At 37.2% G+C, this 57671-nt stretch carries 50 protein-coding genes, 1 tRNA gene, 1 pseudogene and 1 other annotated feature (2 of these 53 running past the window's edge); of the genes and pseudogenes, 12 read left to right on the forward strand and 40 right to left on the reverse strand.

The features are described 5' to 3' along the window. Together serC and J3U50_RS03880 are read left to right on the forward strand one after the other, a co-directional pair. Nucleotides 1-76, forward strand: the end of a protein-coding gene (gene serC, locus J3U50_RS03875; protein ID WP_301945600.1) for a 3-phosphoserine/phosphohydroxythreonine transaminase. The gene continues 995 nt to the left of window position 1, outside the view; the window shows 76 of its 1071 coding nt (coding positions 996-1071); the start codon falls outside the window, past its left edge; it ends in the stop codon at nt 74-76. Nucleotides 77-81: 5 nt separating this feature from the next. Further along, a complete protein-coding gene (locus tag J3U50_RS03880) occupies nt 82-1239 on the forward strand; it encodes a phosphoglycerate dehydrogenase (protein WP_301945601.1) in 1158 nt (385 codons plus the stop codon). A 32-nt stretch (nt 1240-1271) separates the two neighbouring features. Here the strand turns inward: J3U50_RS03880 and J3U50_RS03885 are convergent, their stop codons facing one another. From J3U50_RS03885 to J3U50_RS03900, 4 genes are all read right to left on the reverse strand, one after another. Continuing rightward, on the reverse strand, nt 1272-2141 hold the full coding sequence (locus tag J3U50_RS03885; RefSeq protein WP_301945602.1) for a hypothetical protein: 870 nt from the start codon (nt 2139-2141) through the stop codon (nt 1272-1274). A 243-nt stretch (nt 2142-2384) separates the two neighbouring features. Further along, entirely contained in the window at nt 2385-3233 is an 849-nt protein-coding gene (locus tag J3U50_RS03890; RefSeq protein ID WP_301945603.1) for a hypothetical protein, read from the reverse strand. A gap of 34 nt (nt 3234-3267) precedes the next feature. Next, nucleotides 3268-3804 (reverse strand): DUF4811 domain-containing protein, encoded by a 537-nt coding sequence (locus J3U50_RS03895; RefSeq protein ID WP_301945604.1) that lies wholly within the window; start codon nt 3802-3804, stop codon nt 3268-3270. Next, complete coding sequence (locus J3U50_RS03900) at nt 3801-5279, reverse strand: MDR family MFS transporter (protein ID WP_301945605.1); 1479 nt, start codon at nt 5277-5279, stop codon at nt 3801-3803. The genes J3U50_RS03895 and J3U50_RS03900 overlap by 4 nt, the downstream gene beginning before the upstream one ends. Before the next feature lie 124 nt (nt 5280-5403). On the opposite strand from J3U50_RS03900, the gene J3U50_RS03905 reads away from it, so the two are divergent. Further along, nucleotides 5404-5943 (forward strand): TetR/AcrR family transcriptional regulator, encoded by a 540-nt coding sequence (locus tag J3U50_RS03905; protein WP_301945606.1) that lies wholly within the window; start codon nt 5404-5406, stop codon nt 5941-5943. 37 nt (nt 5944-5980) lie between these two features. Here the strand turns inward: J3U50_RS03905 and J3U50_RS03910 are convergent, their stop codons facing one another. From J3U50_RS03910 to J3U50_RS03925, 4 genes are all read right to left on the reverse strand, one after another. Continuing rightward, nucleotides 5981-7195, reverse strand: coding sequence for a GH25 family lysozyme (locus J3U50_RS03910; protein WP_301945607.1), 1215 nt, complete (start codon nt 7193-7195; stop codon nt 5981-5983). Nucleotides 7196-7366: 171 nt separating this feature from the next. Then, complete coding sequence (locus tag J3U50_RS03915; RefSeq protein WP_301945608.1) at nt 7367-8023, reverse strand: hypothetical protein; 657 nt, start codon at nt 8021-8023, stop codon at nt 7367-7369. An 89-nt stretch (nt 8024-8112) separates the two neighbouring features. After that, nucleotides 8113-9075 carry an NAD(P)H-quinone oxidoreductase gene (locus J3U50_RS03920; protein WP_301945609.1) on the reverse strand — a complete coding sequence of 321 codons (963 nt, stop codon included), beginning with the start codon at nt 9073-9075 and terminating at the stop codon, nt 8113-8115. A gap of 302 nt (nt 9076-9377) precedes the next feature. Then, on the reverse strand, nt 9378-9770 hold the full coding sequence (locus J3U50_RS03925) for a tautomerase family protein (protein WP_054604646.1): 393 nt from the start codon (nt 9768-9770) through the stop codon (nt 9378-9380). 159 nt (nt 9771-9929) lie between these two features. Continuing rightward, nucleotides 9930-10138, forward strand: a binding site (T-box leader). Nucleotides 10139-10197: 59 nt separating this feature from the next. On the opposite strand from J3U50_RS03925, the gene asnS reads away from it, so the two are divergent. Then, nucleotides 10198-11586, forward strand: coding sequence for an asparagine--tRNA ligase (gene asnS / locus J3U50_RS03930; protein WP_053791592.1), 1389 nt, complete (start codon nt 10198-10200; stop codon nt 11584-11586). A 56-nt stretch (nt 11587-11642) separates the two neighbouring features. Then, the gene (locus J3U50_RS03935) at nt 11643-12188 is read left to right on the forward strand and encodes an NADPH-dependent FMN reductase (RefSeq protein WP_301945610.1); all 546 of its coding nucleotides are present in this window, start codon (nt 11643-11645) and stop codon (nt 12186-12188) included. A gap of 18 nt (nt 12189-12206) precedes the next feature. Here the strand turns inward: J3U50_RS03935 and J3U50_RS03940 are convergent, their stop codons facing one another. Further along, complete coding sequence (locus J3U50_RS03940; protein WP_301945611.1) at nt 12207-12533, reverse strand: hypothetical protein; 327 nt, start codon at nt 12531-12533, stop codon at nt 12207-12209. Between the two features lie 176 nt (nt 12534-12709). On the opposite strand from J3U50_RS03940, the gene J3U50_RS03945 reads away from it, so the two are divergent. Further along, a complete protein-coding gene (locus tag J3U50_RS03945) occupies nt 12710-13216 on the forward strand; it encodes an HdeD family acid-resistance protein (protein WP_054607997.1) in 507 nt (168 codons plus the stop codon). Nucleotides 13217-13268: 52 nt separating this feature from the next. On the opposite strand, the gene J3U50_RS03950 is transcribed toward J3U50_RS03945, so the two are convergent. After that, nucleotides 13269-14138 carry a GRP family sugar transporter gene (locus J3U50_RS03950; RefSeq protein WP_054607996.1) on the reverse strand — a complete coding sequence of 290 codons (870 nt, stop codon included), beginning with the start codon at nt 14136-14138 and terminating at the stop codon, nt 13269-13271. A gap of 238 nt (nt 14139-14376) precedes the next feature. Then, nucleotides 14377-15267: a magnesium transporter CorA family protein gene (locus J3U50_RS03955; protein WP_053796395.1), complete on the reverse strand. Its 891-nt coding sequence runs from the start codon at nt 15265-15267 to the stop codon at nt 14377-14379. 174 nt (nt 15268-15441) lie between these two features. Here J3U50_RS03955 and J3U50_RS03960 point away from each other — a divergent pair, with 174 nt between their 5' ends. After that, complete coding sequence (locus J3U50_RS03960) at nt 15442-16773, forward strand: MFS transporter (protein ID WP_237756976.1); 1332 nt, start codon at nt 15442-15444, stop codon at nt 16771-16773. 48 nt (nt 16774-16821) lie between these two features. Here the strand turns inward: J3U50_RS03960 and J3U50_RS03965 are convergent, their stop codons facing one another. Together J3U50_RS03965 and J3U50_RS03970 are read right to left on the reverse strand one after the other, a co-directional pair. After that, complete coding sequence (locus J3U50_RS03965) at nt 16822-17607, reverse strand: glucose-1-dehydrogenase (protein ID WP_054605434.1); 786 nt, start codon at nt 17605-17607, stop codon at nt 16822-16824. Between the two features lie 74 nt (nt 17608-17681). After that, nucleotides 17682-18782: an SLC13 family permease gene (locus J3U50_RS03970; RefSeq protein ID WP_301945612.1), complete on the reverse strand. Its 1101-nt coding sequence runs from the start codon at nt 18780-18782 to the stop codon at nt 17682-17684. 162 nt (nt 18783-18944) lie between these two features. Here J3U50_RS03970 and J3U50_RS03975 point away from each other — a divergent pair, with 162 nt between their 5' ends. Further along, nucleotides 18945-20981 carry a KUP/HAK/KT family potassium transporter gene (locus J3U50_RS03975; protein WP_301945613.1) on the forward strand — a complete coding sequence of 679 codons (2037 nt, stop codon included), beginning with the start codon at nt 18945-18947 and terminating at the stop codon, nt 20979-20981. Nucleotides 20982-21024: 43 nt separating this feature from the next. On the opposite strand, the gene J3U50_RS03980 is transcribed toward J3U50_RS03975, so the two are convergent. The 8 genes and pseudogenes from J3U50_RS03980 to cdaA form a co-directional block, all read right to left on the reverse strand. Further along, nucleotides 21025-22212: a PLP-dependent aminotransferase family protein gene (locus tag J3U50_RS03980; protein ID WP_054607991.1), complete on the reverse strand. Its 1188-nt coding sequence runs from the start codon at nt 22210-22212 to the stop codon at nt 21025-21027. 658 nt (nt 22213-22870) lie between these two features. After that, nucleotides 22871-23179, reverse strand: coding sequence for a hypothetical protein (locus J3U50_RS03985; protein ID WP_034532024.1), 309 nt, complete (start codon nt 23177-23179; stop codon nt 22871-22873). A gap of 189 nt (nt 23180-23368) precedes the next feature. After that, a pseudogene (locus tag J3U50_RS03990) lies at nt 23369-24406 on the reverse strand (ABC transporter ATP-binding protein); the annotation flags it as partial. Between the two features lie 65 nt (nt 24407-24471). Continuing rightward, nucleotides 24472-26133 (reverse strand): glucosaminidase domain-containing protein, encoded by a 1662-nt coding sequence (locus J3U50_RS03995; protein WP_301945614.1) that lies wholly within the window; start codon nt 26131-26133, stop codon nt 24472-24474. Between the two features lie 292 nt (nt 26134-26425). After that, nucleotides 26426-28249 carry a glutamine--fructose-6-phosphate transaminase (isomerizing) gene (glmS, locus tag J3U50_RS04000; protein ID WP_301945615.1) on the reverse strand — a complete coding sequence of 608 codons (1824 nt, stop codon included), beginning with the start codon at nt 28247-28249 and terminating at the stop codon, nt 26426-26428. A 304-nt stretch (nt 28250-28553) separates the two neighbouring features. Further along, complete coding sequence (gene glmM, locus J3U50_RS04005) at nt 28554-29906, reverse strand: phosphoglucosamine mutase (RefSeq protein ID WP_054607987.1); 1353 nt, start codon at nt 29904-29906, stop codon at nt 28554-28556. A 36-nt stretch (nt 29907-29942) separates the two neighbouring features. Next, entirely contained in the window at nt 29943-30902 is a 960-nt protein-coding gene (locus tag J3U50_RS04010) for a YbbR-like domain-containing protein (RefSeq protein WP_054607986.1), read from the reverse strand. Further along, nucleotides 30902-31747 carry a diadenylate cyclase CdaA gene (gene cdaA / locus J3U50_RS04015; RefSeq protein WP_053791576.1) on the reverse strand — a complete coding sequence of 282 codons (846 nt, stop codon included), beginning with the start codon at nt 31745-31747 and terminating at the stop codon, nt 30902-30904. Before cdaA ends, J3U50_RS04010 begins: the two co-directional genes overlap by 1 nt. Before the next feature lie 160 nt (nt 31748-31907). Here cdaA and J3U50_RS04020 point away from each other — a divergent pair, with 160 nt between their 5' ends. After that, nucleotides 31908-32567 (forward strand): DUF1361 domain-containing protein, encoded by a 660-nt coding sequence (locus J3U50_RS04020; RefSeq protein WP_054607985.1) that lies wholly within the window; start codon nt 31908-31910, stop codon nt 32565-32567. A gap of 32 nt (nt 32568-32599) precedes the next feature. Here J3U50_RS04020 and J3U50_RS04025 read toward each other — a convergent pair whose 3' ends face one another. Together J3U50_RS04025 and murB are read right to left on the reverse strand one after the other, a co-directional pair. Beyond that, complete coding sequence (locus tag J3U50_RS04025) at nt 32600-34561, reverse strand: sodium:proton antiporter (protein ID WP_301945616.1); 1962 nt, start codon at nt 34559-34561, stop codon at nt 32600-32602. Nucleotides 34562-34572: 11 nt separating this feature from the next. Next, the gene (murB, locus tag J3U50_RS04030) at nt 34573-35448 is read right to left on the reverse strand and encodes a UDP-N-acetylmuramate dehydrogenase (RefSeq protein WP_301945617.1); all 876 of its coding nucleotides are present in this window, start codon (nt 35446-35448) and stop codon (nt 34573-34575) included. Between the two features lie 171 nt (nt 35449-35619). Between murB and J3U50_RS04035 the strand changes: the two genes are divergently transcribed. Then, nucleotides 35620-36156 (forward strand): 3'-5' exonuclease, encoded by a 537-nt coding sequence (locus J3U50_RS04035; protein ID WP_054607982.1) that lies wholly within the window; start codon nt 35620-35622, stop codon nt 36154-36156. 16 nt (nt 36157-36172) lie between these two features. Here the strand turns inward: J3U50_RS04035 and J3U50_RS04040 are convergent, their stop codons facing one another. The 12 genes from J3U50_RS04040 to gap form a co-directional block, all read right to left on the reverse strand. Beyond that, a complete protein-coding gene (locus tag J3U50_RS04040; protein ID WP_301945618.1) occupies nt 36173-36673 on the reverse strand; it encodes a GNAT family N-acetyltransferase in 501 nt (166 codons plus the stop codon). A gap of 2 nt (nt 36674-36675) precedes the next feature. Further along, a complete protein-coding gene (gene tsaE / locus J3U50_RS04045) occupies nt 36676-37152 on the reverse strand; it encodes a tRNA (adenosine(37)-N6)-threonylcarbamoyltransferase complex ATPase subunit type 1 TsaE (protein WP_053791570.1) in 477 nt (158 codons plus the stop codon). A gap of 19 nt (nt 37153-37171) precedes the next feature. Then, nucleotides 37172-38137, reverse strand: coding sequence for a phosphate acetyltransferase (gene pta / locus J3U50_RS04050; protein WP_301945619.1), 966 nt, complete (start codon nt 38135-38137; stop codon nt 37172-37174). Nucleotides 38138-38148: 11 nt separating this feature from the next. Beyond that, on the reverse strand, nt 38149-38838 hold the full coding sequence (locus J3U50_RS04055) for a uracil-DNA glycosylase (protein ID WP_041152548.1): 690 nt from the start codon (nt 38836-38838) through the stop codon (nt 38149-38151). A gap of 81 nt (nt 38839-38919) precedes the next feature. After that, nucleotides 38920-39393, reverse strand: coding sequence for an SsrA-binding protein SmpB (smpB, locus tag J3U50_RS04060; protein WP_041152547.1), 474 nt, complete (start codon nt 39391-39393; stop codon nt 38920-38922). A 21-nt stretch (nt 39394-39414) separates the two neighbouring features. Continuing rightward, nucleotides 39415-41766, reverse strand: a complete 2352-nt coding sequence (rnr, locus tag J3U50_RS04065) for a ribonuclease R (protein ID WP_301945620.1) — start codon at nt 41764-41766, stop codon at nt 39415-39417. 150 nt (nt 41767-41916) lie between these two features. Beyond that, entirely contained in the window at nt 41917-42156 is a 240-nt protein-coding gene (gene secG / locus J3U50_RS04070; RefSeq protein ID WP_034531960.1) for a preprotein translocase subunit SecG, read from the reverse strand. A gap of 100 nt (nt 42157-42256) precedes the next feature. After that, complete coding sequence (locus J3U50_RS04075) at nt 42257-43783, reverse strand: ClC family H(+)/Cl(-) exchange transporter (RefSeq protein ID WP_301945621.1); 1527 nt, start codon at nt 43781-43783, stop codon at nt 42257-42259. A 103-nt stretch (nt 43784-43886) separates the two neighbouring features. After that, a complete protein-coding gene (gene eno / locus J3U50_RS04080) occupies nt 43887-45206 on the reverse strand; it encodes a phosphopyruvate hydratase (RefSeq protein ID WP_034531957.1) in 1320 nt (439 codons plus the stop codon). A gap of 98 nt (nt 45207-45304) precedes the next feature. Further along, nucleotides 45305-46066 carry a triose-phosphate isomerase gene (gene tpiA / locus J3U50_RS04085; RefSeq protein WP_301945622.1) on the reverse strand — a complete coding sequence of 254 codons (762 nt, stop codon included), beginning with the start codon at nt 46064-46066 and terminating at the stop codon, nt 45305-45307. A 172-nt stretch (nt 46067-46238) separates the two neighbouring features. Next, the gene (gene pgk / locus J3U50_RS04090; RefSeq protein ID WP_041152543.1) at nt 46239-47453 is read right to left on the reverse strand and encodes a phosphoglycerate kinase; all 1215 of its coding nucleotides are present in this window, start codon (nt 47451-47453) and stop codon (nt 46239-46241) included. A gap of 163 nt (nt 47454-47616) precedes the next feature. After that, nucleotides 47617-48630: a type I glyceraldehyde-3-phosphate dehydrogenase gene (gene gap / locus J3U50_RS04095; protein WP_054604631.1), complete on the reverse strand. Its 1014-nt coding sequence runs from the start codon at nt 48628-48630 to the stop codon at nt 47617-47619. A 254-nt stretch (nt 48631-48884) separates the two neighbouring features. On the opposite strand from gap, the gene J3U50_RS04100 reads away from it, so the two are divergent. Both J3U50_RS04100 and clpP read left to right on the forward strand, forming a co-directional pair. Then, nucleotides 48885-48956 (forward strand) — tRNA-Arg (locus J3U50_RS04100). A gap of 98 nt (nt 48957-49054) precedes the next feature. Continuing rightward, nucleotides 49055-49648, forward strand: coding sequence for an ATP-dependent Clp endopeptidase proteolytic subunit ClpP (gene clpP / locus J3U50_RS04105; protein WP_034531950.1), 594 nt, complete (start codon nt 49055-49057; stop codon nt 49646-49648). Between the two features lie 52 nt (nt 49649-49700). On the opposite strand, the gene whiA is transcribed toward clpP, so the two are convergent. The 5 genes from whiA to trxB all read right to left on the reverse strand — a co-directional run. Then, entirely contained in the window at nt 49701-50639 is a 939-nt protein-coding gene (gene whiA, locus J3U50_RS04110) for a DNA-binding protein WhiA (protein ID WP_034534634.1), read from the reverse strand. An 11-nt stretch (nt 50640-50650) separates the two neighbouring features. Further along, entirely contained in the window at nt 50651-51637 is a 987-nt protein-coding gene (yvcK, locus tag J3U50_RS04115) for a gluconeogenesis factor YvcK family protein (protein ID WP_301945649.1), read from the reverse strand. A 103-nt stretch (nt 51638-51740) separates the two neighbouring features. Continuing rightward, the gene (gene uvrA, locus J3U50_RS04120) at nt 51741-54596 is read right to left on the reverse strand and encodes an excinuclease ABC subunit UvrA (RefSeq protein ID WP_301945623.1); all 2856 of its coding nucleotides are present in this window, start codon (nt 54594-54596) and stop codon (nt 51741-51743) included. A gap of 12 nt (nt 54597-54608) precedes the next feature. Continuing rightward, nucleotides 54609-56615, reverse strand: coding sequence for an excinuclease ABC subunit UvrB (gene uvrB / locus J3U50_RS04125; protein ID WP_368042535.1), 2007 nt, complete (start codon nt 56613-56615; stop codon nt 54609-54611). Nucleotides 56616-56774: 159 nt separating this feature from the next. Then, a protein-coding gene (trxB, locus tag J3U50_RS04130) for a thioredoxin-disulfide reductase (RefSeq protein WP_034531944.1) crosses the window boundary here: on the reverse strand, nt 56775-57671 show its 3' portion. It continues 27 nt past the right edge of the window; the window shows 897 of its 924 coding nt (coding positions 28-924); the start codon falls outside the window, past its right edge — the gene reads right to left on this strand; it ends in the stop codon at nt 56775-56777.

Raw genomic sequence — 57671 nt, forward strand, 5'->3', positions numbered from 1 at the left:
ATACAACGCAATGCCTGTTGAAGGTGTTGAAAAACTAATTGATGTCCTAACTAAATTCGAACAAACTCGGGGGTAATAATTATGTATAACGTTAAAACTTTTAATGCCATTTCACAGGATGGTTTAGACAAATTCAGTGATAAATACCAGATTAACCAAAGCGATAATCCAGACGCATACCTAATCCGCTCAGCCAACATGTTAGATGCTGACTTCCCTGAAAACCTAAAGGTAATTGTCAGAGCCGGTGCTGGTTTTAATAACCTTCCAATCGATCGACTATCAGAACTAGGCATCGCCGCCTTCAACACTCCAGGAAGTAACGCCAATGCCGTAAAGGAAGTCGTCCTATCAATGATTATTGCTTCTGTTCGTCATCTATTCCCCGTAGCTAACTTCTCAGCTAACAACTTACATGCTGATATCTCAAAGATGAAGAAAATCGATCCACGTTTTAAAGGTACCGAGATTAGAGATAAGACCTTAGCCGTGATTGGTTTAGGTCACGTCGGTTCACTAGTAGCCAACGCCGCTAACGACCTAGGAATGGATGTTGTCGGATACGATCCCTACCTATCATCAGACGCTGCATGGCGCATTGAAAGTGATATCACTCGTGCCAACACCCTAGAAGATGCAATTAAGGATGCCGACATCGTCACCGTCCACGTTCCTAAGAATGACGAGACTACCGACCTCATCGATGGTGATGCAATCAATCAAATGAAGACTGGCGTAAGCATCCTAAACTATGCGCGTCTGGGCATCGTGAATAACCAGGCCGTCGTTGATGCTTTAGATGAAGGCAAAGTTGCCTCATACATTACCGACTTTGGTGATGACGTCTTAATGAATCGCGAGGATGTCGTCATCACTCCACACATCGGTGGATCAACCGTCGAAGCTGAAGGAAACGGTGCTGTCAGAGGTGCTAAGATTATTCAACGTTACCTAGAAACCGGTAACCTATCACAATCATTGAACCTACCAAACATGAACGTTTCAATGCACTCACCTTACCGCATTACCTTGATTCATAAGAACATTCCAAACATGGTTGGTCAAATCGCCACCAAAGCAGCCGACAACAACTTTAACATCAATCAAATGAGTAACGGTGCTAAGGGTGAAATGGCGTATACAATGGTCGATTTTTGTGACGAACCAACTGAGCAATTATTAAACGATTTAAAATCAATCAACGAAGTTATTCGAGTTCGCGTTATCAAACGCAAATAAAAAAGGAAGCCCAAGCGGGCTTCCTTTTTTGTTTATTTGTATTTAGTATCAGCTGATAGGATAACAATGTTTACTTGAACGGTAATGTCGGTTCTAATCACTCTTAAACCAATTCCGTAGTATCTTAATCCATCTGATTCATTGCCTAGTAGTTGGGCCTTGTGGCTATCACCTGAAGCGCCATCATCAGTAATCATTTCGTTAAAGTACCTAACGTAATCTGAGACGTTGTAGTAGTTCTTATCTAGAGTGGCATAACCATTTGATTCATAGATATCGTTTTGGTTCTTAACAATCTTCATTCTTTGACCATCTAAGATAGCAGCCTCTTGACGATGACGTTTGCCATCTCTGGTAGTGTAATGTGAAGCTTCCCCCATGGTTGGATCAACGTAGTTGGCACGTTCTTGCGCAACCTTGTCTAATCCACGACTTGAAACCCATGAACCGTTATCAGTCTTTTTTCTTTGATTTTGGACAAAGTTAACAAACTTAGCTCTGATTCTAGATTTGATTTGACTATCAGATAATTGATTTAGTTGACGACTATCTAAGTCGGAAGAATCATTGATACGTGGTGATAGTTCATATGTAGACTTGGTAGTCACCTTTCTTTTCACAACGTATAAATCAGATGATTTCATCCAACCTGATTTCTTACTACTCTTGCTTTGGACTAACTTATATGTAGTCTTCTTAACCTTAGCACTTTTCTTTTCGTATAGTGATTCTTGTCCGAAGTATTTTTTAGCGGATTTAGTTTTAATCTTTTTAATTTTTTGTGAGTCGTATAAGCTGGTATCTTTTTTCAAGCTAACCTGTGAATCTGATGCGTTAGCCTCAGCTTTAGCGTGTTGCGTATTTGCCATCATTAAACCTGATGAAACGATTCCTGCAATCATCACTGTCTTCAAAATTTGCTTAAGTGATAAAATGATTATGCCCCTCTCTTAAATTCTTAATTTTTTCTTAAGATTACACTAAAGATTATATAATGTTTAATTAGTTTAAGAAAGGTGTAAATTGATAAATTTTTTCTAAAGAAAATCACTTATTTTTATACATATATTCCAACAAAGTAAATCATAAACGGATACTTATAACAAGTATCCGTTTTTGATTATACAAGAGTCTTATCGTTTCTATTATTTTTTATTTGATTTTAATTTCTTTAAAACAATCTTAAACAAGATTTTTTGAAGAAAATTAGGCTTTTTCTTAGCAGCGATTTCTAGTCCATTTTTAAATTCGACCATTAAATGCCATTTGTGACCATCAATAATTTCTTTAGGAGCAGATGCTGGTAGGAAAACGCCAAGTTTAACTTCCATTCCGTTTCCTCTGTCCTTTAATTGATGCATCCCTAAAATTGTAGTATCAAGTCCATTATCAGCTAAATAAGTTTTTCCCATCATAACGATGTCAGTATCTTCATCTGGTTGAATTGGGTAATCCTTGCTTCCAGCTGGTTTTAAATCTAAATATGATGGATCCTTGTACATCCCAAATGTTTCAATAATTCTTTGTTCACCTTTGTTATTAGCATCAAAGAAGTAGTGTTCAGGGTGAATCGTTGAAGGCATGTACAAATCATTCTTCTTTGATAGTAATTGGTTAAACATCATGAATTGTGGAAGGGAAATGTTTTCCGTCTTAACATCAACAATTGCTTGTTGGTATGGTTGTGAGAAATCTGCAGTTTCATTGATTTCTTTCCACATTTGATCACTTGACTTAATTTCATCGCTGAATAGTTCTAGTGTCTTTTCTTTACCAATTTCTTCTCTTGTTTGAGCCAATGCTCTCTTAGCATCCTCTAGACTAAGTGATAGCAATTCAGATTGTGTCTTTTCAACACCGTCCAATTTGATTGAAATCCTTTTTTTACCAAAGATTTCAAAAACGTGATGATAACGTTTCATTTCCATTTCTTCAATTTCTGCTAAAGAAATTTTCTTGCCGTCCACTTCAAATTGCATTTTGTAATCCTTCATTTGTATTCACTCCTTTATTTATACACTAATTATATTACTTCTTAATTACTTGCCAATTATTTGGCACAATCATTTCGTTTTTAATTGAAACGGTGTTTTCTTTTGTTTCATTACCAACATCAAATAAATCCTTCATAAGTTTACTTGAGTACTTCCAAGTGGTCTTAGATGTCTTTACATATGCTTTTTCACCAGAACCCATGCGGTATGTTGATCTTTGTTTAACAGCTTCAACAATGTCTTTCTTGTTTGGCACAAAATGAGCGCTTGGTTTTGCATCAGTAGATTTGTCTTTGTATACCAATACATAGTTATCAGTACCAATCTTCTTTACGGCCACAGCCTTGACTGGTGAAATTGCTGGGTTAATTGAGTGAACCTCTGTAGTTGTGACAGTTGTGACTTTTTTCATCCCATAATGATTACTCATATTCATTGATAAACCAATTATGGCAGCCAATAGTACTAATGTTGAGATAATTCCACAAATCCATTTTAATACTGGCTTGCTAATTACTAACCATGATACAAAAGTCAAAATAACGAATAGACCAATTATCCATAAAATCATTTTGTAACCTCCTTCTTGTTGTTACGACTAATTAATACGAAGAATAGTCCAACAACTGCGAATGCTAAACTGATGATAAATACTACTCTGAATCCGTAGATTGATGCATCTAAAGCTTTATCAGCATATCTTAGTGGATCAGTGTGTGCCAAACTCTTTGCGGGTGCATTATTGTTAGCGATGTTTTGAATTACTGAAGTTAGAATTGCAACAACGATACTTGAACTTACTTGTCTCAATGTGTTGTTAGCGGCAGTTCCATCAGCACCCTTCTTAGTTGGTAATGAGTCCATGGCAGCTGTGGTTAATGGCATCATTACAGTTGCGATTCCCATCATTCTAATTGCGTATAGTACAGTGATGATGATGGTTGGTGTTTCAGCATTGATAAATACAAATGGTAGAGTTCCTAAGATTAATAGTAAGAAACCAACAATACTTAGTAGCTTAATTCCTACCTTGTTGTATAAAGCACCAGCAATTGGTGACATGATACCCATGAATAAGGCACCGTATAGTAATGTTAAACCAGAATCTAGTGGAGTTAATCCTCTTACGTTTTGTAGGTAAGTTGGTAGTACCATTTCAATTCCATACATTGCCATAGTAGCAAGTAGCAATGAAATAGTTGGAATAGTGAAGTCCTTGTTCATAAATACGCGAACGTCTAGGAAAGGAACCTTCATTCTTAATTGTTTTACGACAAACACTACTAGGAATAAAACTCCAATTAGAATTGGTAGGATTACTTCTTTGAAGTCACCCCAGCCTTGTGAACTTACGTTAGTGAATCCCCAGATGAATAGTCCAAATCCAGCAACTGAAAGAATAAATGATGTAATGTCTAATTTTTGCTTAGTATTTTCAACAACATCCTTTAGTAAAAATGGTGCTAATACTGTTGCCAAAGCAATAAAGATAAGTGGAATGATGAAGATGTTTTGCCATGCATTACTTAGTGTGAATCCTAAAATGTGGTGGCTCTTGTTTAGAATCCAACCTGTTAATGTTGGTCCAAATGCTGGAGCCATCCCAACAACTAATCCCATCATCCCCATTGCAAATGCTCTTTCTTTAGGACTGTACATGTTTAAAATCACAATTTGCATTAATGGTAAGATGATTCCAACTGCGACTGCAGCAACAATTCTTCCGACTACGAAGATCCACCATAGGTTACTTTGTTCCGGAGTCAACATACTGATTAAAATACCAATTAGTAATAATCCATATGCAACTACGTGTAACCATTTAGTTGAGAAACGGTTAGCCAAGAATGCGCTGACCGGAACCATTGCCCCATTAACTAATAGGAACCAAGTGGTAGCTTGTTGTGCTGTACTTAAATTAATATTGAAGGCGTGCATTAGAGTTGGTAATGCCGTCCCCAATGATGTTTGCATTAATGCCCCAGCCATTGCAGCTAGCATCAATACAAGTAATATCAATGAACGATTGTATTTCTTTTCTTGCATTTTTCATTCTCCTCTCTATGTGATACAATTTGTATCAGTTAACGAAGATTATTCTAGCAGAATTATCAGAAAGGAGAAGACCTTTTAGTGGAACAAAATCCGCTAAAATGTCGCAGCAATAACAATGAGATATGGAACACAAGAGAACATTCGCGTTAAAAAACAGATTGTTAACGGTCTTTTCAGCCTATTAAAGAAAAAGGCGTTCACCGATATTTCCGTCTCTGATTTAATCAAGGAGTCCGGTGTATCAAGATCAAGCTACTACCGAAACTTCTATAATAAAGAAGAAATTATCGACTTTTATTTTGATAACATCCGTGATTCCGAGGAGATAACTACCATTTCTTCAAACGACTTAGTATCATTTTTAGACCAACCTCATTTGATTACCGAGGCATTCACCTTGTTATATCAGGAAAAGGATAACTTGATCCTTCTTTTGGAAAATCGTTTAGGTGATTATATTTATGGATTATTTAACGAACGTGTCATGAATATCGCTGGTGACATGCCAGCCCAGTCAATTGATCGTTATAAGCTCTACTTTTATAGTGGTGCGGCGTATAGTTTCCTAGTCAACTGGCTAAAAGACGGATGCATCGAATCCCCCGAACAAATGGGAAAACAATTCATTATGTATTTAAAAAATGGTATCCAATAAAAAAAGACATCGCGCTTAGGCGATGTCTTTTAATTTATTAAATTCCACGTTGGTAAATCCAACCAATGAACTTACCTTCGTAATAACATTTGTAGTAATAAGTCTTCCAACCATCTTTAATTGCACGACCAGTAATGTGGACTGTCTTACCTGCGTATTCACTTGCTGTTCCCATTGTCTTGAAATCAGCAAAATGACTTTGTGTCACATGGTTGTAGAATCTGTAGTTACTATTTAGTTTAACTTTTTTGTGCATGTTAACTTTAGAATAACTAATGTGTGGACCTAATCCATTTTGGTTGATCCAACCTAATAACTTACCATTTTCGTATACACGGTAGTAAGTGCGACCATTTACGGTTGCCTTTAAATCTACCGTTACATTCTTACCATGGAATGTACGACCATAGTGAGTTCTGTGAAGTTCACTAAAGTAGTTGTTTCCAGGAACATGGTTGTAGAAGTTATACTTAACGGCTGTCTTCACAGTCAATGTCTTGTTTTCCTTAGTGTATGTCACATTAGATTTTGGCTTACTTGGCTTGTTATTGCTATTGTTATTGTTGCTGTTATTTGTAGCATCAATAAACCAAGAGCTATTCTTTTGTGTTAATACACTTGCATCAACGTATTGGTTCAATGCTGGAGAATAGAAGTAATCTGTGTATTGCCATAAAACATGTTCTCTTTGTGGTTCATTTGTTTGGTAAGCTGCTAACCAGTAACCATCATATGAACTAACGGCATCGGCGGCATGAGAAGCCATAAAGCTTTGGTATGAATAGAAAAGAATCTTTCTATTACCAACTAGTGGTCTCAAGGCATCAACCCATGCTTTGGTAGCGGCATTAGTTCCACCTGACTTAACAGTTTGTTGTTCATAATCGTTAACATAGAATCTAGCTTCTGGAGCACGACTGTATAATGTCTTTGCTTCGCTAGCTGCATCTGAAGGACTGGTGTATTGACTAAATGAATATACACCGTATGGAACACCATACTTCTTCATTAAAGCAACGTTGTGGGCAAATGTCTTATCATGGTAGGCACTACCAAATTGAACACGAAGAATTACGAAAGGCACTTCGTTCTTCAATGTCTTCACTTGATTATCGGTGAAGTTACCTTGCCATTCAGATAAATCGTAAACGTTGTTAGATACGGCATTACTCTTCACAGATGTGAATGAAATACATAGTACCCCAATCAACGCGACCCCAAAACTCATCAATAAATACTTTAGTTTATACATACTCTCATCCTTTAACAATTATGATTACCTCTATTGTACAATCTAAATATTGCAAGAATACTATACACAAGTTACAATTTTTCCCAATTTCTTTACAAATTATTAAATATTTGGTTACAAATTGTAAAATTTTTAATCTTGACATTTTTAAAAACAACAAAAGACGCCTATTTAGGCGTCTTTTCGTTTCATATTCTTTATTAATATAAAAATACCAAGTAATAAAATTATCAAACCAATTCCTAATCCAAATAAGCCCGTGGATTGTGATGCATTCGGTGCATGTTGGGTTGATAAGATTGCGTACTGAGTAATGACAATCGCTAGTAGCCCATCGATGACGTTTAAAGATTTCAAGTACATGATCAATGAATTATATAAGTGCCTGGATTGAATCAAACCGACGATTGAAGAAATGATTTTAACAAAACCAAAGGTCGCGATAATTAGCATTACAACCTTACTATATGTCTGCATCCCACCAAACCTATACATATACAAACAAATGGCTGAAAGAACCCCACCTAATACAATATAGAATAATCCACCAACAATTAAGTATTCTCTTTGGGCATAGGAGCTATTGTTGATACGTTGCTTTGTGTATAGGTGTAGGAAGATGCAACGGGTGATAAACATAATCAAGTAATATACACCGAATATTAGGAACCATCCAGATAGGTAAACGGCTGCAATAATGATTTTAAAAATGGCAAATAACAAATTTTCAATCGTATTTAATGATGCATAAATCGCGTGTTGATCGCTTTTTTCTGATACATGCTTATGTAAATTAAGTTTCTTAGCAATCACTTCTAATATGTTCATTTCACAGCTGCCTTTCGTCTTCTTTTAATATAGAATACCCAATTATTGATTTTCAGTAAACAAAAAAGACGCCTATATTAAGCGTCTTACTACTTAACGTTTAAAACGATTTTTCCTGTATTTTTCTTTTCACGCATGCATGTCAAAGCCTGTTCTGATTCAGATAAATCAAACTCGTTGCTGACATGTAATTTGATCTTATCATCGTCCAACAGGTCATAGACATCATTACTGAAGTCACTGATTAGTTTGGCCTTGTATTCGTTACTTCTAGGTGACAATAATGTTCCAGTAATTGAGATTCTTTTACCAATAATATCCATGATATTAACGTCTTTAATCTCACTTCCACCAAGGTTACCAATTAGAATGATTTGGCCGTCCATTGCAACTGATTTGATGTTTTGTTGATAATAACTGGCACCGATGAAGTCTAAGATTAAGTCGGCACCATGCCCGTCGGTAATTCTTTGCACCTCTTCTGCAAAGTCACTATTGCGATAATCAATTGCGTAATCGGCACCATAGTCTAAACAAATATCGGTCTTCTTAGTACTAGATGTTGTAATGACGGTAGAATTTGTAAGTAGTTTAACCAATTGAATTGCGGCGGTTCCTACCCCACTGGCTCCCGCATGAATTAAGATCGTTTGATTATCTTGTAGTTTACCAATTGTGAATAATGTTTGATAGGCGGTTAGAAAGCTTTCAGGAATGGTGGCCGCTTTTTTGTAATCAATGTTGTCTGGAATTGGCATTAATCGTTCTGACGGAACAGCGATGTATTCAGCATACCCACCGTTATCTATCAATCCCATTACCCGGGTTCCTTCATTATATTTTGTATCATTTCCGTCAACGACTTCTCCAGCCATTTCCAAACCTAATACAGTTTCTTCTGGTTTAACCTTTTGATCTGCCCATAACAAATCAACATGATTAACGCCGACTGCATGAATTTTGACCAAAACATCCCCATTATTTAGTTCTGGCATCGGTGCATCTACCAATGAATTCGATTTTTTTGCGCTGGCAATATTAACCACTTTCATATATATAAACCTCACTCTTTTATTTTCATTTAAGATAGACAACGTGTCTAATCGGTGTATTTACTAGTTTCTAAAAAAATATATTAGCTACTTTTAACCCAGTGATTAAATTCATTTTATTTCGTTTAATACTTCTACTGGTATATATTAATTTTTTTACTAAACTTTTAGTTAACGATGCCGCCACATCGTGCTATTATCGACTTGAAGCTGATAACTTGATACACCTTTTCAACTCAGCTTGTTATCTTAACTTACAAACTAACTCTACATAAAAAGTGCGGCTCAATAACCGCACTTTTTTATTTTAGTGGACCATCAATAAATTGAGCGACTCCGTTTCCAAAACTCCAATCTTCATCGGTATTGGTAGTCAAGTTAATCATTAAGTCGGTCTTCTTGATGCCTAGCTTGTCTTCTAATTGTTCAGCCAAGTCGTGGTAGAACTTCAACTTCTGTTCCTTAGTTCTTGGTCTGGTAGTAAGACTAAATACAACAACGTCGTTAGTACGATCAAAACCTAGTCCGGTATCTAGAATGTTCATTTCAAAGTCTTCATGTTGAGTTAGAATTTGGTATCTATCTCCATCTGGAGCACCGAAGCAGTCTAGCATGACATGGTAAGAAATATCCATTAGTTGTTTTAAGTAATCGCGATCGTGGCCTTTGATTACGTCAATATTCATTTTTGGCATTTTGCGTTCCCCTTACATAAAATAAGTTATTTAATGAAACCATTATCCAATATGTACATATCTAATGCAATCAATACGCTTTTTTGTCTTTGCCCTACTTTTATATTGTAATTAATGTCAAAATAGTGGTAATATTTAAATGTGAAAAATAGTTAATATGATAGAACTATAAATACGGATGAGTAGTTGATGAATCTTATCAGCGAGTTAAGGATAGTGAGAGCTTAATAATACTTTCATCAATGAATAACACCTATTTGTTTTCGTTTTGAATCTTTAGTAGAGACGAACGCACATCAAAGCGTTATTTGATTGAGTGGCCTATTTATAGGCACTTTAGGTGGTACCGCGGAACTTTCGTCCTAATTTTTTGGGCGGAAGTTTTTTATTTACCGCTATTTATAGTTTACGGAAAGGCGTGAATCACATGACACAACTTAGTGTTAAGGATCTATACACTAAAGATCTAGAAGATAACACAACAGTTTCTCTTGAAGGTTCAATTAAGACCATTCGTGGTTCAAAAAACATCAGTTTTATCGAATTAAACGATGGTTCTTGCTTCAAGAGTGCTCAAATTATCGTTAAAAAGAGTAACGAAAACTTTGAACAAATCAGCAAGCTTCCAATCGCTTCAACAATCACTGTTGAAGGTGCCTTTGTGAAGACTCCAGATGCCCCTCAACCTTTTGAAGTGCACGGAGAAAAGGTAGAACTAGTTGGTCGTTCAGACTCTGACTACCCTCTACAAAAGAAGAAGACTTCGTACGAATTCCTACGTACTATCGCTCACTTGCGTCCACGTACTAATACTTTCTACTCAGTATTTAGAATTCGTTCACTAGCTGCATTTGCAGTTCACGAATACCTACAACACAATGACTTCGTTTACGTTAACACCCCAATCATCACAAGTAGTGATACTGAAGGTGCAGGTGAAATGTTCAGAGTTACAACTATGGACATGGACAACCTTCCAAAAGATGACCAAGGTCACGTAGACAACTCAAAGGACTTCTTCAAGACTGAAACTAACCTAACTGTTAGTGGTCAACTTCCAGAAGAAGCATTCACTATGGCATTCAAGAATGTGTATACTTTCGGTCCTACTTTCAGAGCTGAAAACTCACACACTCCTCGTCATGCTTCTGAATTCTGGATGATTGAACCAGATATGGCATACACTCGCCTACCAGGTATGATGGATGTTGCTGAAGGTTTACTAAAATACGTTATCAACTACGTTTTAGATCATGCTAAGGATGAACTAGAATTCTTAGATGAAAACGTTAAACCCGGTCTAATTGAAAAACTGCAAAAGACTGCTAGCGAAGACTTTGCCCGTGTTACTTACACTGACGCTGTTAAGTTACTTCAAGATGCAGATGTAGAATTCAAGGTTCCAGTTGAATGGGGAATTGATTTACAATCAGAACACGAAAGATACTTGTGTGAAGATGTCTACAAACGCCCTACTTTCTTAACTGATTACCCAAGAGATATCAAGGCATTCTACATGCGTGATAACGACGATGGTAAGACTGTTGCCGCTGCTGACTGTTTAGTACCAGGAATTGGTGAAATCGTTGGTGGTAGTGAACGTGAAGAACGTTACGATGTCTTAAACGACAAGATCAAAGAATTTGACTTAAACCCAGAAGAATACGACTGGTACGAAGACCTACGTAAGTACGGTGAAATCAAGCATTCCGGTTTCGGTATTGGTTTCGAACGTTTAGTTATGTACGTTACTGGTATGGAAAACATCAGAGATGTTATCCCATTCCCACGTGAACCAGGTAGCGCTAAATTCTAATAAGTTTTAAAAAGAGCATTCGTTTAGAATGCTCTTTTATTAAAGGAGATTTTACAATGAAAAAAGTTGGTATCATCATTGGTAGTAGTCGTCCAAGTAGAATCAGTCCGGAAATCGCAGATTGGTTAAACCAACAACTATCTTCAGATCAGTTTGAAACAGAAATCATTGATTTAGCCAAAGTTAACCTTCCCTTCTTAGATGAAGAAGAAGTTCCAGCCAAGCAGGAATACAAACAAGAACACAGTATTGAATGGAGTAACAAGATCAAATCATTGGATGCGGTCGTATTATTATTCCCTCAATACAACTGGAGTTTTCCAGCCGTCTTAAAGAATGCGGTTGATTATTTAGCTTCCGAATGGAAAAACAAGATTGTGGCGTTAGCATCATATGGAAGCCACGGTGGTCTTCAAGCACAAATGTCATTTAACATGATTGCAGTCGGATTAAAGATGCAACCTACCAGCGTCAATCCACTATTAACCATTAACGATGAAATGTTTGATGAAGACAACCACTTCAAAGACATTAACAATGCCTTCTCTTCTCAAGCATACAAGGTTGAACTACTAAAGGAAGAACTTAACCATCTTCTATAGACAAAAAAGACAAGCAGATTATTCTGCCTGTCTTTTTATTTTGCCATCAGGATTAATTTCGAAGATGCCTAAATCACCCTCGTGACCCAATTGAATCTCTTCTTTTGAAATTGCTTGGACAATAAATAGCAACTCATCAACATCAAAACCACGTGGAACCATGATTAGTTGATTATCTTCTTTGGCTAAGTAATCTGATAATGCCTTTTCAGCGTCAATAAACGTTTCAACCTTGGCTGATTGATTAACTAAATTCGTGTCTGGAAAGAAGTAACCAAACTCACCTCTAAATTTAACCTTGATTAGGTTTTTATGGCGTTCTAAAACTGTAATTACTCTACCCATGGTTTTCCCCTCAATCGTTTTTAATAATCACAATTATACCGATAATTCATGATTGTTTGAAATATTTTAGCTTTTCGCCATAAACGTTAAAAATTCTTTAAATTACGCGTCATAATGATTTCGAATCATTAGTTTGAATTATAATTAAGATAAGCCAACTAAAAGAGGTGAAATTCATGAATAGAATCAATGAATTTGATCCATTCTCATTTATTGTCGGTATCTTAGGTGTCATTGCTGGAATTATTTCAGTATCTAGACCTGATGTAGCATTTAGTACTGTCGTACTTATCGTTGCGGTATTCTCAATCATTAGAGGTATTTTCAAACTTACCCACATGACTGATATCTTCGACTCAAAGGGTTGGATCATTTTTAACAGTATTTTGGATATCTTAATCGGTATCTTAATGCTATTCAACGGTGCATTCGGAATGTTATACATTGCAATCTTCTTTGCAATCATGTTCATCCTGGACTCACTAACTGCATTATCACTTGCTAAATACGTTAAAAACGTCAGCCACGGTTACTACATTATGGATGTTATCTTTGCTATCCTAGGTGTAATCGTTGGTATTTTATTACTAATTTCTCCAGTAGCATCTGCTCTATCAGTTGCTTTCTTGGTTGGAATTTTCTTCTTAGTGAGCGGAATCTTAATGATCGTTCATTCAATTTAAATCCAATAAAAAAAGACCTGCCAAAAACTGGCAGGTCTTTTTTTATGCTTAATTATTCTAAGTGACCGATTAAGACTGCGGAAACCACAATCATTAGTAAACCGATAACTGTAAAGATGATTTCTTTTCTGTTTTTGTTTTCCTTTAGGATAATTAGACCACCTAAAGTTGAAACAACAACGTTCATTTGAGTTAATGGGAATGCGTTAGCAACACCGTTTAACTTCAATGAAGTTAGGTATGCTAGAGTACCTAGTCCACCTAGTAAACCAATGATTCCACTCTTGAGTGTAACCTTTGATTTTAGGTAACCAAATGCTTCTTTACCGTTCAATACGAATGTAACGATAACAGCACCTAAGAACATACCGAATGTTTGTGGTAGTAATCCAACTAATCCAGAAGCATTAGTAATTCTTGGGAATACTGAACATGCAGTGTAACCAAATGATCCAATGATTAGTAGAGGCATACCAGCCTTGTAATCAAGCTTCTTTCTAACAACTCCCTTGTCCACGTAACTGGTACAAGTAGTTCCTAGAATTAATAGTGCGATACTTAAGAAACCAATTAACTTGGCTAATGGAGAACCCCATTCACCGAAGAAGATAACCCCACAAAGTGGAATTTCAATTAATTGAAGACCAGTTGAAATAGGCATTGCAGTAGAAACGTTCATCTTAGTGAATGAGCTAAATTGCATGTATTGAGCAACGGCCCATGCAACCCCACCTAAGAATGGCCATAGGAATTCTTGGAATGAAATCGCAGGTCTAGTAAATAGGTAGATAATAATACCAATTGCTAATTGACCATATCCAGTTCCTAACACTTGTTCAACAGGTTTACCACCAAACTTAGTAGCGATTAGTGGTCCTACCCCCCATAGAAGAGCGGGTAATATTCCGATTAAGATATCCATCTTAACACTTCCTTTTTATACTCTGATTATAATTATAATATCTATTTTCATTTTAATGAAGTAAGTCGAAAGTGACTACTCCACCATTTAACATTTTTCATTATACATTTATCCTAATGCATAGTAAAGCGCTTACATAAAAAATTACCATTTTTACTTTCTCTTAATATTTCAAGCCGTTTTATAACTTCGACCAAATAAAAAGCCAACTATGAAATGCATAATTAGCTCGTTACTTTTATAAATCGTGATGTTTCTTTAGGTAGTAAATCATCCAGTAGATAATGGCTACGGTGATAACTAGTGTGAAGAACCATGACCAACTACTGTTAGCGAATGGTAAGACGTTAACGTTCATCCCATAGAATCCACTAATAATTGGTGGAATTGCTAGGATTAATGACCAAACAGTCAACACCTTCATAACATCGTTTAGGTTGTTATTAATGATGTTACTGTATGTATCTTCAATTTGACTAACAATTTCGTCTAGCACGTCGAACATGTACTTACTTTCCTCGTATTCAACGGCGACATCGTCGATGTGTTGATCTTGACGTTGGTTAAATGAAATTGGAATTTCAAAGTTATCACTAGACTTTTGTAGTTGATTGATTGACATGATATTGGCAGCGGTAGCTGTCTTTAGGTATACCAAGTCATTCTTTAGAATCGCAATTTCGTTTAGATGTCGATTGTTAACACTATTCTTACTACGCTTGTTTTGTAGATTTTCAACAGATTCATTGATTTGATCTAGCTTGTTCATGTATGGTTTGTTGATTCTTTGTAGCATGTTAAACACCATATCAAACTTGTTACATCTAGTTTCTTGTTTGATACGGTATCTTGAATCACTCTTTGTGATAATTAAGTCATTTGTAAACGCAATGACAACCGGTGAAGTTTGTACGTTTTCATCTTGTCCACTGATTAGCGCGCGCATAATCATGACGGAGTACTTCTTAACCGGGTCATATTCAAAACGTGAATGTTCATGGGCATCTAGCATATACCCTTTTAAGATATTTGGTAGTTTGTAGTCATCGATGGTTTCAACAACTTCCTTGGTGTTGGCATCGACCATTTCAACCCATGTTGAATCAGTTAGTTGATGAATTTTAATCAATTAAATTGCCCCCTTTTATTTCGCACGTCAATATATTTTTATTATTCCAGTATCACTTTCATCAGTCAAACCATAACATTAATCTTAAAAAAAATTTATGATATACTTTTTTAAGTATAAATATAGGAAAGGAACTGATTTATTATCAGCAATTATATTAAAGTCGCACTATTGATGGCTTCAAGTCTATTCATGCAATTTCTAGATGCGACAATCGTAACAACCGCTTTACCGTACATCGGAAGAAGTCTTAATGTTCCTACTTCTTCTCTTTCACTAACGGTAAGTATCTACTTTATTACTATGGCTATCTTTATCCCATTAAGTGGATGGATTGCTAAACGAATTGGTAAGAAAAACGCCTGGTTATTGGCAACCTTACTATTCGTCTTAAGTTCATTAGGTGATGCCGTTGCACCTACATTCTCATTCCTATTAGCGAGTCGTTTTATCCAAGGTTTTGCCGGATCACTAATGACTCCTACCGCTCGTTTAATCATGTTGGAAAAGACACCTTCAAACCAACTACTGAGAATGGCTAACTACCTAGTATGGCCTGCACTAATTGCTCCGGCAATTGCCCCTATCATTGGTGGGTTCTTCGTTAAGTATCTTACTTGGCAATGGATTTTCTTAATTAACGTGCCAATCGGACTATTAGCAATTATTATCGGTATTAAATTAGTTGAAAAAGATACTCAAAAGAGCCGTACCAAGTTTGACTTCTTAGGATTCATCGAAATCGCTATCTCATCTGGTTTCATCCTAATCGGTGCTGAAATCGCCACTTACGGTAGAGAATACTGGCCTACAGCTGGGATTTTAGTATTAATCGGTCTATTAATGATTCTAGTAGTCGGCCATCATTTATCACATGTTGATAACCCACTATTTGATATCAAGGCATTGAAGGTCAGCTCATTTAGAATCTATCAAACCGGTGGAACCTTCCTATGGTTATCCGTTGGTGCCCTTCCTTACCTATTAACAGTATACTTACAAACTGTCTTCCACTGGTCAGCATTGGTTGCCGGATACTATGTCATCTTCGTTTTCATCGGAAATATTGGTATCAAGCCATTTACAAACGTAATTATTAGACACATTAAGTACAAAGCTTCATTATTAATAGCATTATTTACTGTTGGAATCAGTACCGCTGCACTGGCATGGATTCAACCCACTACAATTGGTTTCATCATTGCTGGTCTAGCCTTTATTTCAGGTTGTGGTCGTTCACTAGCACTTACCTGCTACAACGCCGTTACATTCTCTGAAATTCCAATGAATGAAAGAAACTCAGCCAATACATTAAGTTCAGTATTGCAAACTATGGCACAAGGTTTAGGAGTTTCTTTAATCACCGTTGTTGTATCAGCACTATCAAGTTTTGTCAGTGTTAATACCGCATATGAATATGGATTTATCTTCTTAGGAATCCTAATGCTATACCCAATCATCGAAGTATTTATTCAACCTCGTGATTTCGGTAGCAAGGCATTATAAAAATAAAAAAGATGGTATCGAATTGATACCATCTTTTTTGGTGGAATTTTATCCACGACCATCTTTAAATTCTGGGTATAGTTTCATACCACCATCAACATAAATGGTTTCACCAGTTACGTATGATGACTCTGTAGAAGCTAACCATGCAGCGGCAGCAGCCACTTCTTCTGGTTTACCAATACGATTCATTGGAACTAATTCAGCTGTTTGTGCGTATAATTCAGGATCTGCGAACTTCTTAGCATTGATTGGTGTGTTAATTGCACCAGGCGCAATTCCGTTAACACGAATGCCTTGTTCAGCGTATTCCTTCGCAACTGTTTCAGTGAATAGTTTGCTTCCACCCTTTGATGCAGCATAATCTGCAAAGTGTGGCCATGAAATCAATTGGTGAACTGAAGACATGTTGATAATGTTTCCTTCACGTTTGTGATCCAAGAAGTAATTCAATGCTGCCTTGGTACCTAAGAATGTACCTGTTAAGTTAACATCAATTACTCGTTTCCAATCTTCAAGCGCTAGCTTGTGAGTTGGAGTTTCTTTTTCCATTCCAGCGTTATTGATGAATAAGTCCATATCACCAAATTCTTCAACAGCTGTCTTAACTAACTTGTTTACGTCTTCTTCTTTTGAAACGTCAGCTTGGACGGCAACTGCGTCTCCCCCGTTTTCACGAATTTGGTCAACGGCTTCTTGTGCCCCATTTTGATCTGAATGATAGTTGAACACTAACTTCATGTGTTCTTGTGCCAAACGAAGCGCAATGGCTTTTCCAATTCCCTTTGAGGCACCAGTAACTACCGCTACCTTTCCATTTAAATCTGTGTACATTAAAATCATTCCTTTCCAAAAGAATTCATTATTTTAATTATGACACAAATTCCACAAAATGAAATTTTCTGACATTAAATTAAGATAATCTTTAACAATGACAACACTAACAATAATATTAAGTTGATGAAAGTAAATTCCTTCAAAAATTTGCCACTCGCATGTGATGCATTCAGTGATACTTGTTTGTATGCCAATAAATTGGCCAATGAGGCAACCAAAGTCCCAAGTCCACCAATCGACACTCCATAATAGATGGATGTAAAATCAGCAGAAAATTTGGACAACAACACGGCCGAAGGAACATTACTGATGAACTGACTGGTGATAATCGATGTTATATAGGTATGAATGCCATCTTGTGTGAACTGATGAATCAATGAAACGACAAGATCAATGCGGCTTAGCATCCCCACAATCAAGAAAAAGAAGACAAACGACAATAATAGTGAGTAATCCACATCGGCGATGCTTCTAGGAGAAAATATTTCAACTACTACTAGAGTAATCAATGTATCAATCCAAATTGATAACAATGAAAACTGGGCTAGTAAGACTAATACAAACAATCCGGCAATCATTAATAAATGAATCTTATTGATTTTAATGTCTTCAGTTGGTGTTTCTTGTATTGGTTTGTTTTCACTAAACAAGATTAATACCATCATCGAAAGCATCCCCATTCCCAACAGTATCAATGAATTGGCAAAGAAAGACTGAATTGAAATATGGTAAAACTCAACTAAAAACACATTCTGCGGATTCCCAATCGGTGTAAACGCACTCCCTAAATTGGCCGCAATCGTAATTAACACCGTCGGATACACTATCGATAGCTTTAACTGTTTAGCAATCAAAATATACAATGGCACTAGTGTAATAATTGCAACGTCATTGGTCACAAACATCGACAATACAAAGGATGTGATTGTAATATAAGCAGTTATTTGGCGTGTTGTTTGGACATGGTTTATAATCGAGTTACTTATGTAAGCTAAAATCTTTGCTCGTTTAACTAACGAGATGATTAACATTAGGTTAAACAAAATCATGATGGTGTCTAAATCAATGTCTTTGATGTTCATTGGTTTGAATATTAATAGGATTAAAAAGATTTCAGATACAATCTTTAAGACCGTATCTGAAATAATATTTTTGAAAATTGTTCGTATCAATTTTTTGCACACCGTCCTGGTAATAATATTGATGTTACTAACCTATAATTTAACATTTAAAGAAATGTTTTTCAGATTTTTCTTTAAACTAGCTTAAATAAGTGGTAAATTGTACTTTATCAATGTGTGAATTTTACATAATTACTTTTGGAGGATTTAGTCATGAAAGCTAAATTTGATAAGATTTCCATTATGGGAATGCTAATCACCTTAGGAATTGTCTATGGTGATATCGGTACTTCACCTCTATATGTAATGAATTCAATTATTGGTAATGCTGGTAAGATGGCCAACATCAAACCATTCTACATAATTGGATCAATTTCATTAATCATATGGACATTAATGGTGATTACAACAATTAAATACGTATTGATTACGATGCGTGCTGATAACAACGGTGAAGGTGGTATTTTCGCCCTCTTCGCCTTAGTTAGAAGAAAAGCAAAATGGCTAGTTTGGCCTGCTTTAATCGGTGGTGCCGCATTGTTAGCCGACGGTACTTTGACCCCTGCGGTTTCCGTAACGTCCGCTCTTGAAGGTTTGAAAGGCCAACACTTTGGTCCGATTTCATTTAGTAATTCACAACAAAACGTCTTAATCATTACTTCATGTGTACTTTTGGTTTTGTTCTTAATCCAAAGATTTGGAACTGGAATCATTGGTAACTCATTTGGACCTGTAATGTTTATCTGGTTTACCTTCCTAGCAGTAATGGGAATTGTGAACCTACTAAAATACCCTGCTATCCTAGGTGCCTTTAACCCAGTATATGCGATTGAAATTCTATTCAGTCCCGTTAACAAAGCTGGTATTTTTATTCTAGGTAGTATCTTCTTGGCAACTACCGGTGCTGAAGCATTGTATTCAGACATGGGTCACGTTGGTAAGAAGAACATCTACGGTACTTGGCCATTCGTTTACTTTGCCCTAATCATGAACTACTTAGGACAAGGTGCTTGGGTTATCAACAATGCTCATAACCCACAATTTGCTAACTTAAGTAACTTAAACCCATTCTATGAAATGCTTCCTGATTCACTTCGTGGATTTGCGATTGTAATTGCCGCTTTAGCCGCAATCATCGCTTCTCAAGCATTGATTACTGGATCATTTACTTTAGTTGATGAAGCAATTGGTCTTAAGTTCTTACCTCGAATGATTGTTAGACATCCAAGTAACGTTCGTAGCCAAATTTACATTTCAACTGTTAACTGGTTCCTATGTATCGTTACCTTCATCGTTGTTTGGTCATTCGGTAGTTCAGAAAGAATGGAATCTGCATATGGTTTAGCAATTACAATTACTATGCTTATGACTACTGTTCTTCTATTCGAATACCTATCAGGTAAGATGAGAAGACTATGGGCTTTCTTCATCGCTGCATTCTTCGCAGTTATCGAATTTACATTCTTCATTGCAAGTATTATTAAGTTCGTTCATGGTGGTTTCGTTACTCTAATCATCATGGGTGCTATCCTAATCGTCATGATTCTATGGTACTTCGGTAACAAGCGTCGTGACCATTACGAAAAGGAAAGCGAATATGTTTCACTTACTCACTACAAAGATCAACTATCTGCTTTGAGTGAAGACGAATCAATTCCGCTATACACTTCTAACTTGGTATACATGACTAAGATTAAGAACGACTACCAAATCAAGCGTAGTACAATGTATTCAATCTTAGACAAGGAACCAAAGAGAGCTAAGGTATACTGGTTCGTTACTGTTAATGAAACAAGTAATCCTTATGAAAGTAACTACACTGTTGACTTGTTGGATACTAAGAACGTTGTTGACGTTCAACTATACCTTGGATTTAGAAAGCAACAAAGTGTAAGTATCTACCTACACCAAATTGTTAACTACCTAATCAAACAAGGTGTTATCGATCCACAAAAGCAAAAGTATACTTCAAATGGTAAACCTGGTAACGTTGGAGACTTCAAGTTCGTTATCATCAACGAACGTCCTTCTGACTTAGCGTTGAACTCAGAAATCAATGCCTTTGACAGACAATTAATCTCTGGACGTATCTTCCTACAAAACATCACTGCTTCCCCTATCTCATGGTATGGTTTGGAATTCAGTAATGTTATCGAAGAATCTTCTCCACTATTTATTACCATGCAACATGATCAATATTTAGTACAAAGAAAGATTTACCACTCAATTCATACAAGACATAACATATAAAATAAAAAGGACTTACCAAATTGGTAAGTCCTTTTTTGTGTGCTTAATTCATCATTTCATCAATGGCTGCGGCCATACGGCGAACACCTTCATGAATTTGATCTGCTTTCATGTTGGAGAAGTTCATTCTAAATGTTCCTGGGATTACTTCATCAGGATAGAATGGTTCCCCTGGTACAAAGGCAACATTATGCTTAACACAGTTGTTAAATAAGTCCATGGTATTAACGTTTCCGGGTACTTCTACCCAGATAAACATTCCACCTTCTGGATTACTATGCTTAACGCCTGCTGGGAATTGTTCATCAATTTCCTTTAACATAAGAGATGCACGTTCGTAGTAAACATCTGAAATAGCCTTAATATGTTTGTCTAAGTCGTTGTCTTCCATATATTGAGCAACGATAAATTGTGATAAGTTATCTGAATGTAAGTCAGCAGATTGCTTCATAACAACGAACATATCGATAAATTTCTTATCAGCCACAATCCATCCTAATCTCATCCCTGGGGCTAAGATCTTTGAGAATGTGTTCATGTACACCACTGTTCCATTCTTATCAAAGTGTTTAACTGGTGGTACAGCAACACCTGAGTATCTGATTTCACCATATGGGTCATCTTCTAGAATGGTTACACCATGTGCTTCTGCTAATTCAACCATTTTAGCACGACGTTCAGCAGTCATGGTACGACCGGTTGGGTTTTGGAAGTTAGGAATTGTGTAGATGAACTTAGTATCTGGATATTCACTTAATTTTTCATCTAAGGCATCCATCTTCATACCTTCTTCATCCATATCAACACCCACAACCTTGGCTCCATAACTTCTAAATACGTCTAACGCACAAAGATATGTTGGTTTTTCAACTAAGATAACGTCACCTTTATCAACCATCATCTTAGCAACTAAGTCGATTGATTGTTCTGAACCAGTGGTAATACAAACATTATCCACAGTGGTTGTTACTTCTTTGTTGGTTTGCATTCGCTCAACGATTAATTCTCGTAAATGCGGGTTACCGATTGCAGCGGTATATTGTAATGCTTCAGCACCGTGTTTTTCAAAAACCTTATCGGCTGCTTCGTGCATTTCCTTTACCGGGAATAATTCGGGTGCAGGTAGCCCACCAGCAAATGAAATGATTTCTGGATCACCAGCTACCTTTAAAATTTCTCCCACCACATCATTATCTACATTCGGTACACGACTTGAAAACTTGAAATCCATACAAAATCACTCCATTCTTAATAAAAAAGTTAACGCCTTTTTTTGCGTTAACAATAATATAGTACTGTGGGATTAAAATTTCAATAGTTTTCTAATCATTTTCTAATAATAATATAAATTATCTAGTAAAAACGACGTAAATACAGAATAGCAGGATAATTATTTCGATTATCAGTAAAATAATGCGATATAAGGCCCTTTCTCCTTTTTTATGGGTAAATATGTATGTTGTGTACATAAGCACCATTAGAACGCTAATAATTCCAGCTAGGATAAATCCAACAACATACATTACATTTGATCCACTGATTCCACTAATAATAAAAATGAGTGGAAAGATGTATAATGCGATATTTAATAATATTTCCTTAATAATTGTTTTCATGAATAATACTCTCCCGTTGTTAATATACCTAATCCTATCGTCGATAAGTGATATCGAATTGGTTTAATAATAACACGACAAATGTCGTACTTTTTTAATTTTTTTCAAATTTTTTATTGTCATACTAAATATCATCATTTATAATAAATAGTACATATTCAAGTCATCCCACTAAATGTTGCTCGTTATTTAGCTATTATTTTTTCGCAGCATTAGAAGTGGACACATATTATAAAAGGAAGTCATCAACCTACCGATGACTTCCTTTTTTTGTTATCCAACGTGATTTTCTTTTAGAATCATGGCCACTTCTTTTTCCATTTCTGGTGTCTTGGTCCATTCTTCAAAATGATCCATGCTTTCATCAGGCATTTCAAAATTTTCATTAATGTAGTTTTCGTAATTAATAACGTGTTCTGAATGCGGAATGTTTAGTTGCAGGATTCGAACTTCCTTAATGAATCCTCGTTCTGCAGCTAGTTCAGCTCTCCCGTTTTGAACCATGTTACTAATTTCCATGTACTTGGTACCATCTAATCTAGTAATTTGTTCAATTAAATCCAATGTTTCATGACTCTTCATTTCTTTAGCCATCTTAATTTAATCTCCCCTCGCAAAAAAAATCCGTTCAAAGAAAACGGATTTTTTTGATTATTTAATAGTTGCCTTTACTGATGATGTCTTCTTTTCAGTAGCGGTCTTTTTATGATGTTTCTTTGTAGTCTTCTTGTTATCTTTAGCAACACCCTTAGGTAATACTAACTTCTTAGTTGGTTTTACGATTGATGCTGGGTGTTCAATGATGTGGCTTAGTGGATGTCCTGAAACGTTAACTAAGCAGAAGAATAAAGTAGCGATAGTTACTAACCAAGTAAATAGAACTGATGTCTTAGGCATCTTTTCACTAATTACTGAACCGTAGAAACGCTTCTTAACCTTAGCGGCAACATGCTTATCGTCTGGATGTTGTGCTTGTTCTTCTTCAGTAACTTGTCTTTGGTATTCATCGATATCAAAGTCTTTTTGAATTTGTTTTTGTTCTGCTTCAAATTTAGCCTTATCTTTCTTAGATAGCTTCTTGAACCATTCAATAAACTCACGGTACTTAGTAGTTACTTCTTGAGTTTCACCAATCATTCTTAGCTTACCGTAGTTAATCCAAGCAACACGGTCACATAAGAATTCAATTTGTTTTAGTGAGTGAGAAACGAAGATAATAGTCTTACCTTGTTCTTTAAAGTCAGCAATCTTGTCCACACACTTTTGGTAGAAAGTATCATCCCCAACAGATAATGCTTCATCAATGATCAAGATGTCAGGGTTAATGTGTACGGCGATTGAGAATCCTAGACGTGATTTCATACCTGATGAGTAACTCTTAACCGGTTGGTCCACAAAGTCACCAATATCAGCAAATGAAACGATGTCGTCCATTAATGCATCGATTTCTTCGTTAGTTAAACCTTGCATCAATGACTTCAATCTAATGTTTTCTCTACCAGTTAGGTTCTTTCTTAGACCTGCACTAATAGCAACGATTGAAGTGTCACCCTTTACATCAACATAACCAGTTGTTTGAGGAATAATTCCAGAAATAATGTTAGAAATAGTTGATTTACCTGAACCGTTAACACCAATTAAACCAAGTGCTTCACCTGGTTTAACTTCAAAAGATACTCCCATTAGTGACCAGAAATGAGGAACATCAGTCTTAATGGAGAAAAATGATTTTAATTTATCAGCTTGTGTTTTGAACAAATCGTACTCTTTAGTTACGTTTTGAACCTTAATCTTATAATCTTCAGTCATTCTTAATACTTCCTATATTTTATTTCGATTTAATCATTATAAAACTAACTACCAATTATATCAAATTAATAAAAAAGTAGTGATTTGGCAGAAATCCAATAATTCTTATGATTTAAAACGATACGATACCAAGTAGTGTTGTACTCAGTTCTAATTCCCTTTAAATTAACGCCAACCTTATAATCTTTTGGCACCTTCACTTGTGACCAAGCGGTCTTTTGAACATGCTTAGAGGTACCAGGAATGTGGTTGTATAGAGCAAACTTACCGTAATTATTCAAATATGCATGTCCTGATGCTTTTGCATAAACTGATGACTTAGTGGTTGTCTTCTTTTTTGCAACCTTCTTAGCCTTCTTTTTAGTAACTTTCTTCTTTTCGGCCTTGGTGTAAGTAACACCTGTCTTGTTTATCCAAACATCCCCTAGGTTGGAAACATTGATACGGTACCAAGTGTTTTCCTTACCGTGATAAGTGTAGGTAGCAATTTGGTTTACGTTAAATGTTTGATCCTTATAACTATTGGATGAACCTAGTGATTTAGCTAATGTTTGAGAATTGAAAGCATTGCTGTATAGTCCACGGTTTCCGTGACTTAGTTTGGCCTTACCATTGTAATCTTTAACGTGAATGGTTGGAAAATCAATGGCCTTAGCACTTACCCAATAACTCTTGGCGTGCTTGCTAGTCTTGATTCTATACCAAGTAGTACTTGCACCCTTGTAGGTACGCACCGCTAAACAATCGACGTATACGTTACTTCCTGCTTTTAGATGACTAGGCCAATTGCCAGTCTCATTATTATCAGTAGTATCTTTAACGTGAGTGTATAAGTTGTAATTTGCAAACTTAGATGATAATTGGAAAGTTTCTAGCGGATTACCATATGTATAAGTAGCAGTCGCTAGTGTCTTCTCAGGCTTTGTAGTTGTGGGTTGAGTGTTAGTAGTATTATTTGTGTTTGTCGTGTTACTACTACTATTTGTGTTTATGTTTGTCGTGTTGCTACTACTATTTGTATTTGGCGTGCTTGGAGTACTTGGCGTACTTGTATTGTTATTGGTATTAGTAGTAGTTGATGTTGTATTACCGTCTAAGGCAGTTAGGTTATAAGTATTAATGATATTAGTTAACTTAGTAGCATAACTTGGATCGGTTGCATAACCATCTTTTTGGATGTTGTTTGCTGCTTCGAATCCGTCCTTAGATTGTGACTTAAATACGTTGGCATAACGTGAATTAACAGTTAGAAAAGTGGCGTAGCCTTGAAGACTGTCTATCACACTGTTATAGCTCTTAAAGTATGCGTCAGTGCTATATGCTTGGCCCTTGGAATTATATTCCGAAGTCTTTAGCTTAACACCGGTACCATCAAATGATTTAATACCAAACAAGTTGTTAGCAATTTGCGTTAAGTAACTAGTTCCATAACCACTTTCTAGCGCTGCTTGAGCAACCATTGTTGAAGCATATAGATTATTGCTTTTTGCAATAGATTGAGCAATTGGTGAAATTGTTGAAATAAAGTTGTCAGCAGTTAACTGTGATCCCAAAATGTTATTGGTTGAAGCATTCGTAACGTTTGTGGTAACAGTAGCTGCAGTGGCAGTATTATTTGCACCATTGTCTAAATCATCCGCATGTGAAACATAAACATGTCCTGCTGAAATAACGGCACTGGCACTCAGGACATACAGCAATGATTTGACGATCGGTTTTCTTCTCATAATTATTCTCTCTCCATTAAAAATCTTTTTATTCTCTCTTATCTCTTTACGCCTCTACGGCTGGCACTAAGACGGTTTTGTTGTTCCTTAAACTTATTAAAAGTCTTGTCCGCCTTAGCTTGTTTATTCGAATTGTTTTTTGTTTTCTTAGTAAATTTCATCAAAAACACTCCCAGTTAATGATTATAACATGTCACAGTAAATTTTTATAAAATCTTATAAGAAAAATTAGTCTCTTTTTAATTTTCATCAAATAAAAAAGAGTGCCAAAGGCACCCTTTTGGTTATTAAATTATTGAACAGTAACACTCTTAGCAAGGTTTCTTGGATGGTCAACATCTAATCCCTTGTTCAAACTAGTGTAGTAAGCCAATAGTTGAGCAGGAATAACACTCAATAGTGGTGTTAATAGTTGATCAACGTCTGGAATAACGATGTCATCGTTATCCTTAGCAAGTGATTCAGTAGCAATGGTAATTGCCTTAGCACCACGAGCCATAGTTTCTTCTAGGTTACTTCTAGTTAAACCAGCAGTGTTTGATTGAGTAATGATACCAACAACTGGTGTGTTTTCTTCAATCAACGCAATGGTTCCGTGTTTCAATTCTCCTGAAGCGAAACCTTCAGCTAGAATGTATGAAATTTCCTTTAGTTTCAATGATGATTCTAGTGAAACGAAGTAGTCAATTCCTCTACCAATGTAGAATGCACGGTTAGCATTAACGAAGTACTTCTTAGAAATTTCGTTAATCATTTCTTTTTCGTCAACAATTGATTGCATACCTGTGGCAACGAAACCTAATTGTTGTTTCAAGTTAAAGTCCTTAGCAGCCTTAATTTCTGATGATTCACCTAAAGCCTTAGCTAGGATTGCTTCAACAGTAATTTGTGCTGTGTAAGCCTTAGTTGATGCAACTGAGATTTCTGGACCAGCATGTAGTAGCAATGTGTAGTTTGATTCACGTGAAAGTGTTGAGTTAGCAACGTTTGTAATTGTTAAACTCTTGTAGCCTAATTGGTTTAGGTTAACTAATACTTCACGACTATCAGCTGTTTCACCACTTTGACTTAGGAAGATAAAGAATGGTTTCTTTGAAAGTAGTGGCATGTTGTAAGCAAATTCTGAAGAAACATGAACTTCAGTTGGTACTTGTGCCAATTTTTCAAATAATTCTTTACCAACTAAGCCGGCATGGTAACTAGTACCAGCAGCAATGATGTATAGACGGTCTGATTCTTTAATTGAATCTAATAGGTCGTCTTCGATTACTGGATCACCGTTTTCGTTTAGGTATTCAGCTGAAAGTTTTCTCATAACGTTTGGTTGTTCGTCAATTTCTTTTAGCATGTAGTATGGGTAAGTACCCTTGTCAGTGTCACTAGCATCGATATCAACATGGAATGGTTGTCTATCGGTTACGACTTCACCATCTTTGTTTTCGATAGTTACTGAATCTGGTTTAACAGTCACAAAGTCACCGTCATCCAATTCTAGAAAGTCATGAGTAACATTTAGCATTGCTAGAGAATCTGAACATACAACGTTGCAGTCTTCCCCTAGACCGATTAATAGCGGACTCTTGTTCTTAGCAACGTAGATAGTGTCTGGTTCTTCTCTATCCATTAATTGGAATGCGTATGAAGCACCCTTTAATAGTGATAGAGTCTTCTTAAATGCTTCTTTAGCATTTAGGTTTTCAGTTACAGCGAAGTGATCAACTAGTTGAACAACAACTTCTGTATCAGTTTGTGAAGTGAATTCAACATCACTTAAGTATTTTTCCTTTAAATCACGGTAGTTTTCGATAACACCATTGTGAACTAGGTAGAATCTCTTGTCTTGTGAGAAGTGAGGATGTGCGTTTTCGACAGTTACTCCCCCGTGAGTAGCCCATCTGGTATGCGCAATTCCTGCACTTCCGTTAATCTTCATATCATTTACGGCGTCTCTTAGATTACTAATCGCACCGGTTCTCTTTACAAGGTAATCCTTCTTACCTTCATCGTTTACGTATAATCCAGCAGAATCATAGCCACGGTATTCTAGTTTTTGTAAACCATTAACTAAAATATCAACGGCATTTTTGTTCCCTGTTACACCAACAATTCCACACATATTATATTTTCCTTTCACTCTATATTTATTAATTGTTTTAAATAAATTTATATCTTTTTTATCATTTTCGACATATTCTAGATTACAAGTTTTAATTATCAATGTCAATCGATAAATATCAAATTGGTATAGTTTATGAAAAAAATTCAAAAAATTGCGTCATGTTGGTATCAATAAGCGTAATAGAAACAAAAATTAAGATTAAATTCGACTCATTTTATACCATTTAAAAAATTGGTATGGACAAATTTACGGTGAAAAATGGCAATAAAAAAAGCAATCTAATTAGATTGCTTTTAATTTTTTATTCAATTCCAAAACGTTCTTGAACAACGTCTGCAATACGTTTAGTGTAGCCATCTACTAATTCTTGTGTTGGGGCTTCTGCCATCACACGTAGAAGTGGTTCAGTACCACTAGGACGAACCAGGACACGACCATCACCGTTCATTTCTTTTTCAACTTCAGCGATAACTGCCTTCACTTGATCATCAGCTTGGGCACCATCTTTATCGCTAACCTTAACGTTGATTAGTTGTTGTGGGTACTTAGTTACTTCACCAGCAAGTTCTGATAATTTCTTACCAGTGTCCTTCATTACATGTAGTAATTGTAAACTGGTTAGTAGTCCATCGCCGGTAGTGTTGAAATCTAGGAAGACGATATGTCCTGATTGTTCTCCACCTAGGTTGTAACCAGATTTGTTCATTTCTTCAACAACATATCTGTCACCAACCTTGGTTTGAACGTTATGCATACCATTTGCTTCCATTGCCTTGTACATACCTAGGTTACTCATAACAGTAGTTACCACAGTATCTTGTTTTAGACGACCGTGATCTGACATGTACTTACCACAAATGTACATAATCTTGTCACCATCAACTAGTTCACCGTTTTCATCAACAGCTAAACAACGGTCACCGTCACCATCAAATGCTAATCCAATTTCAGCACCTTGTTCTACAACCATCTTTTGTAGTTGTTCTGGGTGAGTTGAACCAACTTGGTCGTTAATGTTAATTCCATTTGGCATAGTTGCCATGGTTTCAAATTCGATACCTAAGTCAGCGTATAAACGTGAAACTAGGTTACTTGTTGCACCGTTTGCTGAATCAACGCAAATCTTCATACCTGATAAGTCATCAGGAACAGTTTGTTCTAGGAAACGAATGTATTTTTGACTACCTTCTGAGTAATCATCAACACTACCTAGACCCTTAGCTGATGGACGTGGTAAATCATCTTGGTCAGCTTCTAGAATTGCTTCGATTTCTTCTTCTAATTCATCTGATAGCTTGTAACCATCTGAACCAAAGAACTTGATACCATTGTATTCAGCTGGATTATGTGAAGCGGTAATCATAACACCGGCAGCTGCTCCTTGAGTTCTAACAAGGTAAGCAACACCTGGAGTTGTAACGACACCTAGTTGAAGAACTTCAATTCCGACTGATAGCAATCCGGCAATTAAAGCACTTTCTAACATTTGACCAGAAATTCTTGTATCTCTAGCAACTAATACTTGGGGTTGTCCTTCAGCTTGGCTGTGCTTGGTTAAAATGTAACCACCGGCACGTCCACATTTGAAAGCTAGTTCAGGGCTTAAATCTTTGTTAGCTACCCCTCTAACTCCGTCTGTTCCAAAATACTTCATAATTTTATCTCCATTCATCATTCGATTCTTTAAAATCTATTGTGGAATAACTGTTACTTTGATGTTTTCAGGATCGAAACCAGTAACGTTATTTAGATTCTTATCTAGTTCCACATTAATCACTTTCTTTGATGTAATTCCAGAAACATCAACATAAGCGACTACTTTATCAATTGATTCTAGCTCTTTTTTCGTTCCAAAAACCTTCACCTTATCAGTGTCTGATGTTAGTTCGTATTTTTGATTACTTGAGCCATTTTCAACCTTTAATTTTAGTGGAACGTTTTTATTATTTCCACTACTAATTGGCAAGTTAACAGATGTTGTTGATGGCGTCAAGATGACGTTAACAATTCTACCCTTTGAGTCTAATGCTTCTAAAACAGCTGAAGAGCTCATTGATTTCTTGGTGTTTTGTGGAATGCTTAGCTTAGCAACAACTTGCTTAATCTTAGCAATTTCGTTGGCTGCTCCAGTCACCTTCACCTTGTTGGTACCAAGAACTGGTTTGCCAGCTGAATAACCATCAGCAATGTTAGCTGATTCGTATTCGGCTTTGACTGGGAATTCCACTGTCTTTCTAGGTTGAATATTAACGTAGATATAACTCGGGTTGATGTAGTATCTTAATTCGTTGTTTAAGCCATCTTGATATAAACGAACCTTATGAGTTCCAACGCCTAGTCTGGAAAGATCAGCATACACCTTAAAGTTTTGTGTGTTGACTGTGGTAGTAACTAACGCTGTAGGTCCTACAATCTTAACTGATACCTTTTCAGGATATCCGGTAACAAAATACTTGCTGTTATCGACATTTAATTGTAGTGGCACTGAGATATTGGCTGACTTGTTAGAAGTCAATTGAGTAATGTCTTCAGAGCTACCATAGTTACTGCCTGAACCAAAAAGTTTTGACTGGTTAACATAAGCAAATAATAAGATGGCAAAAATCAATGCCAATAATCTTAGGTACCATGGGCTATTAAACTTCTTCATTACTTTTGCCCCCCTGTTGATTGCTTGATCTTGTCGAACCAATTAAAGATGGTTGTAAATAAGTTTTTATTCATTGAATCTTGCTTAGTAATCAATTGATCACGTAAGAACTTCATATAGTCGTCCTTATTCATTCCACGTAATAACTCGTTGTTCTTGGTAATTGATACTTCCCCTGTTTCTTCAGAGATAACAATTGTTAAAGCATCAGTTACTTCAGATATACCAACGGCTGCACGGTGTCTAGTTCCCAATTCCTTTGGAATTAGGTTACTTTGTGACAATGGTAGGTATGCAGCTGCCACGGCAACACGATTATTACTGATGATAACTGCACCATCATGTAATGGTGTGTTTGGAATAAATGTATTAATCAAAAGTTCACCGGTAATATCAGCATCTAGCTTAATTCCAGTTTCGATGTAGTCTTCCAATCCGGTATCCATTTGAATAGTCATTAAAGCACCAATTCTACGCTTGGACATATATTGGATGGCTTTATCAAGTTCCAAAATCATCTTTTCATTTTCAACGTTTTGGTTTTGTGCGTGTTTAATAATTGAGCCACGACCTAAATGTTCTAGGCCACGTCTGATTTCAGGTTGGAAAATAACAATAATCGCGATAACTCCCCAGTTAATAACTTGGTCAGTTAAGTATGATACAGTTGTGAATCCGAAGATTACACTGATAATTTTCACGATGGCAATTACTAAAACACCACGGAATAATTGGACAGCTTTTGTGCCCTTAAGTAAGATAATTACCTCGTAGATAATGAACCAAACAACTAAGATATCTAAAAGGTTACTTAGTGTTAAGATGTTACTCCAATTTATCCCCATACCTATTCCTCCATAATTTCATTCATATTTTATATTATATCACTCATTTTCGTTTATTTTTAGCATTATCATTTTTGATAGAATTTTTAAGTAATAATCATTCAATATTTGCCATTTAAGGGTTAAAATAGGGTTAATAATATTTTGAGGGGTCCAAATCATGTTTAAAAACGCACGTTGGCAAGTACGCCTATTTTTCATTTTGTGGATAATATTTTTATTCGTAGTCGCAAAGCCACCGTTTGAATTTTTAGTATTAAACACCTTCTTGGGTTACATCCCCATTGAACTGAGTTTGGAACTAACAAATAAGTACGTTGAAAAGTCATGGATTTTTTGGCCAATCTTTGCACTTTGGTTAATATTTTATCCAAATGCACCCTACCTATTGACCGATCTATTCCACTTATCACTACTTCAACCCTATGGAACAAACGGACTACTAAGATTATCTGCTCACATGTGGATGAACTACTCATTCTTAATGATTAGTGCTTTAGGATGCTCAATGCTTGGTTTCTACGGATTATTCCAAATCGTAAACCGTTGCTTCGCATTCTTCTCAATTCATTCCAAAGTGGCAAAAGTATTGCTAATCTTTGCTTTAAACGTTGTTTCATCAATCGGAATTTACGTTGGTAGATTCCTTAGATTCCACACCATCTACTTGTTATTCTCACCTCGTTTGGTGATCAAACAATTAACTGAGATGTGGACATTAAAAATGTTAGTATTTGTCTTCATCATGACAGTTGTTCAATGCTTTATCTACTGGATTTTATACCTAATCCTAAAAGATGTGAAAGATTCAAAAGAATAATAAAAAGACAGCCTTTATTGGCTGTCTTTTTTTTAGTCTGTGCTTAATTCGTTATTTTCAACGTAGTTAACTTCTTGTCTTAATTTAGAAGCAAGTTTTAAGCTAATCTTATCGTTGATCAATAATTCTTGAATTCCTTTACGGTAAGCTTCTAGTTCGCGTTCCTTAGCGATACGGTAGTACTTTTCGTAATCCAATGAACGAGTTCTTAAAGCTAAACTAAGGTTGGTGTATTCATCCACAATGGAATTAATTACTTTTGAATCACCATGTTCTTTTAGCTTTTGAACGGTATAGTCATTAACCATAATCAAAGCTTTTTGAATCTTTAGTTTTTGTTCCTTGTCAGAACGTTGTTTGAATAGCCATAACTTGGTTGTTTGAACGGCTGACATGAATTCTAGTTTTAAGTTGAAATCATTAAATGCAACTAGGTTCTTCAATTCACGATGGTTAATTTGATAGTTAATCGCATTGGCTTCCTTGCTAGTAACAATCTTGTCTGCGACTAATTTCTTAACCGCTTGGTGTTCATATTCAACAGCCAATGAACGAATACTCTTTTCTAACTCATCTGGTTTGATTGAAGATAGTTGTCTAATCATCAATTCACATTGATCGATTAAAATATTGCAAATGTGTTTATCAGGACGGTCCATTTGTTTGATGTCATCAATCACGTAGTTTAGAACGTAGATACGCGCCTTTTCTTCACTCCAATGGTTATCATTGTTGTAAGAAACGACCGGATCGTTTTTAGAAATTAATGGCAACACAATTACCGCAGCTAGTAGACTTAAAACGATGACGATTGATGCGATGAATAGTACCAATTCACGATCAGGGAATGCCTCGTTTTGCACGGTAATCAATGGAATCGAAAGAATCCCGGCCATAGTAATGGCACCACGAACACCTGAGAACCCAACAATGTTTGCAGTTCTGATATCGATTGGTCCAACCTTCTTAGTGGTAATTAGGTTGTGACAGATTTCGTATAGAATAATCCACACAATTCGAATGATTAGAATAATCAACCATGTTACAACGGCGTAACCAATTGATTGGAATGTATTAAACTTCATGTCGTTAATAACGGCTTCCATCGCAAATGGTAGTTCAATTCCTAGAATCAAGAACACGATTCCGTTTAGTAGGTAAACGATAATGTTCCAAGCTTGTTCACTAATTAGTTGTAACTCAGCTGATGATGATTGAGTGGATGTGTTATTCACATGGTACACAATTCCGGCTGTTACAACCGCAATTACCCCTGAAGCGTGGAAAACATTTTCAGATAACATGTAGATCACGAATGGTGAAACAATTTGTAGAACTACGTTAAATACTAAGTTCGTTAAACCGTTCTTGTATAACCATTTACGTACCAATGAGATAACTAGCATTGTAACTACCCCAATGATGGCACCAACAATACTGATGTAGAAGAAGTCCCCTACGGCATTTTTTAATGAAAAGGCACCATAAACAGTTGCGGCAATGGCATACTTAAAACCAATCAAACCACTGGCATCATTGATTAAACTTTCCCCGTTTACCAAGTGCAAAATGTTCTTTGGCAAGCGCACCTTTTTGGCGATTGATTCAACGGCAATTGGATCAGTTGGTGATAAAATTGCAGCTAATGAGAATGCCACTGGAAGTGGCATTGATGGAATTAATTTATAAATTAACAAACCACCAAAGAACATAGTGATAAATACTAAGATGATTGCGTTTGCGAAGATGGGCCATCTCAATTCCCAAAGTTCATCCTTGGGAAAACGACGCCCGTCGTTAAATAGCAACGGTGCAATGAATAATAGTAAAAACCAGTCTGTACTTAGGTTAATGCTGAAGTTACCAATCAAAGCTAATCCACATCCGAAAACGACCTGGATTAAACTAACCGGAATGGCCTTAACATAGTGATTAATAATTGTTGATAGAAGCAGTAGTAACGTTAAAAATAAAATAATTTCAATAAGCTGCATGGATTATCCCCCTATTTGTCTTGTCCGATAATTCTTACTTCCGTTTCTAGATGTACTTTGTTTTTAGCGTAAACAGTTTCTTGCACATGCTTGATTACGTCTAAGTAATCGGTAGCAGTGGCGTTATCAATGTTCACAATGAACCCAGCATGTTTCTTAGATACTTGGGCACCCCCTGATTGGTATCCTTGAAGACCGGCATCGTGAATTAACTTACCAGCAAAGTAACCCTCTGGTCTCTTGAATACACTTCCACAAGATGGTAGATCAAGTGGTTGTTTTGATTCACGTAATGCATTTAAACGATCCATTTCTGCTTGGATTTCATCTTTATCCCCAGTGGATAACTTAAATGTTGCTTCCAAAACGATGTCGTCTTGGTCTTGCACAGCGCTATGTCTGTAACCAAAATCTAATTCACTATTTGATAGTGTCTTGATTTCATTTTCTGGTGTTAAAACAGTGACTGATTCAATCACTTCGGCGGTTTCGCCACCGTATGCACCAGCATTCATGAAGACTGCTCCTCCGATACTACCCGGAATTCCGGCAGCAAATTCCATCCCAGTTAAACCGTGTTGTTGGGCAACAATGGTAGTATCGATGTATCTAGCACCCGCTTGAGCAATTACTAAATCATCGTGAGATGTAATTTCATTCATCTCAGTTAAGATGATGACTAATCCCCTAATTCCACCATCCTTGATGATTAAATTACTGGCATTTCCTAAAATGGTGATTGGTAGATCATCACGTTTTGCCATTGATAGTAATTCTCTGACTTCGTCTGTATTTTTAGGAAAGGCAACCAAGTCAGCAGGCCCACCAGTTTCTGTGAATGTATATTTTGATAATGGTTCATTTTTTAAAAGCTTAATTTTTTCCATTTTAATCATTTTCCTTAATTATCATAATTTATATGGTTTTAACGGAGATAAGTTACTTATTCTTACTATTTAATCCGATTAAACCGTTTACTACATTTTTAATTTTACCACGATATCACATAGTAAGACCATGTTATAATGTTGAAAGAATAAAACGAAAGGACGTTATTAATGAACTTCGTTGCAATTGATTTTGAAACTGCCAATAATCAACGAGCTAGTGCCTGTTCATTAGCATTAACCGTTGTCCGCGATAACAAGGTTGTTGATGAATTCTATACTCTAATTAATCCTGAAACCGACTTTAATTATCGAAACGTCGATATTCATGGTATCCACGAAAGCGATGTTGCTGACGCGCCTACCTTCCCTGAAATCTGGCCGGTAATCAAGCAATTTTTTACCAAGGATCAATTAGTAATTGCCCACAACAACTCATTTGATAATAGTGTATTGGCACGTACCTTAATGCGTTATGGACTAACCGTTCCAATTTATAAAACATTAGATACGGTTAAGACTTGTAAGTATCTTTTCCCAGAGTTTAAGAATCACAAGCTAAATACGGTTTGTGCGAACTTAGGAATCAGACTTCACCATCATCATAATGCGTTAGATGATAGCTTAGCTTGCGCTAATATTTTAATTTATCAACAAGAACACTTTGATGATGACGTGATCAAGTCATTCATCAAGGTAAAAAAATAAGCATCCAACTGGGTGCTTATTTTTTTAGGTTATATTGCATTTCTTGTGTGGATAATACACTTCCAAGTGCATTAATTACCCTTTTCTTTACGACGGTAAATCCACTTTTTGCGTATAAGTGAATTGCGTGTTCGTTGGTCTTTTTCACAACCAGTGCCAATGTGGATAAGTTACTGTCATAGGTTGCCCAATCAATTACAAAATCCATTAACTGGCCACCAATTCCTTGGTGACTATATTGATTTAAGACGGCAATGCCAAGCTCACCGATTCCGGAATCTTGTAGTTCTTGGACCTGAATCATCCCTACCGGTTGATCATCCAAAAATGCTAAACCAATGATAAAACTACGGGTTTGATTATCCAGCATTATTTGTTGAGCTTGATCATCAACGGATAAATTCCCAATATTTGGATCAATCGTGTATTGGTCTGATTCTTGTTTTAATTGTGCAATCAATTCGATTAACTTATCTGCATCGTCTGGTTGTGCACAACGCACCTCTAAATTACACATCGCTATTTTTCCACCTGTGGAAAAATTTGCTTAACGATGTCTTCAAAGCGTTTGCCGCTTGGTTCAAATGAAATGGTTCTAAAGTCTTCACCCTTTTCATCATCACGACGGAAAACAATCTTCAAGTAATCGTCAGGTAGTTCATCGGCAATGAATTCGGACCATTCGATAACGTTAACACCGTCACCGTTGAAGTATTCTTCTAGTCCTAGTTCATCCCCGCTACCATCGTCTAAACGATAGATATCCATGTGGTAAAGTGGCAATCTGCCACCTTGATACTCACGGATAATGGTAAATGTCGGACTCTTGATATTACGTTTAATACCCAAGCCCTTAGCTAATCCCTTGGTGAAAGTTGTCTTACCCGCACCTAGGTCACCATCCAACAAGATGACGTCTTTAGCCTTTAATAATGGTGCCAATTGTTCACCATATTGTTTTGTTTCATCAGGTGATTCTACGTTAACTTTAACCAAGAATCATCCCTCCTTTTGCTTATAGAGATTGGATTGCGTTAATGATTGCAACGTTGTAAACATCTTCTGCGATACATCCACGTGAAAGATCTGAAACTGGTTTTGCCAAACCTTGTAGTAGTGGACCAAATGCTTCAAAGCCACCTAGACGTTGAGCAATCTTGTAACCAATGTTTCCTGATTGTAGTTCAGGGAATACGAAAACGTTAGCTTGTCCAGCAACTTCTGAACCAGGTGCTTTCTTGTTAGCAACTTCTGGTACTAGTGCGGCATCAAATTGTAGTTCACCATCTGAAGGAACGTCTAGTTCGTCTTTGGCCATTGCAGCTGCTTCTTGCACCTTGGTTACCATGTCACCCTTAGCTGATCCCTTAGTTGAGAAACTTAGAAAGGCAACCTTTGGATCGATGTTGAATTGTTTAGCAGTGATAACACTTTGCTTAGCTACTTCAACCATGCCTTTAGCATCTAGTTCGATGTTAATAGCACAGTCGGCAAAGATGTATCTAGTGTCACCCTTTTGCATCAAGAATGAACCTGAGATACGACGCATGCCTTCTTGGGTCTTGATGATTTGAAGAGCAGGTCTAACAGTATCACCGGTAGCATGAGCTGCACCTGATACCATTCCGTCAGCCTTGTCCATGTAAACTAACATAGTACCGAAGTAGTTAGCATCCTTTAGCCATTCAGCTAATTGTTCACGGGTGTTCTTACCGTTACGACGTTCTTCTAATGCATCTAGCATTTCTTCGAAGTCTTTTTCTGGGTAGTTGTTAATGTCGACAATTTCAACGTTTGATAGGTTGAAGTCACCGGCGTTTTGTTTGATTTCTGCTGGGTCACCTAATAGTACTGGGTGGATTAGGTTTTCGTCAGCTAAACGACTAGCTGCTTCGATAATTCTAATGTCGTCGCCTTCTGGGAAAACGATTTTCTTGTTTAAACCACTAATCTTTTCTTTTAATTCATCTAGTAAACTCATATTTCTTCCTCCTAATGGATTGTAACGTGTTCTGGTAGTTGCCAATCAATTGGCTTTTCGCCCAATGATTCTAGGGCAATATTAGTCTTTGAAAATGGTTTGGATCCGAAGAAACCACGGTGTGCTGACAATGGACTTGGATGAGCTGATTCAATCACAATATTGGTCTTGGTATTAATCAACTTCACCTTGTCTCTAGCCGCTCTCCCCCAAAGGATAAATACGACTGGTTCAGGACGTTGTGATAACTTTTCAATTGCAGTATCGGTTAATTTCTCCCATCCCTTTGATTTGTGGGAAAATGCAATTCCATCTCTTACGGTCAATACTGAGTTCAATAATAGAACACCTTGTTTGGCCCACTTTTCAAGGTAGCCATGATTAACCGGTTTGATGCCTAAATCACTTTCTAATTCCTTGTAAATATTTCGAAGCGAAGGTGGCACCTTCACTCCTGGTAGGACTGAGAAACTCAAACCATGTGCTTGATTGGGTTCATGGTATGGATCTTGGCCTAAAATAACTACTTTTACTTTTGAGAATGGTGTCCATTCAAATGCTTCATAGATTTGATTAGCGTTTGGATGGATTTCATGATTTTCATATTCTTCAACTAAAAATTTGCGTAAATCTTGGTAATACTCTTTTTCAAATTCTGGCTTTAATACATCCCACCAGTCATTGTGAATAAAAGGTTTCATTTATAACACCTCTATATATAATTTTATCATATATACAATAAATTCACATCGCAAAAAAGCGCCCCATTCCGGGACGCTTTTTTAGTAGTGTTTTAATACACGTGAGATTTCACGTTCTTGATCACGTTTCTTCATTGTTTCACGTTTATCGTATTCATGCTTACCTTCGGCAACACCAATCAAGACCTTAGCAAAACCTTTCTTAAGGTACATCTTCAAGGGAACGATTGTAACTCCCTTTTTGTCTGTTTCCTTTGCTAGTCGCTTGATTTCTTGCTTGTGTAAAAGCAACTTACGATTTCTAAGTGGATCATGATTAAACTGATTACCTTGTTCATATTCACTAATGTGAACATTCATCAATGTAGCTTGGCCATCTCTAATTTGGGCGAACCCATCCTTTAGATTGACACGACTTGCACGAACGGACTTGATTTCAGTCCCGGTCAATGCAATCCCTGCTTCATAAGTTTGTAAAACGCGGTAATCATGACGAGCTTTGCGATTTTGCGCAACCAAGTTATCGTCTTTATTAGTTGGTTTCTTCTTAACCATTATCAATCACCTCTCAACCAATTAATGTTTTGAATTGGAATGATTACGACCATTACGGTTGTTGTTTCTTGAATGGCGGTTATTGTTGTTTCTACCAAACTTACCACTCTTGTTGTCGTTTCTTCTGTTATTGTTACGACGACCACCGTTGTTTCTTCCACCACGACCGTGAGCACCATTACTGTGACTTTCAGGTTTTAGTTTAGACATTGGTGTGTCTTCTGGATTAACAATATCAAAGTCCACAGCACTTTGGTCAACGTCGACGTTAACCACCTTAACACGAACTGGTTGACCAATTCTGTAGGTACGGTGAGTATTTCTACCAACAAGTGCTAGGTACTTTTCAATGTATTCATAGTAGTCATCTTTCATACGACTAATGTGAACTAATCCTTCAACAGTATTTTCAAGTTCGATAAACATACCAAACTTAAGCACTGAACTAACAGTTGCATCGAATTCTTCTCCGATGTGGTCTGCCATGTATTCAGCCTTCTTCATTGCATCAGTATCACGTTCTGCATCGATTGAGCGACGTTCTGCCTTTGATGAATGATCTGAAATTTCTTCAAGTAATCCGGCGTATTTGGCCTTTGATTCCTTATTGATACCGTTATCTTCGTAGTGGTGAATTAAACGGTGAACAGTTGTATCTGGGTATCTTCTGATTGGAGAAGTGAAATGAGTGTAGAATTCAGCACCTAGACCAAAGTGACCAAGTGGTTGGTCAGTATATCTAGCTTGCTTCAAACTTCTAAGCATCATAACTGATACGGCAGGTTCTTCTGGCTTACCAGCAACCTTCTTCAATACGTTTTGTAATACCTTTGGCTTCAAGTGATCTGGATCACCCTTAACTTCTACACCGAATGCAGTTAAGAATTCGAAGAAGTTCTTCACACGTTCTCCATCTGGTGTTTCGTGAACACGGTAGATGAATGGTGCGTGTGCTTTACAGTAATGTTCAGCAACAGTTTCGTTGGCAGCTAACATGAATGATTCGATCATTCTTTCAGCAGTACCACGCACTCTTAGCTTAATGTCGATTGGGTGACCAGTTTCATCAACGATGATTTCTGATTCGTTATCATCGAAGTCAATGGCACCACGACGGCGACGTTGTTTGTATAGAATCTTGTGTAGTTCGCCCATTTCTTCAAACATAGGAACTAAGTCTTTGTAACGTTCCATAGTGTTTTCATCATGTGCTTCTAGGATGTCATTTACAGCCTTGTAAGTCATTCGAGCCTTAGATCTCATCACACTTGGGTGAATACGATGGTCAACAACGTTTCCGGCTGGGTTGATTTCCATATCACAACTCATACATAGACGAAGTTCACCTTCGTTCAATGAACAAATTCCGTTTGATAATCTTCTTGGAAGCATTGGGATAACTCTGTCAGTTAAGTAAACAGAAGTACCACGCTTGTATGCTTCTTCGTCTAGAAGACTACCTGGTTTTACGTAATGAGAAACATCGGCGATGTGAACACCTAAGTGGTAGTTACCATTTGGTAATTTCCATACAGTAACGGCGTCATCCAAGTCCTTTGATGATTCCCCATCAATAGTAACTAGTGTTTGATCAGTAATGTCTTCTCGACCTTGCTTTTCTTCTTCACTAATTTCTTCTGGAATCGCATCTGCTTCTTGCAATACGTCTTCTGGGAATTGAGCTGGAATATCGTGAGCGTAGACGATTTGTAGGATGTCGATTCCTGGGTCATCAACGCTTCCGATTACTTCCTTAGCGATACCAACCATGTAGTCTGGGTGGTCAGCATTTGGGTATTCAGTAATTTCGGCAGTAATTACTTCACCTGGTGTAGGTTTTAGACCAACACCTGTAACGTAAAACTTGTAGTTAATAAGCTTCTTTTCTTTTAGCTTAACTTGACCAACGTAGCCATGATCGTCGTCAGTACGGGTGAATTCACCAACTACTTGTTCGTAGTTTCTTTCAACGATGTTTACAACCTTACCTTCTGGACCTTTACCAGAGTTTTGGTCGGCACGTCTTACAATTTCAATTTGAACAGTATCACCGTTCATTGCTTGTAGTGTGTTGTCAGGTGCGATGAATGCATCTTCTAGGTTTTCGTCATAGTTAACAAATCCGAACCCCTTTGGATTTGCATGAAAAGTTCCTTCGATTGTTTCACCTTGCACGTTTAACTTAAAATTGCCTGTTTCAGTAACCATAACTGTCTTTTCACGTTCTAGAACAGCTAATGATTGGACAATTAGTTTAAATGCATTTGCACCATGGTATCCTAATTCATCGGCTAGTTCTTCTACTGAAAATTCGCGATTTGGGAACTTTTGAAGAACAGCATGAATTTCTTGTTTTAAACTATTATCTTCCACGATTTACTCCTTAAGTTTTAAATTTTCGATCTTAAATCAAATTCGATAACTCATATCTAGTATTCTAACATTTTTATACCGTCTATCCTAAACGGTTTTTTCGGTTTCACATAAAAAAAGCTCCTGTAAAAATTACAGGAGTCTTATCAACTAGTGTGATGATAACCAAACTAATCCTAATGCTGATGCAAAGAAAATAATCAATAATACAACTGTTACTTTTTGCATAAAGGCTTCAAAACCACGTGGCTTAGAGTTGGCAAACAAATCATCAGCACCACCGGTTAAAGAAGACATTGCATCGTTGTTAGTCTTTGCTGGTTGCATCAAGACAGCGATGATAATTAATACACTGTCAATCCAAATTATATTCATTAAGAAATTATACAATTCGTTGCCTCCTACCTAAAATACATAGGTTTCATCTTTAACTTTATCTTTACTGTTTAGTTTATCATAATACTTTCTAACATGCCAATTAATCAAAATTTTAATTATCTAATGTTAGTTTTTCCACATGTGTATATACATAACCACGGTTATCGTAGTTTGTGGATATTTCAATGTTATCCCCAGCCTTTAGGATTGTATCTCCATCGGGGATAATGTATTGTTCATTTCGTTTGATGGAACTAATCAAACAACCATCTGGCCAATTGATTGATTTAACAGCCTTACCATCCATATCTGATCCCAATTGAACTGAGAAATATAGGTTGGTTAGTTGTCCACTTGTTGACAACTTTTGCGGGCTCAACATCTTTTGCAACATTTCATTGTAGATTGGACTACCACCTAATAAGTCGGTAACTTCGTATGCCACCAATGTGACAAAGGCTAATGACATTAGGTTTTGCAATGATCCAACCATTTCGGTAATCAATAAGATGGCGGTAAATGGTGCTTTTCCGACACAGGCGAAAAATCCACTCATTGAAATGATGATGAAGTTAACAAAATAACTTTGTGGTAATACGCCTAATTGAATCAAAACCTCTGAATAAATCGCCCCTATCAATGCTCCTAATGAAAGCATTGGTAGGAAGATGCCACCAGGTAAGCCGGTTGAATATGATAGTATCGACATTACGAAACGAATCAACAAGAACCATAGCAATACCGTAATCGTTGGTGCAACCTTGGCAATCATTAATACCATTGTGCTTCCCCCACCTACGATTGTGGGTAAGTACATTTCAAACGGAATGACTAGGATAAATGGGATTAATACCCAGACAATGTTGGGCACCCAATCTAACTTAGCGTACCAGTCGTTTACGTGAAGTGTCGCATACTCATAAATTAATCCACCGATTCCAATTACGATTCCCAATCCGATTAAGTATGGGTAGATATGTAGCGGAATCACGTGTGAATAACTCATGTGTAATACCGGCACTTTCCCAAAGACCGCAGTTGAAACAAAGTTCGCACTAATTGCGGCTGAAAGTGAAGTTAACCAGACCGATGTTGAAAAGTTATGATAGATTTCTTCTAGCACAAACAACGTACTGGCGATTGGAGCGTTAAAAGCAGCGGATAACCCCGCGGCTGCCCCACCAGAGATAATCGTTTTACGTGCTTGTTTTGTTTGTTTAAAGGTATCTGCTAGTCCTTGAGCAGTAGCAGCACCCAATTGAATGGAAGGCCCTTCACGGCCTAAAAATAGCCCACTGGAAATGGCAAGCACCCCACCAATGAACTTCTTGCTTAATACAGAGAACCATGAATAATCTAGTTCACCGTTTAATTGACCTTCGACCTGTGGAATCCCGGATCCCTTGATGTTTTTATCTCGTTTTACTAAGTAATATACGAAAAATGCGATTAGCAAATTCAAGATGATTAACGTAATCAGTACGAATATATTAGTTCGCGCTAGCTTCGCTAGTTTTAAAAATTGATCCGATAGTCCTTCAATCGATATTCGAAATAGACTAACCACCATTCCGACTGCCAGTCCAATTAATAAACCGTACAGCACTGATTTAAATCGTCTTAAATTATCACTTTGCAATATGTTCGCCTTCTTTTTATTGGTATATCAATCATACCATATAATTTTATGTACAAAAAAAGCATTGAAATAATTCAATGCTTTTTTTAGTAACAGTTAGTTATTATTTGTTAATAACGTTGTTACGAGCTTCTTCAGTTAGGTTGTAGAATGAGTTAATACCCTTGTATTCTGCAACTGAAGCTAATTGATCTTCAATTCTCATTAGTTGGTTGTACTTAGCGATACGTTCGCCACGACTCATTGAACCAGTCTTAATTTGACCAGCGTTTAGAGCAACAACTAAGTCAGAAATTGTAGTATCTTCAGTTTCACCTGAACGGTGTGAGATGATAGCTGTGTAGTTAGCTTCTTTAGCCATTTCAACAGCGTTTACAGTTTCTGTTAAAGTACCAATTTGGTTTAGCTTGATAAGGATTGCGTTAGCAACACCCATCTTAATACCCTTTTGTAGGTAATCAGTGTTAGTTACGAATAAATCGTCACCAACGATTTGAACTTTCTTACCTAGACGTTCAGTAGCCATTTGCCAATCTGCCCATTCGTTTTCATCCAATGGATCTTCGATTGAGATAATTGGGTACTTGTCAACTAATTGTTCTAGTAATGTAACAAATTCATCAGCAGAGTATGACTTACCATCACCTACTAAGTTGTACTTCTTAGTTTCTGCATCGTAGAATTCTGAAGCAGCACAGTCAAAGGCGATTGAAACGTCTTTACCTGGCTTGTAACCAGCACGTTGGATAGCTTCTACTAAGATTTCGAATGGTTCTTCGTTGTTCTTCAAGTCAGGAGCAAAACCACCTTCGTCACCTACGGCAGTTGAGTAACCCTTTTCGTTCAAGATAGCTTTTAGGTTGTGGAAAGTTTCTGAACCCATACGAACGGCTTCTTTAACAGTTTCCGCACCAACAGGCATGATCATGAATTCTTGGAAGTCAACTTTGTTGTTGGCATGCTTACCACCATTGATAACGTTCATCATTGGTGTTGGTAATACGTGTCCATTGAAACCACCTAAGTAGTTGTATAAAGGAACACCTAGTTCGTCAGCAGCAGCACGTGCAGCGGCTAATGAAACACCTAAAATAGCGTTGGCACCTAACTTACCTTTGTTAGGAGTACCATCTAATTTAATCATAGCTTCATCAATAGCAACTTGATCAGTTACATCGTAACCTACGATTTCCTTAGCGATAATGTTATTAACGTTGTTAACAGCCTTAGTAACACCTTTACCCATGAAACGGTTTTTATCACCGTCACGTAATTCAACGGCTTCGTGTTCACCAGTAGATGCACCTGAAGGAACGATACCGCGTCCCATTGCACCTGCTTCAGTATATAGTTCTACTTCAACTGTAGGATTTCCACGAGAATCTAGTACTTCTCGAGCATAAATATCTGAAATAATTGACATTTTATTCTCTCCTTAATGAAAGTTGTTACCTCGGAATCAAGGCTATCTTCATTTTATTATTTTACAGACCAAGTTTCAATAAAAAACTGTTCAATCTGTTAATTATTTTGGTAATTGACAATTTTGATGAATTCTTTGGCCTTTAAACTACTCTTTCCAGGTAAGACTCCATCAACATCATCTTGACTCATAATTTCTGAAACATTTTTGGCGTTAACGCTTCCCCCGTAAACGATTCGGATTTGGTTTGCGATGTCATCACCATATAAATCTTTTAATGTTTCACGAATTAGAAAACATGCTTCTTGAATTTCAGCACCACTGGCTGACTTTCCAGTACCGATTGCCCAACTTGGTTCATAACCAATGACAACGTTTTTAGCATCGTCTTCTGAAATTCCCTTTAATGCTTCAATGACTGGATTTACCACCCAGTTCATTTCATCGTATGTCTTTCTCTTAGCCATTGTTTCGTCACAACAAATAATTGGCACCATGTTGTTAGCTAAAACGGCCTTAACCTTTTTGTTAATCATCTTATTGGTTTCGTCAAAGTATTTGCGACGTTCTGAATGACCTAACATGACGTAATTAACACCCATATCGGCAAGTGCCATCGGACTTACTTCACCGGTATATGCACCTGAATCTTTATAGAAACAGTTTTGAGCGGCAGCTTTTAGATTTGTTTCTTCTTTACAAAATCTAGTTAATACATCCATGTAAATTGATGATGCAGCAATTGCGCATTCAACGTCTTTAGGATCTGGTAGGTTTCCTTTGACTGCATCTAAGAATTCTTCAACTTCATGTAATGTTAAATTCATTTTCCAATTTCCAACGATAAAAGGAGTTCTCATTTTTTACCTCCTATTCTTTTAAACAGATTATTAAAAATCGCTATATATCAATGATATCACTAAACAATTGATATTAACAAATTGCGCATCTGTTTTAATAAAAATTTCACTCCTTTTATTATACAAAAAAAAGACCCGATGTTATACATCGAATCTTAAAAAGATATTATTCTTATTTATCAGTAATAGCGGCGATACCTGGAAGAGTCTTACCTTCCATGTATTCTAGTGAAGCACCACCACCGGTTGAAACGTGTGATAGCTTGTCAGCTACACCTAGTTCGTTACATGCAGCAGTTGAGTCACCACCACCAACAACAGTAGTAGCGTCAGTTAAGTCACCTAAGAACTTACCAATAGCTAGAGTACCCTTAGCAAAGTTACTCATTTCAAATACACCCATAGGTCCATTCCAAACTACAGTCTTAGCGTCTCTTAAAACGTTTTCGAATAGTTCGATACTCTTAGGACCAATGTCTAGTGCCATTTGGCCATCAGGAATGTTTTCACCAACTACTTGAGTAGGTGCATCATTGTTGAATTCTGGAGCAACAACTGAGTCAACAGGTAGAACGATCTTGTCGCCACCCTTTGCTAGGATTTCCTTAGCAGTGTCAATCTTGTCCTTTTCAACTAATGAGTTACCAATAGTGAAGCCTTTAGCAGCGTAGAATGTGTAAGTCATACCACCACCAATGATGATGTGGTCTGCTTTGTCTAATAGGTTATCGATAACACCAATCTTATCTGAAACCTTTGCACCACCTAAGATGGCAACAAATGGACGTTTAGGATTGTTTACGGCACCACCGATAAACTTAATTTCTTTTTCCATTAGGAAACCAGCGGCAACTGGCTTGTTTTCTGCTTCCATTGCACGTGCAATACCAACGTTTGAAGCATGTTCACGGTGAGCAGTACCGAATGCATCGTTTACGAAGCAATCACCTAGTGAAGCCCAGTATTGACCTAACTTAGGATCGTTACCAGATTCACGTTTTACGTTTTCACCATTTACAACATCTTCAAAACGAGTGTTTTCAACAACAACGATGTCACCATCATTCATGTTGTTGATAGCTTCTTCAAGCTTTGGACCTTCAGTTTCGGGAACGAAAGTAACAGGTTTGTCAATTAGTTCAGAAAGCTTTGCAGCAACTGGACGTAATGATAGTTCTTTCTTGTCATCTTCAGTCTTGATACGACCAAGGTGAGAGAATAGAACTGCCTTTCCACCATGTTCGATTACGTATTTGATTGTTGGAATAGCACCAACGATACGACTTGTGTCACCAACAACACCGTCTTTAATAGGAACGTTGAAGTCGACACGCATTAAAACTTTTTTGCCTTTTAAATCTAAATCAGAAACAACTGTCTTAGCCAATCTAGATTACCTCCCAAAAATTATTTAAAATTGATGTAACAATTTCAATATACTTCATTTATTTCTTTATTTCAAAGAATTTTTAAGCAGAAAGTAATTGTTATAAAAAATGGAGGAGGCAATTGCCTCCTCCACCTTATGCCTTGCTAAATTATAATTTATATTATAGTTGAGCGAAGTGTAGTAAAGTACGAACCATGTTGCAAGTGAAGCCCCATTCGTTATCGTACCATGACCATACCTTAACAAGTTGGTCATCACCAAAAGTAGTAACATCAGTTTGAGTAGCATCAAATACTGATCCGTGAGTATCACCAATGATATCACTTGAAACGATTGGTTCGTCATTGTAACCAAATGCTTCGTTACCTTCAGTGTGTTCTTTCATCTTAGCGTTAACTTCGTCAGCAGTAACGTTCTTCTTGTCAACGATAGCAGTTAATTCAGTTAATGAACCGTCAACGATACCAACACGTTGAGCCACACCGTTTAACTTACCGTCAAGTTCTGGAACAACAAGACCTAGGGCCTTAGCAGCACCAGTTGAGTGAGGAATAGTGTTAGTTGAAGCAGTACGGTTGTTTCTGAACTTCTTACCACGAGGGCCATCTAGGATAGCTTGAGTTGAAGTGAATGCGTGGATAGTAGTCATAGTACCAACTTTGATACCAAAGTCTTTGTTTAAGAAGTATGCTGTAGGAGCGATACTACTTGTAGTACATGAACCAGCTGAAACGATCTTGTCGTCAGCAGTTAGAGTATCCAAGTTAACACCAGGAACAACAGTCTTGATTTGACCTGCAGGTGCAGAGATTAGAACACGCTTTGCACCAGCGTCTAAGTGAGCTTGTGATTTTTCTTCTGAAGTGTAGAAACCAGTACATTCTAGTACAAAGTCAACACCATCATTTTTAACCCATGGTAGGTCAGCGGCATTGCGTTCAGCGTAAACTGGAACTTCCTTACCGTCAACAACGATTCCGTTATCAGTTGAAGTAACTTCACCTGGGAATTTACCATGTGTTGAATCATATTTTAATAAGTATGCAAGCATTGAAGGAGTTGTTAAATCATTAATAGCAGCAACTTCAATTTCGTCTGAGTTTAGTTCGTGGATACGTTTGAAAGCCAAACGACCAATACGACCAAAACCGTTAATACCAATTTTTACAGTCATAACTGTTTTCCTCCTAGAGAAATAAATTTGAGTACTACGTACGGATTAAATACTACTACTTTTTTACCGATCAGTCTATAATACATGCTCAGTAATTTTAAAAAAATAACCAGTACTAATTTGTAACAGTTATTTTCTGTATCAAATCCTTACACTCTAAGTATATCAGTGCTAATTTTAGTTTGCAAATCAATTAACTCAGTGTGTTTCTTGAATTTAACCCCCTTTTCATTTATAGTTTAACGTGTTGAAATGCATCTGTAGTGTAATGGATAGCACTAAAGATTCCGGTTCTTTCGATGGGGGTTCGATTCCCTCCAGATGCATTGGTGATTAAGTCAGATAAAATCATTTGACCTTAATTGACCATTGATATAAAATTAATATAATTAAAATTGAATTGAAAGCAAGGGAGGATAAAATTATGAATTTAGTCCCAACTGTCATTGAACAATCATCAAACGGTGAACGCGCATATGACATTTACTCAAGATTATTAAAAGACAGAATTATTATGTTATCTGGTCCAATTGAAGACAACATGGCAAACACCATCATTGCTCAATTATTATTCCTAGATGCACAAGATTCTGAAAAAGACATCTACTTATACATCAACTCACCTGGTGGTGTTGTAACAGCCGGTATGGCCATCTACGACACTATGCAATTCATCAAGGCTGATGTTCAAACTATCGTTATGGGTATGGCTGCATCAATGGCCAGTGTCTTGGCTTCTTCAGGTACTAAGGGTAAGCGTTTTGCTCTACCTCACTCTGAAGTATTGATTCACCAACCTTCTGGTGGTGCTCAAGGTCAACAAACTGAAATTGCTATTGCTGCCGAATCAATCTTAAAGACTAGAAAGATGATCAACGAAATCTTAGCTCAAAACTCAGGTCAATCAATTGAAAAGGTTAACCTAGATACTGAACGTGATAAGTACTTAAGCGCTCAAGAAGCTGTCGACTACGGATTGATTGATAGCATCATGACTAACAGTTCTGAAAGAAAATAATTAGATAATAAAAAAGACGTTAACTTTGGTTAACGTCTTTTTTTGTGTCCTTTTATGAAACGGCTTCTTCTCTGATTTTATCAGCGAATTCATTAATCTTTCTCAAACGGTGATTGATTCCTGACTTAGAAATCGCCCCACTTGGCAATGATTCACTTAATTCCTTTAAACTAACTTCTGGCATCTTCATTCTGGTGATGGCAACTTCGTATAGTTTTTCAGGTAACTTATCCAATCCGACGGTGTCATCAATGAATTGAATATTAGAAATTTGCTTGGTTGAAGCATTAGCAACCTTGTTCATATTAGCATTTTCACAGTTTACTAATCTATTCACAGAATTTCTCATATCACGCATGATTCTGACATCTTCGAATTTCAACATCGCATTGGTTGCACCAATTAATTGCAAGAAGTTAGCAATCTTTTCTGCTTCTTTCAAGTATGTGATGTATCCACTTCTTCGATCGGTAGTTCTGGAATTCAATTCGTATTTGTTCATCATTTCTGAAATCATGTCGTTGTGTTCTTCGTACAATGAGTAGATTTCTAGATGGTATCTGGAAGTTTCTGGGTTGTTCACAGAACCCCCAGCTAAAAAGGCCCCTCTTAGATATGATCTCACTTGGGAATCATCCTTCAGTAATTCAATTGGCACTCTTTCCACGATTTGGTAGTTATCAAAAATCCCTAAGTCATCTAGGATTGCTTGCGCTTGGTTAGCGATTCTTACGACGTAGACATTGTTCTTGTTTAACTTCATTTTCTTTCTAACAACAAGCTTACTTTCCACTTCGTAGAATTCTAAAATCAACTTATAGATACGACGAGCGATGGCTGGATTTTCGGTTTGAATATTTAAAATAATTTTACGATTGGCTAACGAAATTGATCCGTTCATTCGAATTAATGCCATTAGTTCTGCCTTGGCATTTTCCTTATGAACTTCTAGAGTCGTTAGTTCCTTTTTTACGTCACTTGCGTATGACATTTTTAATCATCCTATCTTTTTGAAACCAGTTTGAATAATGTATCGGCAACCTTTTTTCCATCATGGAATGCCCCTTGGTGACTTAACATTAAGAAGTCATCATAGATGCATTCACATCCCATTGCCTGAATTGCTTTTTCATCGTGTTTAACCGGATTTTCAATCTCGTTAAACACTTCTCGATTAATTAGATCAGTATTAACTGGTTGTTTGTTTACGATTACGACGTCAATGAAGTTGGACTTCATATGACGGTTTAAAACTTCAACGTGTTGAGCGTCTGAAAAATTGTCTGTTTCACCCTTTTGTGTCATGATATTACAAATGTATACCACCTGTGCTTTAGACGCTAAAACAGCCTTTCCTAGGTTCTTAATCATTAGGTTTGGCAAGATGCTGGTAAACAGACTGCCAGGACCTAAAACAATTTGGTCGGCGGCCAAAATGGCATCAATGACCTTTTGATTGGCATGCGGAATTTCGTCTTGATTGTCACTGGATTCTACCCAAACACGGTTAATTTTTTTATCCGCATAGGTGATTTCGTATTCACCGGTCATGGTTGAACCATCATCGAACTCGGCGCATAGCTGTAGTTTTTCGTTGGTGGCTGGATAAATCTTACCAGTGATTTCCATCATCTGACTTAGTGCTTCAACGGCGACGTTCACATCACCCTTCATTTCTGTCATTGCGGCAATGATTAAGTTACCTAACGAATGTTCAGACAAGAAATGATCGCCCTTTTTAAAACGGTATTGAAACAAGTCTAGCTTGTCCTTTGACAAATTAGATAATGATACCAAGACATTTCTGATATCTCCAGGAGGAACAATATTAATTTCATTGCGCAAACGACCTGATGATCCACCATCATCTGAGATGTTCACAATCGCAGTGATGTCAATATTTTCGTTCTTTAGATTATTTAAGATAACTGGTAAACCAGTTCCGCCACCAATGACGACAACGCTTTTTCTCGCCTGATTGTCCTTCATCAAATCGTTTCCTCCTTTCAATTTTTTCAACTAAGAAAGTATAACACACATACCCGGGCGTGTCATTTCAAACACAAATAAAAAAGCGTGTCATCACGCTTTTTTATTTTCTTGCTTCTTTAGTTCGTTTGGTATCACGTTCTAAGACTGGTTTTAAATATTGACCAGTATAGCTTTCCTTCACCTTGACGATTTCTTCAGGAGTTCCAGTAGCGATGATTTCACCACCACCATCTCCTCCTTCAGGTCCTAGGTCGATAATGTGATTGGCTGTCTTAATCACGTCTAGGTTATGTTCGATAATTAAAACAGTGTTGCCTTGTTCGACTAGTTCATGTAGGACAACTAACAAGCGGTTAATGTCATCGGTGTGTAAACCAATGGTTGGTTCATCTAAGATGTATAAGTTGTTTCCAGCTGACTTTTTGTATAGTTCAGAAGCTAACTTCATTCTTTGCGCTTCCCCACCAGACAAGGTAGTTGCTGATTGGCCAAGTTGAACATAGCCAAGTCCTACTTCATCAATGGTTTCTAGTTTTCTAGTAATTTTTGGAATTGATGAGAAGAAATCAAGTGCTTGATCCACAGTCATGTCCAAGACATCAGAAATGTTCTTGCCCTTGTATTCAACTTCCAGTGTTTCGGCGTTGTAACGTTTACCATGGCAAACTTCACAAGGTACGTAAACATCTGGTAGGAAGTTCATTTCAATCTTTAGAATTCCATCCCCATGACAGGTTTCACAACGACCACCCTTAACATTAAAACTGAAACGACCCTTTTGGTAACCACGAAGTTTAGCTTCGTTTGTTTCAGCAAACAATGTTCTAATGTCGTCAAACACTCCAGTATAGGTAGCAGGATTACTACGAGGCGTTCTTCCGATTGGACTTTGGTCGATGTTAATTAGCTTATCTATATTCTTATATCCAGAGATTGACTTGTACTTACCTGGCTTTTCGGAGTTATGGTTTAGCTTTTGGGCAATCGCACGTTTAACAATGCGGTTAATCAATGTTGATTTACCTGAACCAGAAACACCAGTTACGACGTTAAACTCACCTAATGGAATTTCGGCAGTAACGTTCTTCAAGTTGTTTTCAGAAGCGCCAGTAACCTTAATCTTCTTACCGTTACCCTTACGACGTTTCAATGGGACTGGAATGAACTTCTTACCTGATAGGTATTGACCAGTCAATGAGTTGTCGTTTTGAGCCACTTCGTCGGGAGTTCCAACGGCCATTACCTTACCACCGTTGGTCCCGGCACCTGGTCCGATATCAACAATGTAGTCGGCAGAACGTTGAGTGTCTTCACCGTGTTCTACGACAACTAGGGTATTACCCAAGTCACGCATTGATTTTAGTGAAGAAATCAAACGGTCGTTATCGCGTTGATGTAACCCAATTGATGGTTCATCCAATACGTATAGCACTCCTGATAGGTTTGAACCGATTTGAGTAGCTAAACGAATACGTTGTGATTCACCACCAGATAGTGTTCCGGCAGTTCTGGAAAGTGTTAGGTAATCCAATCCCACGTTCTTTAGGAAAGTTAGTCGATCGATGATTTCCTTTAGGATTGGTTTAGCGACAACACTATCCTTTTCACCGAACTTCAATTGAGAGAAGAAGTTTAGTTCTTTAACAACGTCTAGGTCGGTTGCTTCACTGATGTTTAATCCGTCAACCTTCACACTTAGTGCTTCTCTGTTTAAACGGAAACCGTGACAAGTTTGACATGTTAATTCAGTCATATATAGACGCATTTGGTCTCTGGTGAAATCACTGTTAGTTTCCTTGTAACGACGGTCAATGTTGTTAATAACCCCTTCAAAAGGTGCATCGGTGTCTCTAATTCCACCGAAGTTACTGTTGAAGTGGAAGTGGAATTCTTTTCCGTTGGAACCGTATAAAATTAGGTCACGTTGCTTCTTAGGAAGCTTTTTAAACGGAGTATCCATATCGATACCAAATGCTTCACAGGCTTGTTCTAGCAAGCTTGGATAGAACTTGGAGCTAATTGGATTCCAGGGTTCGATTGCCCCTTCGTTTAACGTCTTATCCTTGTCAGGTACAACTAGGCTTTCGTCTACTTCTAGTTTCATCCCTAAACCATCACAGCTTGGACAAGCGCCAATTGGTGAGTTAAATGAGAATAGACGTGGTTCCAATTCACTAACTGTAAATCCACAAAGTGGACATGCGTAGTGTTCGGAAAAAATTAAGTTGTCACCCTTACCCATCAAGTCGGCAACGGCATAACCGTCACTTAGTCTCAATGCGGTTTCAAGTGAGTCTGATAAACGAGATTTGATACCATCTTTAACGATGATTCTATCAACCACGATTTCAATGTCGTGATACTTGTTCTTGTCTAGTTGAACGTCATCTTCAATTTCGTGAACTTCTCCGTCAGCACGGTATCTAACGAAACCTTCACGCTTAATCTTATCGATAACTTTCTTGTGTTGACCTCTTTGTTGTCTAACCACTGGTGATAAGATTTGAAGCTTAGTTCTTTCTGGAAGAGCAAGGACTTCATCAATCATTTGATCAATTGATTGTCTAGTAATCTTGGTTCCATCGTTTGGACAGATTGGTGTTCCAACACGTGCCCATAGCAATCTAAAGTAGTCGTTAATTTCAGTAACAGTTCCAACTGTTGAACGTGGATTCTTGGAAGTGGTCTTTTGGTCAATCGCAATCGCTGGACTTAATCCTTCGATTGAATCAACGTCTGGTTTGTCCATTTGACCCAAGAATTGACGTGCGTATGAAGACAAACTTTCAACGTATCGACGTTGTCCTTCAGCATATAGCGTATCGAATGCCAATGAACTCTTTCCTGAACCTGATAAACCGGTCATAACAGTCAATTTGTTCTTAGGAATTTCAACACTGATATCTTTTAAGTTATGTGCTCTAGCACCTTTAATGACAATTTTATCGTTTTGCAAGTTTTTGCCCCCTTACATTTGACCCTTTAATTCCATGACAGTATCACGCAAAGCTGCTGCTTTTTCGAAATCAAGTTTAGCAGCTGCATGCTTCATTTCCTTGGTCAATGTTTCAATCATTTGCTTTTGATCCTTCTTAGATAGCTTTTGGAAGTCAGATTCAACAAATGAGTGATCTTCTGAAGAATCATCGTTCTTATTATTGTCGTAGCTAATAAGGTCTCTAATTGGCTTCTTAATGGTATGTGGTGTAATACCATTGTCCTCGTTGTATTTCTTTTGAATACTTCTTCTTCTAGCGGTTTCATCAATCGCCTTTTGCATTGAATCGGTCATGTTATCGGCGTACATAATAACCGCACCATTTTCATTTCTGGCGGCACGACCAATGGTTTGAATTAATGAACGTTCATTTCTTAGGAAACCTTCCTTATCAGCATCCAAGATGGCAACCAAGGATACTTCAGGAACATCAATTCCTTCTCTTAGAAGGTTAATTCCAACCAATACATCGTATTTACCTAAACGAAGATCACGAATAATCTTGGTACGTTCTAGTGTCTTAACGTCAGAGTGTAGGTATGCAACCTTGATTCCTAAGTCCTTTAAATAGTCGGTTAAATCTTCGGACATCTTCTTGGTCAAGGTGGTTACAAACGTTCTTTCATTCTTGGCAATTCTTTCATTGATTTCACCAACCAAATCATCCATTTGACCCATGATTGGACGCACTTCAACAGTTGGATCCAATAGTCCGGTTGGACGAATGATTTGTTGAACGATATTCTTTTCAGCGGTTTCTTCTAGTTCACGTGGACCAGGAGTTGCTGACATGTAGATTGCTTGGTTAACACGTTCTTTGAATTCAGGCATCTTCAATGGACGGTTATCCAAAGCACTTGGAAGTCTGAATCCATATTCGATTAGACGTTCTTTTCTGGCCTTATCACCATTGTACATTCCACCTACTTGTGGCAATGTTTGATGGGATTCATCGACAACTAATAAGTAATCATCGGGGAAGAAATCTAGTAATGTGTAAGGAGCTTCACCCGGTTTTCTATTGTCCATGTATCTGGAATAATTTTCAATCCCGTTGGTGTAACCCATTTCGGCCATCATTTCGATATCATAAGTGGTACGTTGCTTCAAACGTTGGGCTTCTAGTAGCTTACCCTCTTTTTCAAATTCGGCAACTTGTTCCTTCATTTCTTCCTTGATACCCTTCAAAGCGTGATCCATATTTTGATCATCGGTCAAGAAGTGGGTCGCTGGGAAGATGATGATATCGTCTTTCTTACCAATGAATTCACCGGTCAATGTATCGATTTCTTTGATTGAATCAATTTCATCACCGAAGAATTCAACTCGGTATGCATGTTGATCCCCAGAAGCTGGGAAAATGTCGACAACATCCCCGTGTACTCTGAAACGACCACGTTGGAAGTCGATATCATTTCTATCAAATTGAATTTCGACTAACTTTCTAAGTAGCTCGTCTCTTTCAATTTGTTGGCCAACACTCAATGGAATGGTGTGTTTGTAGTATTCCTTAGGACTACCTAATCCAAAGATTGATGAAACGGATGCGACGATAATGACATCATTTCTGGTAAGCAATGAGTTAGTGGCCGCATGACGAAGTTTATCAATTTCATCATTTATTGAAGAATCCTTTTCAATGTAGGTATCACTTGATGGAACGTAAGCTTCCGGTTGGTAGTAATCATAATAACTAACGAAATATTCAACCGCATTATTAGGGAAGAATTCCTTAAATTCACTGTATAGTTGTCCAGCAAGTGTCTTATTATGTGACAAAATCAATGTAGGCTTATTAACGTTTTTAATCACATTAGAAATTGTAAAGGTCTTACCAGTCCCAGTAGCACCTAATAAAATTTGGTTCTTTTGACCATCCAAAACACCCTTAGTTAACTTACTAATCGCTTCGGGTTGGTCACCAGTAGGTTTGTATTTTGAAACTAAGTCAAATTTATTGTTCTCTTCACGTTTTATTTCCAAACAAAGTCCTCCTTTGTTTTTAACTCGGAGCTCTAGGCTCATTCACTGTAGTTTAATAATATTCTAACATACGAACAAACTTTCTAAAACTAATGTTCTCCTTGTAGGCACAAAAAAGACTGGCCAATAGACCAGTCTTTTTAATCACACCTTTTAGTGTAATGAAGATACGTATTCGAATGCGTTTTGACCAGCAATACCACCGTCACCAACAGCTGTAGTTACTTGTCTTAATTCTTTTTCACGTACGTCACCAATAGCAAAGATACCCTTTACTGAAGTTTCCATACGTTCGTTTGTCTTAATCCAACCTTTTTCGTCAGTAATGTTTAAGTTACTGAAAGGTTCAGTCATTGGGTTGTTACCAACATAGATGAAGACACCTGAAGCAGCAATTTCGCCTTCTTCGTTTGTCTTGTTGTTGATAGTCTTAACACCAGTAACCTTCATGTTGTCACCGACAACTTCGGTTACGTTAGTGTCCCAAACAAATTCAATCTTGTCGTTAGCAAATGCACGGTCTTGGATAACCTTTTGTGCACGTAATTGATCACGACGGTGAATAACAGTAACCTTTGAAGCTAAACCTGCAAGGTATAGTGCTTCAGAGATAGCTGAATCTCCACCACCGACAACGACAACTTCACGGTTCTTGAAGAATGCCCCATCACATACGGCACAGTATGAGACACCTCTTCCACCATATTCGTCTTCTCCAGGAACGCCTAGCTTTCTGTATTGTGAACCAGTACCAATGATAACGGCACCTGCTTCGTAGCTACCTTGGTCAGTCTTAACAATCTTAGAATCACCTTTGTCTTCGATTGATTCAACTGTTCCATATTCGTACTTGGCACCGAAGTTTGTGGAACTTTCATACATTTCTTTTGCTAAATCTGGACCTAGGATTGACTTGAATCCTGGGTAGTTTTCGATTTCAGCAGTGTTGTTCATTTGACCACCGTAGATACCACGGTCAATCATCATTACTGATAAATTTGCACGAGAAGCATATAGTGCAGATGTCATTCCACCAGGCCCTGCACCAAT

Origin of the sequence: Lactobacillus sp. B3795 (assembly GCF_026535805.1) — a bacterium.
GTDB classification, from domain to species: Bacteria; Bacillota; Bacilli; order Lactobacillales; family Lactobacillaceae; genus Apilactobacillus; species Apilactobacillus kunkeei_C.

Excerpts from the sequence above, each read along its gene's own strand:
- J3U50_RS03965 (WP_054605434.1), bottom strand. The coding sequence starts at position 17,607 with ATGTACACAGATTTAAATGGAAAGGTAGCGGTAGTTACTGGTGCCTCA.
- J3U50_RS03920 (WP_301945609.1), bottom strand. The coding sequence starts at position 9,075 with ATGAAAGTGGTTAATATTGCCAGCGCAAAAAAATCGAATTCATTGGTA.
- J3U50_RS03945 (WP_054607997.1), top strand. The coding sequence starts at position 12,710 with ATGAATAGAATCAATGAATTTGATCCATTCTCATTTATTGTCGGTATC.
- whiA (WP_034534634.1), bottom strand. The coding sequence starts at position 50,639 with ATGTCATACGCAAGTGACGTAAAAAAGGAACTAACGACTCTAGAAGTT.
- J3U50_RS03975 (WP_301945613.1), top strand. The coding sequence starts at position 18,945 with ATGAAAGCTAAATTTGATAAGATTTCCATTATGGGAATGCTAATCACC.
- J3U50_RS04055 (WP_041152548.1), bottom strand. The coding sequence starts at position 38,838 with ATGAAACCTTTTATTCACAATGACTGGTGGGATGTATTAAAGCCAGAA.
- clpP (WP_034531950.1), top strand. The coding sequence starts at position 49,055 with ATGAATTTAGTCCCAACTGTCATTGAACAATCATCAAACGGTGAACGC.
- murB (WP_301945617.1), bottom strand. The coding sequence starts at position 35,448 with ATGGAAAAAATTAAGCTTTTAAAAAATGAACCATTATCAAAATATACA.
- J3U50_RS04025 (WP_301945616.1), bottom strand. The coding sequence starts at position 34,561 with ATGCAGCTTATTGAAATTATTTTATTTTTAACGTTACTACTGCTTCTA.
- J3U50_RS03910 (WP_301945607.1), bottom strand. The coding sequence starts at position 7,195 with ATGTATAAACTAAAGTATTTATTGATGAGTTTTGGGGTCGCGTTGATT.
- J3U50_RS04040 (WP_301945618.1), bottom strand. The coding sequence starts at position 36,673 with ATGTGTAATTTAGAGGTGCGTTGTGCACAACCAGACGATGCAGATAAG.
- J3U50_RS03940 (WP_301945611.1), bottom strand. The coding sequence starts at position 12,533 with ATGGGTAGAGTAATTACAGTTTTAGAACGCCATAAAAACCTAATCAAG.
- J3U50_RS03895 (WP_301945604.1), bottom strand. The coding sequence starts at position 3,804 with ATGATTTTATGGATAATTGGTCTATTCGTTATTTTGACTTTTGTATCA.
- J3U50_RS04035 (WP_054607982.1), top strand. The coding sequence starts at position 35,620 with ATGAACTTCGTTGCAATTGATTTTGAAACTGCCAATAATCAACGAGCT.
- J3U50_RS03885 (WP_301945602.1), bottom strand. The coding sequence starts at position 2,141 with ATGATTGCAGGAATCGTTTCATCAGGTTTAATGATGGCAAATACGCAA.
- J3U50_RS03985 (WP_034532024.1), bottom strand. The coding sequence starts at position 23,179 with ATGAAGAGTCATGAAACATTGGATTTAATTGAACAAATTACTAGATTA.
- pta (WP_301945619.1), bottom strand. The coding sequence starts at position 38,137 with ATGAGTTTACTAGATGAATTAAAAGAAAAGATTAGTGGTTTAAACAAG.
- J3U50_RS04010 (WP_054607986.1), bottom strand. The coding sequence starts at position 30,902 with ATGAAGAAGTTTAATAGCCCATGGTACCTAAGATTATTGGCATTGATT.
- smpB (WP_041152547.1), bottom strand. The coding sequence starts at position 39,393 with ATGGTTAAGAAGAAACCAACTAATAAAGACGATAACTTGGTTGCGCAA.
- J3U50_RS03935 (WP_301945610.1), top strand. The coding sequence starts at position 11,643 with ATGAAAAAAGTTGGTATCATCATTGGTAGTAGTCGTCCAAGTAGAATC.
- cdaA (WP_053791576.1), bottom strand. The coding sequence starts at position 31,747 with ATGGGGATAAATTGGAGTAACATCTTAACACTAAGTAACCTTTTAGAT.
- yvcK (WP_301945649.1), bottom strand. The coding sequence starts at position 51,637 with ATGAAGGACAATCAGGCGAGAAAAAGCGTTGTCGTCATTGGTGGCGGA.
- J3U50_RS03890 (WP_301945603.1), bottom strand. The coding sequence starts at position 3,233 with ATGAAGGATTACAAAATGCAATTTGAAGTGGACGGCAAGAAAATTTCT.
- J3U50_RS03980 (WP_054607991.1), bottom strand. The coding sequence starts at position 22,212 with ATGGATTTCAAGTTTTCAAGTCGTGTACCGAATGTAGATAATGATGTG.
- eno (WP_034531957.1), bottom strand. The coding sequence starts at position 45,206 with ATGTCAATTATTTCAGATATTTATGCTCGAGAAGTACTAGATTCTCGT.
- J3U50_RS03995 (WP_301945614.1), bottom strand. The coding sequence starts at position 26,133 with ATGAGAAGAAAACCGATCGTCAAATCATTGCTGTATGTCCTGAGTGCC.
- J3U50_RS03950 (WP_054607996.1), bottom strand. The coding sequence starts at position 14,138 with ATGGATATCTTAATCGGAATATTACCCGCTCTTCTATGGGGGGTAGGA.
- J3U50_RS03960 (WP_237756976.1), top strand. The coding sequence starts at position 15,442 with ATGGCTTCAAGTCTATTCATGCAATTTCTAGATGCGACAATCGTAACA.
- J3U50_RS03905 (WP_301945606.1), top strand. The coding sequence starts at position 5,404 with ATGAGATATGGAACACAAGAGAACATTCGCGTTAAAAAACAGATTGTT.
- J3U50_RS03925 (WP_054604646.1), bottom strand. The coding sequence starts at position 9,770 with ATGCCAAAAATGAATATTGACGTAATCAAAGGCCACGATCGCGATTAC.
- J3U50_RS03880 (WP_301945601.1), top strand. The coding sequence starts at position 82 with ATGTATAACGTTAAAACTTTTAATGCCATTTCACAGGATGGTTTAGAC.
- glmS (WP_301945615.1), bottom strand. The coding sequence starts at position 28,249 with ATGTGTGGAATTGTTGGTGTAACAGGGAACAAAAATGCCGTTGATATT.
- J3U50_RS04020 (WP_054607985.1), top strand. The coding sequence starts at position 31,908 with ATGTTTAAAAACGCACGTTGGCAAGTACGCCTATTTTTCATTTTGTGG.
- J3U50_RS03900 (WP_301945605.1), bottom strand. The coding sequence starts at position 5,279 with ATGCAAGAAAAGAAATACAATCGTTCATTGATATTACTTGTATTGATG.
- J3U50_RS03915 (WP_301945608.1), bottom strand. The coding sequence starts at position 8,023 with ATGAACATATTAGAAGTGATTGCTAAGAAACTTAATTTACATAAGCAT.
- glmM (WP_054607987.1), bottom strand. The coding sequence starts at position 29,906 with ATGAAGTATTTTGGAACAGACGGAGTTAGAGGGGTAGCTAACAAAGAT.
- gap (WP_054604631.1), bottom strand. The coding sequence starts at position 48,630 with ATGACTGTAAAAATTGGTATTAACGGTTTTGGTCGTATTGGTCGTTTG.
- asnS (WP_053791592.1), top strand. The coding sequence starts at position 10,198 with ATGACACAACTTAGTGTTAAGGATCTATACACTAAAGATCTAGAAGAT.
- tpiA (WP_301945622.1), bottom strand. The coding sequence starts at position 46,066 with ATGAGAACTCCTTTTATCGTTGGAAATTGGAAAATGAATTTAACATTA.